This window comes from Herbaspirillum sp. GCM10030257, assembly GCF_042666555.1.
GTDB lineage: Bacteria > Pseudomonadota > Gammaproteobacteria > Burkholderiales > Burkholderiaceae_D > Noviherbaspirillum.
Genome location: NZ_JBHTDH010000030.1, coordinates 1 through 47,832, shown reverse-complemented (window position 1 = coordinate 47,832; position 47,832 = coordinate 1). Strand labels below are relative to the sequence as shown.

Below are 47,832 nucleotides of genomic sequence, written 5' to 3'. Positions count from 1 at the left end.
CATATCCACTAAGGCACGTCGCCACATCGTTCGCGTTACGAATACCAAAGAAGGCGAACTCGTCAACCATGAGCCGAGCTACAATTTGCGTCCTTCCCGCACGCTGCATACTTACCTTAATTGCATACAGTTCTTGCTGGCCGACCAGGAACATGAACAGCTTGATCTGCATGCGGTCAAGATGGTCCTGCACATCGCGTAGCCATTCATATTCGTTTTCTGCGAGACGCTGCGCCTCGTCGACAAACATAATGGCAGTGCCGCTTCCGTTCTTTGAGCAGGCTTCCTTTATTTTGTTAATCAGGCGAATCCGTTTCGTAGGGTTCGAACCTGAATCCGGTTCGGGATATCCGACGGCGTCGAGTAGATTGGTGAAGAACGGCCCTTCTGCATGGCGCGGTTTGTGTTCAGCCTGCAGGTGGTACGTCGTGATCTTCGGATGCGTTTCAGCCAACAAGAGACGCAAGTATTCAATCGCCCGGGTCTTGCCAATCCGCGAGGGACCGTATATCAAGGCGCCTGTAGTTCGGTATCGTAAGCAGCGATTCACCAGTTCAAAGAACGCCTGGATTGCAGGTGTAGCAATACGGTAGTTGCCGGTTGCGATCGGATGCATGTCTGGATCGATTGGGCGTGCAATTCTGGTTGCCATAAGCCTCCTTGCTGACCGCTGTAGTGGTTAAATACTCGTGGTGTAGCCGAAACCGATAGTGAGAATCTCGGCCTTTGGCTTCTGGCTTGGGTCCCTCTTCTCTTCCGGGGTGTCAGTACCTTGGTGCTGCGGTAGAAGGTCTTCAGGTACCGGCCGACGCTGCGTATCGGATACGGGCTCAGCTTCACTAAAGTGGGTCGGTGCGCTGGATAGAACTCTCGCTGTTCTTTCAAAGTCATTCGCAGCACGCCGACTGGTCTTCGCCTTGGCACGTTTCTCCTGCATAAAGCCTTCCAGGAAATCGTGGTCGAGTCTGAACTCTAGGCGCTTGCTGTCCCGCTTCTTCAGGATTTCCCGCCGCAGCTTTAAGTCATGCGTAATCTCACCCCACAGGCCTTGTGCTTTTAATACCCCGAGTTCCGAGCCGTCGGGCAGGAAAGCGCGTACAGTACGGAGATCATCGCTGTTGTAATAGATGCGCAGATCCTTTCCGAACAGGTCGCCGCTGGTTGCCAGGGTTACATTCGTGTAGCGCACCTGAAAGAGGTTGATGTGTGCACGTGTGCCTTGAGCCAGATAACCACGTACCCGACATCGGCGTGCCTTTTGCATGAGGCACAGCGTACGACGCTTTAGCTCTGGCAGCCACGAAATCAGGTGCCCCTTCCCTCTTATGAAGTATTCCATCGCCTCCAGTGGCGAGCGGCCATTCAATCCAGCATGCGGCGTGGCGTTGTAGTTGGCAATTGATGCTTCCATCAGCTCTTCCATCTCCGAAAGGGAAATGAATAGACGCAAATTGCCCTTCGGGCTGCACAGTGCACGTCGCACATCCTGTGGGCTGGACCCGGTATACCCGGGAAGGCGTGATGAAAGCGTGCTGGCCACCGTACCGAAGAAACGTTCGATATATGGTCGATCGTTTGGTTGGTGTGGGGGCCCTGCATCTACCGCGCAGCCAATGAACTCGCACAGAGCGCTAACGGTATCCTCGGCAAGGTTCGCCTTAGCGTTATCCAAACGCACGCGCTCCCAGACCGCATATCCAAGTTCAGGCAACCGTCCGGATGGAAAGTCACCATGCATGCCGTATCCGACATTGGGCAATGTGAAGGGTCGCCGTACGTGCGGCGTCAAGGCATTCTCTATCGTCTTGATGACGTCGTAGCGACTGTATTCTCTCGAGAGAACAAGGTTATAGCCAAGTACTGCGCGGGTACACACATCAATTATCACCAGCAGCCAGATGCGTTCGATTTCCACTTCCTGGTCAAACCCAAGCGGATCTCGAATGACAATCTTTAACCGTACATCCAGGCGGTGACCATCAAACTCCACAACCTGATACGGGCGCGCTGGCCCTCTTCTGGGGCTGAAGTCGGTGTGGGGGACACCTTTTACATGCCCTGCCCCGGCGGCTCGGGCGGCAGTCCCGAATTTACTCAGTAACTCACTCTTGACGTAGGAGGAGAGTGAACGCATGCCCTTATGCCCGGTGTTAAGAGGATAGTCGGCGCCGGTGATGCCTACCTTACGACATTGCTGGATAAACCCCGTATGAAGATTGCTGAGATTTCGCAATCGCGTCTTTAGCTTCCCATCTGTGCTGATTTGTTCAAGTACAACTGCGCGTTGGTCGATTTTTGTTTCAAGCCACGTCGCTAATATTGGATACCGTTCAAGCAGCATGGCGAAAGCGCCAGCGAATCCGGCCCTTGTGCCTACATTATCGACCGAGAAATCGCTCTTACGGGTATAGGGTTCAACATGCCGGCTTTTCAGCAATGCACGAAATCCAAAGATCTGTCCGTCTTCAGCCTGCCTCAGACAGCGATCCAGCAACCAATATAGCTGGCGGCTCTGGATACCCGTTTGAGTAGCAATTTCCCGTAACGTCATTCCACAGACATAGAGCTCGACTGCCTTGGCCCGTGCCATGAACGCTTTCCGCTTCTCAACCGGCAAGGCGTGGTGATCTACCGCAGGCCACGTACTCAAATCAATCTGCAGGAAGTCACAGCGACGTCGATTCATGGCTTGGCATTCCGCGGTTCGAAATGTGACAAGAATGAGAGCGGTTCGGTCCTCAAGCGTGGAGCATCCAATCGGCCACGGTGAAGCAAGGTGAAAACTGCGGCGCGCACCGTAGTGAGATCTGATGTTCCCAATTCCCTTTCAATGAATGAAAGTTGCATTGGTTCGGAAACGAACTTCTCGACCGATTTGAAGAAGGAATCCGTGAGAAGATCCCTGTATGAAGTAATCACTGGCAGCATTCGCTCCCAGTTCTCAATCCATGTGCGCATGGCGGCAAGCTCAGCACTTGGGATCGTCCTTACTTCATATTGTGTTGAGCCAATCGTTGTTGTAGATATTTGGCCGCTTTCACCGATAAGCAGCAGTGATTCACGATCGTCCTCCTTGACCCAATAGTCTGCCAGGATCTTGGCTCCGCCGAAGTTGAGATAGGCCGGTCGTTCGCAATACAGCTGGATCGATGGACTTGCTTCGAGCAAAACCCACTGGCTGTAGGCAGCCTCCCCGAAGCATTGAAGACGACGGCCGATTTTAAGGCCGTAGACGTCGATTCTCCGTGTCCCTCGCGGCCGTGCCATTGACACAGGAGCCTGGAAGCATGTTGTCAGTTTCTTCATGCCGACAACGTACGCCCGAAACGCCAAAGTCAAAGCTACGAACAGCCAGAATTACTTCCCTCTGATACGAAACTCCAAATTTACTTCTTTTTGTAAAGCTAGTAAATTTGGCTGAAAATCGGCGGCTTAAGAGCGGCAAGTCTCAAAAAATGCAGCCAAAATCACTTCGCTCTACGGCAGCCTAATTGCGTTTCTGGCATTTTGGCGATGATATAGCTCGAAGCCTGTACCCGACCGAGCGTTAGCCTGCTCAGCTCTTAGATCACGACGCAGAGCTTCAAGCAAAGCATCCTTTTCATGGGCAAAAACTAGGACTAGCTGCTGCATGATCACTCCCTACACGATTGATTGAGGCAATGACGGCGGTATGCGCCGGCTAACACGAAAGACAGTACTATCCTGGTCGGCACAGCCCAGACGGCGCATAAACCGTCACTTTCCTCGTCCTCAAGGTATGCGCCGACTTGATTGCGCGACAGACCTTGATATCAGACGCCATTGCGAACCATTAGGCAGCACTGACTCCATGCGGACCATAGTCGATATAACCATGCGCGCCGCCGCCGTAATAGTGCGATCGATCGGCGGAGGCCAACGCCAAACTATTCTTCAAACGCACCACTAGATCAGGATTGGCGATGAATGGCTCGCCAAAAGCAGCAATATCAATAAGGTCGCTGGCGATCAATTCTTCTGCCCGCTCCCGTGTCATTCCGCCAGCCAAGATGAGCGTACCTTGGTAACGATCTCTGAATGCCGACAGAAACGCATCCGGGATAGCTGTACTGCCACGCGACTTTTGGTCCATCAGATGAACATAAGCCACTTTTCGTCGGCTCAATTCGTCCGCCAGGAAAAGATAGGTATCATCGACCTCAGGATAGTAAGGCATGTCAAACAACCCCCCATAGGGTGAAAGACGAATCGCCGTATGCCCTGCACCAATCCGGTCGATCACCGCGTCAACGGCTTCAAGTACAAACCGAGTACGGTTCTCCAGTGTATCGGCACGATAGGCATCTGTCCGGTCATTGACGAGCGGATTCAAGAATTGCTCAATCAAGTATCCGTTCGCGCCGTGTAATTCGACACCATCAAAGCCGGCCTCGATCGCATTTGCTGCTGCATTGGCAAAATCGGAAATTACACCGCGAACTTCATCAGTTGTGAGGGGCCTCGGTTTGGATACGTCAACTGCGCCCGGTGTCCCGTCTGCGGTAATACCCCAAGCTTGGGCATTCTTGGCAATTTGACCCGTCGAGCTCACTGGCGAAATCCCGCCTGGCTGATTCGAAACATGGCTCACTCGGCCAACATGCCAAAGCTGGGTAAAGATGGTGCTCCCCTCGGCATGTACAGCATCGGTTACCTTCCGCCACCCTTGTACTTGGTCCTGCCGATACAGGCCGGGAATAAAGAGAAAACCCTCGGCAGTAGAGGAAATCGATGTGCCTTCGGTAACGATCAAACCCGCTGAAGCTCGCTGCCTGTAATAAGCGACCATTAAGTCATTTGGGACGCCCTTCGCGGTGCGGGCCCTTGTCATAGGCGCCATGGCGATGCGATTAGCCAATTTGTGTTCAGCCATCGCATACGGTTGGAATAATGTACTCATTATGGATCCAAAAAAATAGACAAAGAAGCACTAAAAAAGCGACCTAAGGCATTGGAGCGAAGTCGTCAGCCAAACTGGTGACCTTTAGGCATGGGTCGAACCCACTCTCACCAATGCATAGTCTCGAGTGCGGACCAATCGATGAACGACAACCTATGTTCGACGTCACGTAGAGACCATGCGCTGTGGGCCTGGCTGAAGGCCCAGCTTAGCTTGTGATGAGCGCGCCTCAATTAAGCGTTATGCGGTTTGGAACATACTGCCCGCGGTCCGGTCATCGATCCTATTTACGCAGCGACCTGTCACGCGCTGGCAGCCGCCATATTTCATACCGTTCTTCTCCGGCTTTTACCGCGCCAGCAAAATGGTTATTAAGGTTGCTGGCGGTGAAATAAAGGGCATTCTGAGGGCCACTTGTAATAGTATCCGGCCAATAGATGCGCTCATCAGAAGCCAATAAAGTCGAACGTTTACGCTTAGGGTTAAATACCGAGATTCCGTTGTGGGTAACGTTTGTAATGAACACTCTACCGGACGGATCAACGACAATACCATCAGTATTGCCATCGATCGTTCCTAGATTGCGTACTGACGAAGCCACCTGGTTATCTGTCGATTTGAAGTTTCTCAAGACTGCTGTGGACATCGCGTGCAGTTGGTCCCCTGCAGTCACCGTCCAATATAGCGTTTCAGCATCGGGCGACAATGCAATTCCGTTTATGGCGACTTGTAACGGCTTATTTGGCCACACCTCTTCACCGTGCGAATAGACCTTTGCATCACGCTTTATTTGAACAGATTGATGCTGATGCAGGACACGCCGGACTTCAGAAGTCTTGAAATTAACGACAATGATTCCTGACATATTCTCAGGTGCACTACGGAAGCCGCTATCCGAGATGTATGCAACTTGTCGCACTTCATCCACGGCGACATCGTTAAGGAAACTGCCTCGTCGATCAGCCACAGAATCAAGGGGAAAGGATTTGACCAACGTCCCACTCTTCAGGTTAAATACAATCAGCTTTTGCGCACCAGCCGGAGCTTCGGACTCGCCAGCAATAAACCCCATATCGAGAGCCCAAAGCCAATTGTTGCGGTGATCAACATGGAAGCCCAAAACATTTCGAAGAGAGGTTTTCACATCGCCATCAACAGCGTTGACATCAACCGATGGAAAAGCGGTCAAGCGGGCCGGCCCAGCAGTCGCGTTTAGGTCCAGGATACTGATCGTTGCGGGAGCGCTTGGCGACAACAGTCGCGGCGTGCTCACGTACGCAGTACCGTCCTTACTGAAGTGCAACCCCGCTATCGGCGCGGTGACTGATTGCGCATACCGACTTGGGGAATTAGAATCCGACGCCCGCTCCCATGAAACTCCTTCATAGGTTCGCCATCTCTCAAGAGAAGCTCCGCTTGTCCCAGCTTCTGCCTGGACCGAGCCGCAGACAATAAGCGTCGCTATAGAGACATACTTTACAATCGACTTATACATGAACCGGTTCCCTATAATTATCTAACGGCTGTTCTATTTTTCGAGAAGCACTTCAATCATCAGCTCCGCAACACGAGCTGCAGATTGCGGATTCTGGCCGGTTACGAGATTCTTGTCCCTCACCGCAAAACTTTCCCAGAGGCCCCCATGGACGTACCGTGCGCCTTGTTCTCGCAAGCCATCTTCCAGTAGTACAGGAACGACGCCAGTCAACTGCACCGCAGTCTCTTCAGCGTTTGTAAAGGCATTGACCCTCAAACCCTCTACAATAGGAAGTCCGTTTGCGCCACGCGTATTCAGAAGGACTGACGGGCCATGGCAAACTGCGCCAATCAGCTTGCCGGCATCGAAAAACTTCCCGAGCTTCGCGGTCAGCACCTTATCGTACGGAAGATCGAATACTGCGCCATGGCCACCGGGAAAGAACACTGCATCAAACTCCGAAAAATCGGTTTCCGACACGGCCGAGGATTGACCTAACAACGCCATCGCTAGTTGATCTGCACGGAACCATACAACGTCGTCAGGCACGGTCTCAAGCAATTCCAAACTACTTGGATCGTGTGGCGGCAACCCGCCTTTCAATGAAGCGATTTGAATACTGAATCCAGCCTCATGGAACCGGCGGAACGGCGTAGCCAATTCTTCGTAATGAAAACCGGTTCGGCGCCCTGTATTGCCTAACCGATTGTGTGACGTGATCACAATCAAAATCTTCTTAGTCATGGTTTTGCCCTGCTAGGTGAAAGGTGTATGCACGTCATCATGCAGTATGCGGTCAGCAAGTTAAATCCTGATCTAGTGGTAACATTTCGCACTATCAGTGGATAATCGGCCACCGGACATAGAGGGAAAATTGGACAAATTGGTTGCTATGAGGGTGTTTTCTCGTGTTGCGGAAACCGCCTCTTTCACTCGAGTCGCACACGAGTTAGAACTCTCAAGCTCTTACGTAAGCAAGTTAGTAATGCAACTTGAGCAGAGCTTGGGCGCAAAGTTGCTGCAAAGAACCACGCGACGGCTTCAATTAACTGAGGCCGGACGTGCATATCATGTGCACTGTGTCCAAATACTTGAACACATGGATCGTGCAGAATCCCTTGTTGCAGAGTGGGGCAATTTCCCAAAAGGTCGGCTGCGCATTAACTTACCGCTGTCATTTTCCCTATGCGACCTTGGACCCGTGATGGCCTCATTTGGGGAGCGCTATCCCGAGCTAGATCTGGATCTTACCCTTTCGGATCAACAAATCGATCTCCTGAAGGAAGGATTCGATTGTGGACTACGTCTGACAACCGATTTCAAAGATAGCAGTTACGTAGGCATACCTATAGCCTCATTCAGGATCATGGTATGTGCGGCCCCGCGGTATCTAAAGCGGCACGGCGTGCCGGCGACTCCACAAGATCTTCAACAGCATAGGTGCTTCGTTTATTCATATGCCTCAGGACATAATCGCTGGCCACTTCGTACGGCAGATCAATCCCATATCGCCGTCAATAGCACATGGCGCATGAACAGCACGCCGTTCATGAAGCATTTCATAATAGAAGGTCAAGGATTGGGGGTCTTACCCGAGTTTGTCGCTCGTCCGGAAATTGAAGATGGAAGGCTCGTGGAAGTGTTGGAAGAAGTAGAGCGTCCGGAGCTTAAGCTTTATGCTGTTTATCCAGCGCGTAAGCTTGTCCCTGCAAAGGTTCAAGTTTGGATCGATTTTATGAGGGAAGAGGCCTACCGATGGGGTGCGAACAAACGCGGGTAAAATTCAGATAGTGAAGGACTAAGGTTGCACCGAACTAGGCGGGTAGCTGCTGCAGTTCTTTTAAGCGGTCCTACGAAGATTTTCTAGGGCGCCCTTGGCGGAAGCCCAAAAGTAGATATACCAATCTGTATCCATATAGTGGTCTTCGTAGACCCGAATGTGACTCATACTATCCTCAGAATTTTCTTCAGGTCTACATCAGTCCCACCCGCGGGGACGCCAATATTGAGGTGCAGCATGCAAGGTACGGCTATGTACTGATTGGCGCTCGCAAGCTGCCGTCCGCAAGCCGCAGACTAAGCGCCGATCCCCTCGCCGCGGCGCGGCAAACGAACTTTACTAGATCCACATGGCACTGTTTATTGGGGGCACATCACTTTGACCCAATACGTAACGAGGTTTTGTCTCCCTCAAGTCCGAGATAGGCTGGCCGTTCTCAATACAACGGGATCGATGGATTAGCCTCGGGCAAACGCAATGACTGAAAGCTGTCTCACCAAAGCATTGAAGTCGTTGTCTAATCTTGAGACCTTAGGTGCCGATTGTCCGTGTTCCGCGCGGGCGACCCATTGGCACTGGCTTCTGAAAGAACGTTGTTAGTGTTCTCATGCCGACAAAGCACACACCCGAATCGCCAAAGTCAAAGCTACAAATAGCCAGAATTACTGAGAGCATTCAAAACCAGAGGCGCCTCTAGGCAACACATTCCCAATGATCGTCATGCTTTTGCTCAGCGAGGTTTCGCCGCCGATCAGGCATGTCACGCATTTTAAGCTCGCCGTTTAGCACCGCTACTCGAACCTGAACGAGAAGGTGTGCTCCTTTGTTAGTCCAACGCATCTGCCTCTTTTTCGCGCAACGCAAGCTGACGACTTCGTTGACTGCCGATTCGGCGATGCTGCTGCTGATCGGCATGCCGCGCCGATAACGCCATCCGTAGTTGATCAGATATCGGGCATTGGATTCCAAGTACCAATACGTCCCGCGCAGATTCCACGATAACGCCCTGTACGCTGCGTCCTCCGGCGTTAGGTCAAGCATGTCATAGATGCTTTTCAGTCGTTCGACTGCTTCAGCCCCTTTGCCATGCCACGTCAACCATTTCGCTGACGCGATTTCGTCTTGTACCAAACGTCCGTTGGGTGCCCACAGGTCCGGAAACTTCTGTGCCGATTGTTCGATCGCGCGAAATTTCATCGCAATGTGAAACCAGTCCAGAATGCGGGTCAACGGCCTTTGGGATCCGTCGACCGCTTTTTCAAATTCGCCTGCGCCGTCAGAGACGATTGTTATCTTTTGGTCCTGTGCAGCGCCCTGCTCCGAGAGAAAATGATTAAGACGCGTTGCTGCTGATGTAACCTCCCAGTTGACGTACCCATACACTTTACAACGGCCATCTTCGTGAACCGCCCGGCCGGCAATAATGTTCACGTGTCGTCCATTTGATGGAAGCCGCTTCGACGGGTAATACTGCGCAAGTTTGGCTTCGTCTTGTTCCTGGCGTGACGGGCGGTGGCGCAACCATGCTGAATCCACCGCCAGGGCAACGATCTTGACCTTGCTATCTGTAGGCGGATAAGCGCGCTCACCACGAATCGCCTTTTCGGCCGCGTCGTCCAGTTCTTGACCGACCACCCATACGCGGTTCCTGACCCCGGAGGTAGAGATCGCCTGATCGACCGGCAATGTCTCTTTTAGGAGCGTGGTGGCAACCGCATACGGCAAGTGCGCAGCCCACTTGACCTGAAGGTATTCCAGTTCAGGACTGACGCGCCGTGGTAACACCAATGCGAGCGGGCTGCATGACTTGCTGGTCGTGTCTTGGCTGCACTTGCAGACACGCAGCTGGGGGCTGTCAATCGTCACCTTGCCGAAAACCGTTCGATATCGGATCGTATGCTTGGCTCTGATTGACAACGTTGCGCCGCACTGCAGGCAAGTCCTGGAAGCGGCCACAAAACCGTGCGCTTGGGCGTTGACTAAAGCGCGCTGCGCTTCGTACATCAGACTTTTGCCTTCCGCCAGACTCAACCCCAACTCTCAACCCCAACTGCTTCAGTTCGCCATCCGCTCGTTCCAAGTCAACCAATCGGATCCGTTCGCTACCGCCTCCATTGTCTTCAATTCGCGCCTCGATGATTATCCGCATCCCAACCTCCCTGATTGCTAGCGAGACAATAAATGTAACTCCAAGTTTGGCTTAACGGCTGCCTCTAGTTTTAACTGCTCTCCGCGACGAGAGCAAAAGCATGACGATCACTGGCAATGCGTTGCCTAGCGGTGCCTCCGGTTTTAACTGCTCTCCTTGACGGCTACCAACAGAAAGGATAACTCCGTCTGGCGGGATCGTAGTTCGTCCGTGAACGTCCTGGCTTTAGAGAAGTAGCGCTTTGTAAAGCGCTCACAACTTGTTTTCGGGGACGCGTGTGGATTTTTATTATCATTGGTCGCACATTTCCATACCAACACAGTCTCCGGTTATAGCGGCAGTTCCCCTAATTGAGCTTTCCCTTGCAAAATCAACGTTCTAGGACGCAATATCGCTCCCCACGAGCGGCTGCCGTCGTAGGTGACTCAGCCGAGATTGCAAACCGTAGGGCAATACTGAATTTTCCCTCAACAATTTCAGCACAAGTTTGGCGATGAACCGGCTCTACGAGTCATGGTAATGGACCAGCATCGTCGCATTCCAAGCGACGTCAGCCAACATAGCGCGCGTCAGCGGAGAATTATCCTTTTTTCGTGATGCTACAGAACATTAGTAAACAGGAAAAAGTGGTATACCGACAAGGAGAGTTAACGTTATTATTCCGTAAGTTCAGCATTTTTCCTACTTTATCAAAAATGCTGAAATTCTCAATAATGAACGGGGTCATGAATAATGGAACTTCCGACGGTAGAAGAAAAAGTAGCAGAGCTTGAACGCATTACGCTCGACGGGCTCGCCACCATTGCGACCGAGGCGCGCAGCGTATTAGATCAGGTGCATCGCCTTCTTCAGAAGCCCAATCCCACCAAACAGGCTCCCACTTTCAGCAGCCCGTATATAGCTGAGCTCTGTAAAGTTGATAAGACCCAGATCCGCCACCTTTCCGATAAGTATAAGCTTCCTTATGGAAAAAAGGTTCCTGGCTCTAAGGCTCATGAGTACACATTGGAGGAAGTGATCCACTGGTCGACGACCATTGGTCAATGGCCGAAACGTCCGGACGACAAAAATGGAATCGCCGTTGCGGTTGTGAATTACAAGGGTGGTGTTGCAAAGACCAGCACGGCTATGGCTCTTGCGCAAGGCATGACGTTACGGGGGCAAAAGGTCCTCCTTATTGACCTCGACGGCCAAGGCACCGCTACACAGCTTTGCGGGATCAATCCGGAAGAGCACGTTGAAGAAGAACAGACCATCATGCCTTTCATCTATGGCGATGAGCCTGACCTAGGTTACGCGGTGAGGGAGTCTTATTGGCACAACCTTTCCCTTATCCCGGCTTCGAGCATTATCCTTGCTGCGGAGTTTGCTTTGCCTGGCCGGGCCGTCAACAATCCCGGATTTGATTTCTGGAACGTACTCAAACGCGGACTAGAACCTTTACGCAAGAACTTTGACGTCATTATCTTCGATACCTCGCCTAGCCTTTCTCACCTCACCATGAATGGCATGCTGGCAGCCGACGGCCTGGTAATGCCCTGCCCGCCTGATGCTCTGGATTTTGCCTCGAGCGTGCAGTTCTGGGGTTTGTTTGCGGATCTGGCAACCAGCTTCAAAAAGTATGATGCCAATCTTGCCGCCAAGGAATTCAACTTCATGACTGTGGTGATGACAAAGGTTCAGCCGACTGATGGGCACAGGCTTGTGAAACCATGGATGAAGCAGGCGTATGGTCGTCATGTCAATGCCATTGAGATTCCCGAGAGCGCGGCAGCACGCATGGCGTCGGCTCAGCTAAAGACTATTTATGACTTGAGCAAGGCAGAAGGTACGACTGAGGCGTATCGCCGATTCAAGGAACCGATGGACAAATTGTGTGACGAGGTGCTGGAAAAAATTGCCCTCGGATGGAGGTCGTAATGGTAAGCAAGAAATTTGCGGAACTGACAGCGCTTACTGCCGGCGTGACACCTACCAAAGATGCCGGAGCTGAGCCGGGAAAGATCCGCAGTGCTCCCGGACAGGTAATGGAGTTCGCTCTCCAGCGCGACCAGGCAGTCAAGCGTGCGGAGGAAGCAGAAAGCCGTATGAAGGAGTTAGAAGCACAACTCCTGAGCGCCAAGGAAGAAGGCGGGGCGTTGGAAGTGGCACTGGATGCGCTGACCGAAGTACCGGGGCGCCGCCGTAAGCTGACTGATGAAGAATATGAAGATTTAAAAAACAACCTTGCGCATAATCCCCTCGCGTCGCCTATTACGGTGCGCGTGACCGGAGACGGGAAATACGAAGTTGTATCCGGACACAACCGTGTTCAGGCGTATCGGGACCTTGGCCGAACGACGATTAAGGCTTGGCTAGCTGATGCAACCGATGACGAGGCGGAGGACTTGGCGTTTTTTGCAAACGCGCTGGCAGCGAAGCTACCGGACTATGACAAGTTTCGGGGCTACGAGCGAATCATTGCAAAACACCCGCAGCTTGACCGGCAGACACTCGCATCTCGTGTTGGAATTTCCGATAGTCAACTCGGACGTCTATTAGCGTTCAAGGATTTACCGGCAGAGGCGCACGCCATGCTCGCCGAAAAGCCACATTTACTTGGAGCAAGCGCGGCTGAAGCGCTTAGTGCTCTGAGCAAAAAAGGCCGCAACGAATATGTAGTGCAGGGACTTCGGAAACTGGCTGTTGGCGAGTTAAAGCTGGAAGCAGAAGCCGTCAAGTTCGCAACTGACAGCGGCAAAGAAAAGGTTGCCCCTTTAAAAGCCGAGCCTACAAGCTTCAAGCTGGGAAAGGCAAAGTACGCGACCCTTCGCACAATTAGCAAGACAATTCGCGTTGATTGCATGTCTGATGAAGAAGCGGAGATACTGAGCAATGCAATCCGGGAAGTGATTGAAAAGCGCGTCAACTCGCTGAAAAACGGCTAGATCAGTTTTCCCGAGTCGGGAACGATTTAAAATCAATGACTTACAAAAAATGAAGATGGAGATTCAATCATGACTACTTAAACTTAACGTTTTAAGTGGCCGAAAAAAGCAAAAGCCCGGTGGGGACCGGGCTTCAGCTGCAATCGGAGACCTAGGGAAGGTGACTCTCAATCGCTGACAGATCTGAGTCTATCCCTAAGTCCTCCGCAGTGCAAGACGCCACAGCCATTTTCTTGCACGCTTAGGGATGTTTTTGTGAAATTCACGACCGCATCGGGGTATAACTCGCCCTGCCCTTCCCTCAAGTGTGTGCCCTTGGACCTTTGCGCTCGTTTGCGAGCAGCGGAGCGATACCGTGCACCCTGAAGATTTACAGACTCAATCCACTGAAGTAGCTGACACGTTCACGTCTCGACCAGTCGCCGTGCAAGGCCGGGTCTTGCCAAAAGCAATCATCAATGCCCAGGCTGCGACAAAGCACCCGCACAACTGCATGGATCTGCGAAAGGGTGGTCGCCGTGCGCTCCACGCAATCCTGGCCTTCTATAACCTGAAGACCCGGGCTGCCATCTTCCCTGCCCGCGAAACACTCGCGATAGAAGCCGGCGTGTCCCTCCCTACCCTGCACCGCGATCTGGCCGAACTAGAGGCACGTGAGTACATCGTCCGTCTCCCCCAGCGCCACAAGTCTGTCGCTACCGGCGCCAACGCAGGCAAGTTCTGGCTCGCGCCGATCCAACTCACTCGCAAGGCACTGCTGTTGCTGAACCTCGAAGAAGTTATTCACAAGCAGCCGAGTCTCAAAATGAGAGACGGTATATATATAGATAAAGAACATACCAAGGAAGTAAAACCACAATCTTCTTCGAAGAACACATTCCCTGACGGGAAGCCGGAAGCAAAAACCGCTGCCACCAAAAACGAGTTTGATCCAGTGACAAAACTGCCGGTTGATCTCCTTCCCCTGCTTGATCGCCATCTCACCATTCCGACCATCTTCCGGTTGATGAAGCTGGCCAGCGCAGCCGGGAAATGGATGTCCGACATCTTTGCCTATCGGGCAAATCGTATCGCCACATTGGACCTGACTGGCAGATCGCTGTATGCCTACTTGGTTGAATTGATCGGCGAGGACATCGACTTTGCCTACGTGGCCAAGAAGGCTCGAACCGACCATGCTCAGGCTGAAGAACTCAGCGATGCGAAGAACCTGCTGCAGCGCTTACGCCAGACCTGCGACGGCCTCGAAGTCCGGAAAAAAGGTGAGTACGTGGGCGTCTTCCGTGTAGCGTCGAACCCGGATGACTGTGACTACATCGAGACATCAGGTTCTCTGGTTCCGGTGAACCTACACGCTGCAAAGGCGATATTGCGTGGTGCGTTCTCGTTCGTACAACCCAGTGATGCAACATCTCGGTATGTGTGATGCCTGCTCCTCAGCCAGGCGAGCATGAAAACGATAAACCTATCCCAGTTGATTACTTTGAATTTTCGAGGGTCGAATATGCTGCTAAGAGGCAACTTATGCGTAATGGCATGCATCCACTGAGTGACACCATGCCTTCTACCATGAACTCAACCGGCTGGTGGACCGACGACGATGGTACGTCGTGGCCACCCTCCCTGGCAGGCCTGATCAAGACCCGGCGGCATCGTACACGGTTACGCGAGCGCGCAACCGTGATCGGTAGTCCACAGCTGGTTGCGTACGCACTGCATTTCGCACACCTTACAAGACCTGTCATCAGCCTGGGCGTCTTGAAGGAGACCCTGGATCGGATGGAGGAGGGCGGGTACGACTTCACTGAAGCGCTCGACCTGCAGGCCAAGGCGCCAAGACAGGAACGTCTCCCGTTGTCGCCATTGGATATAGCCACTGCAGAAGTAGCGCCCTTAGCCAAGGTCTACCGATTTCCGGTCCGTGAAGTTGAATCATCCGTGCCGTTTCGAACACCGCAATCAATATCTTACGGTAGGGTGCAGCAATCTCTAGCCCACGCAGAAGTGAAGCTACAAAGGGAAATAGAGCAGGGTAGGGTGCCGACCAATGTCGAGGCATGCAGGACGACCATTCGACAGACGCTAGGCATACGACCTCGCCGTACCTGGGACCATGGCGTTGATAAATTACCTTAGAAATCGTTCTAGGAATACGTCTCATTCCTAGAAACCTCAGAAGGCTGACGCAGTGTGAGGGGCTGATGAGTAACCGCGTGAATTGACGACTGAACGAGTCTTTCCCGGTTCCTGCTCGGTCAGACGTTTGTGCTATCCAACCTCCGGTATTAACGGACCTGCCCACGAACTGAAGTGGATCCAGAAACTTTGGTACAGCGAGATCCGTTTGAGGTGTCTCTTTCACTGGCAAGCTTCGGTTCTTCAAAAGCTCGTCCATGGCTGCGGGCAGAATGTAATTCCGGTAAGAACTAAATTGGCTTTATTAACTTCGTCACTATCATCGTGAGGTGTAAAAAGTGTAATTCGCATCAAATAGTGAGGCGAATACTTAATGTTCACAAATTCCACCTCAATAAATGATCTGTATTCATGCATCATTCACCTCAATACATTTGGCAACAGCATCAATGGCCAGCGTTTCGCTACAACGCCGGACATCTCCTTTCGGCTCTGATCGAAGCACGACGAACGCAAGGTATCCTCCTTGGGAAAGTGCAAACGCTCGGTCTGGCTGCACTTCCGGCAGTCGAGAACGAAGTCTGGGTATCCGAGGCGATTGCTACATTCGCCATTGAAGGTGAAAAGGTCAATCTCGATGCTGTTAAATCTCCAGTGGCACGTCGAGTAGGGATGGCAACCCTCCTGCTGGTCCAGTCAACAGAAATGTCGAGGGTTTGCTGGACGCTATGGGCGACGCATCCAGGCATTGGGAACAACCGGTGACAAGAGAGAGACTGTTCTGCTGGCAGGCTGCCTTTTCCCCATCGGGTATTCGAACATTCGCCCGGTGAAGCTTGGTCGTCACGACAGGGCAGGGCAAGTCCAGGCGATATTGGATTAACCTGGACGAACGGGCTCCTATTAAGGACACAAATCGCGCCCTTGTAGAAGCTACCACCTCTATCTGCCGAAACTAGTTTTCCAAATCCAGGCATTCAACCTATAGCGTCACATTGCCCAAATACCATTTTAGTCAACGTCAGAATGCGAACCGGCTGGAGTTCCACCAGTTTGCGCAGTCTCCCGAGGAAGGGTAAGATATACATATTCATATGTATATCTTTGGAGGGAAAGATGCAGGTTGCTAAATGGGGAAACAGTCTGGCGGTCCGCCTCCCTACTACCGTCGTAGAAGCCCTCGACCTGAAGCCTGGCGACAACATTGACATTCATGTGCTTGGTGAGCGGGATTTTGCAGTCGAAAAAGCGCCAGGGACACGGGAGCTGTTAGCGAAGCTGAGGAAATACCGCGGTCGCATGCCAGAAGATTTCAAATTCAGTCGGGACGATGCGAATGAGCGGGGCTGAAGCGTTCTTCGACACTAACGTTATTTTGTACTTGTTGTCGGCCGACGCGACGAAAGCAGACCGAGCAGAAGAGCTGCTTGCTATTGGCGGTGCGATCAGCTCGCAGGTACTCAATGAATTTGCTTCAGTCGCCTCGCGAAAACTGAAAATTTCCTGGCCGGAGATTCGCGAGATCCTTCAACAGATCCGCGTAGTTTGTCCTGTCGAACCGTTGACAGCGGAAACCAATGAACGCGCCATGAATGTGGCAGAGCGCTATCGTATTTCATTCTACGATTCGCTTGTCGTGGCCTCTGCCTTGTCGGCGGGATGCTCTACTTTGTACTCCGAGGATCTGCAGGATGGGCAAGTTTTCGAGCGCCAGCTTACCGTGCGAAATCCTTTTTTGGGATGATCACTCGCAATGAGTAACTGCGGTGAGTGTAATAAGTCGACTGCGTCATCGTTTAACGTTTGTTATAAACCATTCTCAGGAATTCGGTAAATCCACAGCACGGACAAATCCTGAGATGTTTGACCAAGCCCACGATCAAGGTTAACCGCAGCGACCGGATGGAATCAGGGACATGCCGTTGCGCGCGCACTGGCCTCGCGCCGGCGGTAACTTTCGGGTAAGGAAGGTAGCGGGCGTTGCCAGGCTTTTTTGGGCGCAGTCGAGGCGCCAATAGAAAGCCATAAGCCGCAATGCACAGCGTTGCATGATGATGGAAGCCAAGCCAGCCACGTCCTTAATAATGCCCTAATCCAAATTCCTGTTTCAGTTCCTCATAATCTCGTTCGATCCGCGAACGCATCTTCGTCGTTGCTACCACTTCTTGCATCGTTATAAGAAGTGAAGGGAGCGGCGGGTGCTTGCGATTATCCGAGCGATTACCAGCGGTGAGTCTTGCGGTAACGCCAAGGCCACGAGGCGTAGTTCCAATGGCACGGAAGACGTAGGTGCAACGCAGGCCAACAGCGTCCACTTTGAAGCTTTGCACAAATATGGCATCCGACGCGACGATCTTCTCGATGCTTGTACTTCGGTGTATGTCGGCGCGTGGCTGTATGCGACAAAGGTGCGCAAGTACGGAAATACATGGACGGCGGTAGGCGTCTACCATAGCGAAACGCCACATTTACGGGACGCGTATGCGAATCGCATCAAACGGTGGATAGACGAATGGACACGTGAGGGACGCCTGCAATAAGCGCCGCAAGGTCCGTTCGGAGGAGAAAGAACGGACATGGTGTCCGCTAAAAACTTCCCGTAAGTCATTGTTTTAAATATAGATATGGTATTAGGAAGTGCAATTTATGTGCACATCTTTTGGCAAATCTAAGCAAGTTTTATCTTGGTCTGTAGGGAATCATCGCCATATCATGCGCCGCCATGAATAGAAATTCCTCCCCCGGCGGTATGGTCAGAGTAGGAGCAATATATTTGTTTCGCTCCATCAAAGTCTTCACGGTATCGTTCAGCGCCAGTCCAATAATTGACCCTCCGGTCTTCACTCCGGAAGCTGTCGAAGAGGTGGAAATCCGGCGATCCTTTTTGGGCAGGAGAAGCGAGACAGCGTCGACAATAAGGCTGGAGCCAAACATTTTGAAGAAGTGGATATCGACGTTCGCGACGCCTCCTCCTTGTCCAATCATGTCAGCGGCCGAGGTGCCGCCAAGCGAAATCCACGTGCCGTCGGGAAGTATTAGCCTTGTCATGGCAATCAGGATGCGTTCCTGACCAATGGCGATCTGGCTATTTACTGTCCCAAATATCTTGCTATGCGTTGGGATCAAGACATGATGCTTCGCTTAGTCCACGTCCTCCCGAGCGGCGTCAGTTCGTCTGGCCGCCCATACAAAATCATTGAAACGTCGTATCAACCGTCGACGACAGTCACGAGCGCTTCTGCAGTCGGAAAGAAGACCGGCTTGTCACGTCTGTTGCAGCATCCATCTGCGCTGTAGAACACTGCCCATAAACAAACGGACTTGCATTAAACCTCACGTTACGGATTCCAGATACATGCGATGTTTTGCGCATCAAGTACTTGACCCTACGAGCCGTAGGTAAGGTGACCGGGAGTGGTGTCTGGCCTGCCCTTATGTCGTCCATGATTGCACCACCAGCATGCGGCGAGACAATCAAGATCAAGGTCAGCAAGACAGTGAACTTTAAAGCAGCGCCAGCCCTCGAGGAACTGGTGGTCAACGTCGCCAAATAATCTGCTTGGGTGGCCGAAGCGAGCGACAGGTCGAGAGCCTGTCGTCTTCATGTTCGTATCTGGGTAAAGTGAAGCTTTACTTACCAGCCGACGCAGCCCCTGGGTAGATGCTTTTAGATGAATTGGGTTGTGAGCCGGCACTAGTGCACAAGTCCATACACTGGCGAACGACACCAACCCGACGATCGCGACGTTGGTCTTGCTTTTGAGCTGATCCGGGACCCAAATCCTGCGTAGACCTTTCGCTATTGGGACTCGTGGAGTTCATGCAACTGTCGACCGCCTTCTGGATTACAGGATAGGAGCCCAATCTAAATTCGCTTTTTCGTGAATGAAGTTCGCTATACACCCTAGCCGGTTAATCGACTGAAGTCTTCATCATGTGATGGTGACTTCAGCTTCCTGATCGGATTGAGGGGATCGCATCTAAATCCACGCTTTATACAGTGGGCGTTGCTTCGGCTTTGCTAAAAAGGAACAGGAAAAGCCAGTGCCGGCTCTTCCTGATTATCACTCGTTAGTGACCTGTTGGGCTGAACGGATGCCGAAAGCCATACTACTTCTACGCTATGTTCTCCCGCACATGACCTAAAGTAGATCGGTCCTGTTTGTTGGGGGAATGGAGTACTGATCTGTAACCGATGGACGGCTATGGCCCAGAGAGGCCGATACGGTCGATTCAACGGATTTGAATGATAGCGGTGTATTGTTTTCGTTGCAGGACATGATTGCCTCCAAGTTGTTGGCGCCTAACAGCGCAGTGTTTAAAACCATTAATGGATTAGGAAGCCGTAGCAATGGCGTCATACAAAATATTCGAGCCCCTATGGAACTTCAGTGGTTTCGATTCAAGCTCCTTCGCCTTCCGGCAAATTTCGTCGAACAGTTTTGGGTTAGCATCGCGGACTTCGATTAACCCTTCAAGACATGCAAGAAGGTTAGGAAGAACGGTGGGGAGAAACACATGGCACATGAACAGCCGCAAATCTGTAACGGGCTCCTTACCGGTTGCGCTCAATTGCAATAGACCCATGCTACTGCTTCCAACGGTGACGTCGAAATCTTCATTACATAGAGGATGCTCGCGGTACAGGATTAAAAGGACGACGCTGAGACGGTTCGGAAGCGGACACCGCCTAAGAAGAATTTTCGGGATGATTTCGAAACTCAGGCACTCCTTGCGTTCATCGCTTCCAGCATCCTTAGATTCGTTCGCGGGTGTGAACGCTTCAGCCATGGGTCCCCAACTAAATTGGTAACCAACGAGCTCTTTGTCGTATTCCCGAGAACAATTATTTGTCTCCTCGGAATGCATGATACGGTCAGCCTTCGACCCGACGGGGAAGGGCACCTGCTTGCCAACCAGGTCAATCATGCAGCCATCCAGTATATTTTCTTTCTCGTACATTGCTTTCCTTTCGGTGGATAAAGTTACTTTGTCGTTCGAGCGTCATTAATGACAATTTGGCGTGCGGCTACTTGGAGCGACTGACGGATACCAGATTCAAGAGGTGCCCATTCGACGGCGAACCTACTGCTATGCATTTGCCACAGTTGATAGGCGTAAGTCGGAAGTAACGCAATGCCGTCCTCCATCAACAAGAGGCCGGTCAGTGTTATAACGTCCTCGATGCGGTCTTTAGGAATCTCCTGTTCTTTTGGATTTACACTGAGAACGGCAACAGCTTCTAATATTGCTCGTTTAAACTCACCGCTGTCGTCAACACTATGTTCCCGGATCAGTCGACCGTAATAGGCCCTAGTGATATCGTCGCGGTTATGGCCCAAAGAGAGCGATACTTTGGTTCGGCTGAACTTCAAATCCTCTGCGGATAGGTGGGACGACTTGCCGCCTAATGTTGCTGGTATGAAACATTGGCGCAATGCTGCGCTTTCTGCGTACTGGGCTCGAAGGCCGTGGGGAGTCACTCCCAACTTCTTCTTAGTAATGCCCATTCGATTAAGTGTGTTGTGATAGCGTTTAAGGTTCTTCTTCAAGTTGGAAGGCTTGCCTCTTGAATCGTATTCCCACCCGAAATGGTCGTTCTTGCCAACTTGCGATTTCCCGAAGTCGAGCAAGTTTCTTTGCAGGTCAGTTTCGACAGCAATGTTGCGAGACTTCCCGCCTTTTGCTTCGCCTTCAAAGACGCGCAAGTAGGTCCCATGATCCGCGTGCGACGGCCGGCAATGCAAGAGTTCCCGGCCACGCATACCGAACCCTAAGGCAAAGCGGAGCATGAGCCCAAGCATCCTGTCCTTCCGATCCGCTTTGTCGATCCAGGCCGCGATGTCTACTCCGTTCGCTGTCCAACCCTTGCTTTCGTCGGCAGCTGTCGTAACAACCAGGTCAGCCGGATCTACCTCGGGAAGGTAATCCCTAAGCGAAAGGATGAGATTTGGCTTACCGATGAGCTTCGCTATGGCTTTAAGACGGGAAAGATCATTGGTGAGTGTTACAGGAGCCCGCTTCAGCTTAAAGAATCGGTGGCGAACCGCTGCCACTATGTGCGTGTGTCGAAAGTTCGCGAGTTTCTCGACCTTGTAGCCCAAGTCATGTGCCGTCCTGATGTAACAACAACCGGCTTTTCGCGTCGCTTCAATCGTCGCGTGCGAGGGTGTGCCACCGTTCTCACGCTTCATGTTTGCCGTTACTGCATAAAGTTCCTTCTTCCAGCCTTCCATCATCGCTCCCTGAATGAATGTTTACGGTTTTCCTTCACCACGGTCTCCTAACGATGAGACCGCTTTCGTCTAGTACGACATCGTGGTGAAGGAACGCGGCGCGCAACGCGTAGGTATTACTGAAACTCTTGGGAAGTACTTAAGTATCGAGTGTTTCGTTTGATGCGCCCCAAGCTTCCGCACTCAAACGCCGTGCCCTTTCGGAGCACGGTTACCTGTCTTATCGCTGACAGGCGCTGAACGTTCACGAGGTTTCTCTCGCCGCGCGTCCTATCCAGTAATCCTGGGATCGGTTGGGTGGCGCGGGCACCCGAATTGTTGTAGACGCAGGCTTACCTGCGAAGAGTCTGTTGGGTGCCGGCCAGGTCTCAATGCCTGGAGTACAACCCAACCCGCAACGAGCGGTCGTCTATGGTGGTCGTGTGATTGGCTTATGCAGTCGGCGTTGATTCCGATGCATTCATCGCCCGTTCGGGCACACAAGACAGCGAAAACTCAATGAGTTTTCCTGATATGTCCTCAACATTACTACTCAAGTTGCGAGGTAACCCGCATGAGCACTTGATTTGCGTCCCACTCTGTCTCTCAATCCAGACTCATCCTCGGAAAAAAAAGATGCATCCAAATCCATCGCCTGACTAAACAAGCTTAGGAGAAGAGATTACAGGCGAAGCAGATTGAAGCCCAGATGGGCTATTTCGAGAAGGGCGTGTGCCCATATGGGTGAAGCGATGCCGGTAGCCGGCCTGGTAAAAACTGTGGAATGGCGCGTAGCCATGCCGCAGATTTTAGTGACCGCGTTTTGAATGTGTACGTCTAAAGATTCGGGTGAAGCGTCCCGCGTAGCGGTGTAAGGAAGTATATGCGCAAAATTCGGCAGACCGCAACACTTTGCCAGAAAAAATCTGGTCGATTTAAATAGTTCGATTTTTTGCTCATCACTTTCCAGAAATAACCCTCGCAGCCCTGTTATTTTGCTTTGCCGACGCTCAAAAAAGTAATGAGCGACGAGCGAAGAGCGATGAGCGATAAGTTGTGAGAGTCCCACCTCGCTGCTCAATTACATCGCCTTTTTAAACAACATGACTTAAAAGGAAGCTATGTCTGACCGTACCATTATCGCTCTTGATGCTGGGCGCAGCGCTATCAAAGCTGTCGCTTTTGCAGACGGAAAGAAGTATCCGATCGTAATTCCGTCAATCGTGGCAAAAGCGGAATCCGTGTCATCTGCATTGGATGCCAAGGAAGCCGAGATTGAGACTGTAGATGTAGACGGCGTAAAACTGTTTTGTGGTGAAACGGCGCGTATTATTTCTGGCGCGACCATGACCACCGGCCTGTCAGATCAATGGATCTTTGACACCGAATATCGTGCCCTGTGTCTGGCCGTAGTTAAACGCCTCGCGCATCTGGGCGTGCCCGGTCTTTACGATCCATTGATTGTGGTCGGTACACCAGCAGATCTGTTTGAAGTACAACGATACAAATTGGAAGAGGTTACTTCAAGCATCCTACCTGGAAAGGTTATCGCACTGAGTCAGCCAATGGGGGCCTATTTCTCATATGTAATGGACGAGCGCGGCGTGCCAATTAGAGAACGAGGATATCGAGAGAATGGAGCCAAGCGTAGTTGGGCTGTGATTGAAATTGGTCACTACACCTCAGACTTCTTGTTCATTCGAGAAGGGCGAAATATTGATTCGAAAGCGAGTTCATGCGGTGGAATGAATGGTGCTGCCGACCGACTCAAAAGTATTTTGACGAAGCAGCAATTCACCAATCAGACGCCACTGAAGTGCCAAACATCCTTGGCCACCAAAACGGCACGGAAAAATGGAATCGATGTCGACATCTCTAATTTTGTCAGCGAAGCAATTGCATACGTCGCATATGAGATTACAAACCTGGCGAAGAGTAATTTCTCCAAAGAGATGGATGACTTGGACGGAATTCTACTAGCTGGGGGTGGAGCGAGCCTCCTGTACGATCATCTGAAAAAGTCTTTGCGCAACGTTGTGCTTCTTGAGGAACCTCGTATGGCGGTTGCCGAAGGATACTTGCGGTTTGCAAAAGGATATTTTTTGCAAGAGTCGAGAAAGAATAAGTCTGTGGTGGAAACCAATGCCTAAAATAATACGTGTCTATGATCCTGATGAGGTCGAACGCCGGATCCAGTTTTTAATAAAGGACAGCGATTATCCGGGCCTTCTAAAAGTCCTGGGTTCGCTTCCTCATGGGGCAGAGTCTCCTTTGATAAGATCTGTTCTTTATCAGTGGTTCCTGAGGCAAAAGAAGGAGGGAACATTGGAGAGTACAATCGAAGTGTTTCTCGCGGAGCTCGCCAGTAAGAAAAAGACGGGTGGGTCGAAGGTAGGCCAGCCTACTCAAGGAAGCATTTCCGGTTTTGCCAGCGTGCCGGATGCTCTTATTCAAAGCCAGGACAGCTATAAAGGAGCGGGGCGCCTTTTGCACGGTGATAATCAGGTGACACCAAACCGGCAGCTGGCTACCGGACCCTCTCCTAATCAAGCAAGTGACTCAAATGCCACAATAGGAACCGACCGCTCTCAGAAGACCTGTGAATCTCGTGTGCAAGAAGAGGGTGATAACTTTGAGATTGACGACAGCATGTTAGCCGACATCAGCAGCTTTCTTGGTTAACGGGGTCCCTGATCTGTTACCGTGACGCCGTTTGCAGCTTTGGACATCGGTAATTCGGTGGAATTGTGCAAACTGGACTGATGCATCCGTCACCGTCGTCTGCTTGTCGGTCAGCTTCGCTGGCAAAAGTGCCGCGAGCTGCATCGGGGTACCAATTTGCCCGGCGCCGATACCGGCGCCAACACTTGAACAGTAAGTTGGCGTTGAGGCCGCGCTGCTGCGCCAATTAGACTACGGACTCACAAAGCTGGCAGGCCGCTTATGCCAGCTGCTTCTTGAACTCCATTGGCTAATTCTGCCGCCCCTTGTGGCCCTTCGGTGTCGCTTCAGTTGCCCAAGTAGTCTCCGCTAAAAATGAACCGCCCCTAAAAGGTTGGGCCACAACTTTGGCGTCATCGGCGAACCAAGTCCATGCGCCGCTGCCGTCACGGCTACATTTACGTACCTACGTGGTTGCTGTCGCGCTTTCCGAAAGGAGGATAAGTAAGTCAGATTCTCAGTCTGTTGGTCTTTGGGTAAAGGTCAGTGCGCCAATGTTAATGGGAATTATTCCATTATCGAATTTATACGAAAATCCGAAACCGAAGAGGGTAAAGGTGCTTGCCAAACGATTGGATGGGCAGAATGTCTGAATTTAGAATCAAATACTTAGATAAAATCAAAAGCGGACATCATGTCCGCTTGTTCGATGTAAAATTTTAAAGTAAGCAGTGCCATGGAGTCCAAACGGCATCACCTTCCAATCAGGCTCGAAGAAATTTGGAAATAGATTAAGGATTCAAACGATGTGGACTGATCCCGTTGGCGGCCATATGTTTACCAACAAGATGTCGACCTAACCTTGCTGCAGTACTAGACCCCCATGGCATCATCTTTTCCATGTTCGCTTCAGACCTGCTAGAGGATGCAAAAGGTTGTCCGGGTCCGATTTACGTAAACTTACGTCGTGCCAGTACACTTTGAATCTGAGGGGCACGGCAACGGGAAAATAGAGCGCTCGATAGGGGAGATCGTACCTTTAGCGCAAATGCACGATGCATGCCTAAACGCCATCGGTTTTAATCTTCAGTTGCCTGACTCACTTCTACGGATAAGGGTTGGCCCGAAGCCTCAATGCGAGTCGCATTGACCTGTGTGAAGGAAATGCTCAATCTAAACATGACGAAAATGTTTGGGGGCGGTTAAATTGATCACGCAATCCATGTATTCCACGCGTTTGCAAACCCAATGTTCTCTTAGATACCATCGACACTATGCAACGATATGATTGAGAAGGTATGACTAACATCTGTAACACCGACGTTCTGGAAACAACACCTAGCGAGCCGGCCGAAGAGGTCAATTCTGTAGAGCGCATTCGTATAACAAAAAAGGTACCAGATGAATTATTAGAATGCTTGCTCAAGCATTACAAGGCTCACCCTGAACAAAATCCCCCTTCAATAAAGGGAATCATTAGTAACTTCGAAAAGTTCGGATATGTAGGTAGCGTGTATTATGCCAAGCAGGCGAGAAAAGCATTCAAGGAATGTGCGCCAGAGCTTTTTCCCGATGAACGCTGCCGTCTATCGCACGAAGCGTTCAAACATATTCTCGATTTGTTGGTGGCCCATTACAAAGCCCATTCGGACATAAAGAGCCCACGCTATTTGGATATTGAGAAGGTTTGTATCCGCCATGGACATAAGCTATCAATTTATTACCTTAAAGCTGTGCGGACCGCGTTGAAGAAACGGCTTCCTGAATTGTTCGCTCCAGAGGGACTTCCAATAAAAAAGGCAAGCGAGAAAAAGCTGATGTTGAACTTATATGCAACGCCTGCCGATGTTGAACTATATAAGGTGTTTGCCGATGCCACGGGGTGCAAATATCGCGGGCAAGCCTTTTCCCTATTGATGCGCGTTCTGGCACATGTAGTGCTTTCACACCAGTTGAATCTAACTCATTCCATTCGACAGGCCCGAACGCTACCTGATGAGGACGTACAGACCTTAGCTCGTTACTTTAGAGGAATCGATTGGTCAGTAAGGCCACCTTTCTCAAAATTCGATTGAGCGCTTGCTAAACCCTTTATTCGACCCCTATAGAGAGCAAGGCACCGGCAAGGTAGTTTTCTCGACGTCGTGGAGTCGCATAGGAACTTGTATCCTGGAAAAAATGGATGGCAGATCGATTGGGTTGGCACGCTCCGCTAAGGGAAGGCGACGCTCCATCGTCACCAATCAGCGACTTCCACCTCGCGGTGGAAGTCGCATCTCAATCTAAGACGACTATCATCGCGCCTAGCCGCAACCGAGGTCGTTTATAAGGACGCCGTGACAATGAGATGGACACAAGTCTGGACCGCCAGCAGCTCTGTCCATTTTGTGTGTACGGCTTCCTTTTAAGCTCAACGCCAAGCCGTCAGGATCGATGTCAGCCTAACCCTTATGTTATTAAGCTTCTCATGGTCGTAAACTGCCGTCCTTTCCCGCAGATGCGTGAGCTAGACGGTGACCTACAACGCCCCGCATACTAAAGGCCCCCAGCGTTGGAGGCTCGTAGCGCAATAGTGATGCTTATTCAGGGTGGTATGGTTATGTTTAGAGGATTGTCGGTTCTAATTTTTCGGATAGATGCTTAATAACAGATTTATACTAGGCCAATGCTCTATCGTGACGGAGGACATGTAAGTGACGTTATTGACCGACCCGCTATCGCCTGCTCAGCTCAAGCGAGAAACTGCGCGCTTCAAGCGCGATCCACTTTGCGCCTTCGCTGACTTCGTGATCACTTCCCGCTTTCAAGCTCTTGGGCCACGCCCGCCGGCGCGCGACAAAACCGGCCAGCTTTATCCCCTGGGATTGCAAACGGTCGATCAATACACAACGATGTTCCGGCTGTACATCGAATGGCTTCACGAGAAACACGTCCCCTTGTTGGATGCGGATGCGTCACACATCATCGACTTCCTCAATACCCCGCACAAACGACAAGGAAAAGGCAAGGGCGGGGAGAAACGCAGCCGCGTGCGCCGGGACTATTTACGGTTGTTGTATCGGACCTATACGCACCTCGGAAGAAGCGGCGACAATAATCCGGCCCTTATTGCCATGGCGCAGATGCAGGGAAGCCGCAGCGCATTGGGGATCGACGCACCAAAGGAATTCCTCAATGCTGCCGAGCGAGACCGGTTTCTGAAAGCCCTTCCTGAGGTCGGCGCAACTCCTACACAATGGAAGCGGCAGCGCGACCGTGCAATGCTGGTTGTCATGCTTGGCGCCGGGTTAAAGGTGGCGGAAATAGTGAGCCTTCAAAAACGCCATGTCAGTCTTCCGGGCGCTGACGGCACCCGCACCATCACAATCGTGCCCGAAGCGGTTGGCGGACTTTCCAAGAAGCATAAGACCTTCCTGCGGTCATTTGCAGACCCCGACCTCACCGCCTGGTTAGACACGCGTGCACGGCTGAAGATACCGGGCGACCTGCTTTTTCCGGCATCGCGTACCGGCGACAAGCCACTATCGAAAATGACGGTCTATCGCATGGCAAGAGACACGTACGAACGCGCTGAGATTCAAAAGACCAGGCATGGTGGGCGCACACTGCGCAATACGTTTGCGATTTTCGAACTCATGAACAACCGTGCACCTTCCGAGGTCAGTGAGTTGCTCGGGCACTTTGAAGCGAAATCAGTGCTTGGTTACGTGGTCGCCGCTGCCAGGAACAGACGCGCGCAAAAATAGCCGAGGCCGGTACACTCGCTCAACTTTCATCAAGGGCCAGCTCTCGGCGCACATCCGGCCGAAAGGCATTCGATGCGTTTGTTTCCCATGCCTGCGCCACGTCGTGGCAGTGAATTCATTGATTTCCAGTCTGAGGCCGCATTAGTTAATACGTCGAAACAAGCTCCTGTTTGTCCGGCGTTTTGATTTGCGGTGTGGGGTCCCATGGGACCGTATTGGTGGCAGCGCCTCCTGGCATGAAACGGCGCATAGAAAGGTTCTCCTTCTAACACCGCTTGCTTCCGGTCTCCACGGAAAAGTCGACTTGCATCTCGAATTTCGTATGCAAGACTCGTATCAACATCACGCTTCAAGTTGGTCACAACGATCACATGAGCGCGGATGGATTTTACTTGTCCATACAGGAGATAGCATGATTGACCCGCAAACCATCACCAATGAAAATGTGTTCAGCCTCGACTATTCCGGGGAGGAGCGTCGCGCCTTCCTTGCGAAGCTACAGTGCGAACCCGATGAGCCCGAGCCGTGCGAACGCCGAAAGAGCAATCCTTTAATTGCTGCATTTCGGTATGTGATCCATCGCTTTAAAAAGATATCTGCAGGCATGGCTTTGCAGGTCAATGGTGTACATGGCAAGGATAGGGAGGGCGCATGAGCCAACAGGAACACGCCACCGAGCAACGTATCGAAAAAGGTATCGGGTGGCTTGCTACGATCGCATCCTTTGTAATAAACATTGCTCTCGTCTATCCGATGTTGGCTGTTGGCTATCCTTGTAAGGAGCCGTTGATCAGAGCCTGGCAGCTTGACAGAAAAGCAGAGGACTATGTGCACTCTGCCGACAATATCAAGCTGCTGAAGGGGCTCGTGCTGTGCATGTATGCCGGCGCATTGTTTTGCCTGTTCTTTGTGGCGCCATCGAAAAGCGTCTGGTTCGAACGCTACGCCTGGATGCTTACATCGGTCTTTACCGCAGCAGGTGCGGCCTTCGTCTACAACGTCATTCATTGGGTTGGAAAGCTCAGTGAAGACCCCGATGTGAAGCGACGTGCAGCCGGCCATGCAGCTGAAGCACATGTCAAAGCAGTGATTGATTCGCTGGGTCTTGTCTATCCTGGTTCGCGTGCACTGCATGGTACGTTGCTTGTGTTTGATAGCAAATCGCCTGGAGAAAGCCATTTCTCCGTTGAGCTGGATCATCTTTTCGTGACAGGGCACAACTGCTACCTGCTTGAGACGAAGTACCGAAATGCCACCGTCCACGCCGAGGCAACCGCAACGGAATGGAAAGCAACGGGATCGGACGGGAAGGAAGGCGTCATGCGCAATGCGCTGTTGCAGGCAAAGAACTCGGCAAGGGTTCTGGAAAAGCAGCTGTCATTGCCATACAAGCTGGTGCCAATTGTCGTTATCCACGGCGAGCATACGCAGATTGTCGACGGACCGGCGAACGTCGTACGATCAGACAGGCTGCCGGACCTTATTGCTGCATTTGAACAGGTGGAGGCTGCCAACACACTGGACCCGGCAGCGTTGTTTGCCCGCCTGAGGACTTACATGGCCACGGGAGAGGAGGCCATGCAACAGCATATTGAGCGTGCCAACCTGGCCAAGCGTCGGGCCGAGGCCAAGGCTATTGTGAATGCGACCAGTCGTTAAATGAAGGGAGTCGAATATGGAAAATGAGGAGTTGGATGAGACACCGTTGCTGGACACGATTGCCGACGAGGTGGAGTGGTCGAGTCGCGCAGAGCCTTCCTGGGACCTTGTTGCGAAGTCCGACTTCACGGTCAATGGAGATCGCCAGCAACTGCAGATGGATGTCTTCGAAGTGATGCTATCCCTCGTTCACGGTGCCAAAACCCTGCACGAGCAAATCGTTCACCTGCATGGCATGGCGCAATGGCTGCACGATGAGGCAGACCGGTTCCATGCCCTCGGCATGGGCACAATGCTGATTAGAAGTAACGAAAGGCTGCACTAATCGTTTGCAGACGTCATGGAGCGTAGTGCTCTTTGCGTCGAACCTAAAACATACCTACCTATATTGGAGAAAGAAGATGCAACCTACCTTGTCTATCGTGAAATTCATTGTCCCGGTCCTGCTGCCGATTGCCGCAATTATGCTCGCATGGGGCACTGGCACAAAAGGGTCAATTGTCCGTGCGCGCCTGGTCGCCGCACTTGGTGGCGGCCAGTTGCTATGGGTGGCGATGGTCATTGCCAGCTATGGCGCCTCTGAAGCTATGGCGGCGGGCTTGTTCAAACCAGACGGCATTGCACCTGGCCTTCAAGCACTGTTGATTGGTCAGGGGCTACTCGTTTTGCTATCGGCACGCTTAATCGATTCAATTTCGCAGACGATTGTAGGCAGTGACGAAGGGATACAGCGGGGACGTGCGACCGGTCAGCCGTTAGTTGTGAAGGGAAGGGGAAGGGCGTTGTATTCGTCGATTGCGATATTGGCTGCCGCCATTGGCATGGCGGTACTCACTGAGGCATGGATTGCATAGCAGCGTGCACAGCGTGGTCTTTTCAAACGAATGAGGATTCGCAACGGCTATGGCACGACACGGAAAAACCGCGGAGTGCCATAGCTGTTGGAAACCGCTTGAGCGGCGGTCGTTACATTGCATCTGCATGACGACGCAAAGGAAATTTTTGAGTTCGGTTATTTCTTAGCGGCCTGTTGGATCGCCTGAAGAATGGCAACTGCTTTTTCAATGACCTCCGCCTGGCTCGCGACTCCCATAGATTCTTTCAGCTGATGCAAGCCTGGCCGTGTTTCTTTCGACACCGGGATATTAATAAAGCCGTCATGGTTTTTCATGTTGGTGCTTGTACTGGATGTACGCATTGTTTTCTCCTGAAAGTTACGCCGCAAGAGCCCCGTACAACGACCGATGTAATCGCCGATATCGAGCTGCATAATTTCCTTTCAAGTGTGCGGCTTCCGAGCCTAGGCATCGACGCTGGCGCAAAGATCTCCCTTTAAGCGATCCAGGACCGCCTGTTCAGCAGCAAGCCTTTGCTCGGCCAGAGCACTTAACGCCGGTGCACAAAGATGGAAAAAACCTACATCGTTTCTGTCCGGACCGGAGGTCGGCCCAAGCAGTACACCAAAGCATGAGGTAGCCCGACATTCTTGGACATTCCCGTTTGATACACATAGGCCAGAAGTGCCTACCGCACTCGGGGCAGTCCAGGAAGGGCCAATGTGTGTCCAGAGAATCTGGGGCGATTCAACCATCACCAATTGACAATTGCTCTATTCATTAAGAATTAGCTCGAATGCTAGCTGGCTGGTCTGTTGTATCTGTTCCGGCGTGAGCTTGCGATCCTGTGGGATGCGCGCTGCGTCTCGAATCACGTCATTGATGTTCGAGAATGTGGTCCTACTTAACGTCAGCACGTCATTGCTCAGTTTTTTACCCAGAGCCGGGCTAATCGTCCTTTTCCATGTTTCATGAAACTCCTCCAGTAACGCCCCGAAAAGTTCGATGGTATCGTAGATATACAGCACGTCTTGGGCTTTCTTTGCTGCAGGGCGATCTTTTTGGATTAGGAATTTCTGGACTATGAAGCATAGGGGGTTGGCAACCTGAACGTCCATGGATGACGGTAGTGGGATACCGCTTTGGGGGTCCAGAGTGATCAGCCAAGGATCAACGAGGAGGATGTCCAGATGACGAATCTTCTGGGCTGATATGCCCGCCATCGTCATGGTCGCGTCTGGCTCTCCACCCCGCTTGATTCCGCTACCGATCAGCGGCGTCAGGAATTCGGCGTAGAAGCCGCCGTTTTCGTCACCCAAGGTGTAGTGCGCCACTGGCGGTTTGTGCTCTCCAGCTAACTGTTCCTTGAAACCATGTTCAATAAGGGCTCCCTTGATATCGCCCTCGATTGGCGCTCTGTTGGCGAATGCCAAGTCAGTGTCGCGAGTGAATATCGGTTGGTATTCCAGCCTGTTGGCCCTTGGAGAGAATCTGTGGATTCGATGTGCCCATCCCCCGATAAAGACGAGATGCGCACGCCATGGGGATAGTGCCTGAGCGAGCTTCGCGAGTGCGTCTAGGTCGTTCATTTAGTTTCAGTTGCCTACAATCGGACGAAGGGCTTTTTCATAGATCAGGTCGGCCTGTTCTTCACCACGCGATGGGTGATTTGCGACATCCAACCACACCTGTATGACATCGGAAACGATTAAGCCATTGTGGTGTACGGCACCTCTGAACACTGATTTCGGTGAAAGTGCTTGTCGGACGATGAGGTCCGGCTTGTCGGAAGGAGAAGCAACTGCCAGTGCTCTCCATTTCTTGTCGGCAGGTCGAGGGAGCTTTGGCACGTAGACATAGGGTGGCACACCACTGACGTGTCCGAGTCCTAATGCCTCGGCTGCCCAAAATAGCGCTAGGCAAGACTCTCCCTGATTACTTGCCAGAAGGCTGGAGACTTGCTTTTGTATCGTGCCGCGTATGAGGAATCGCATTGACATTTCTGGGGAAGAACGTATCACGGCTGACCGCCAACGCCGGAATAATTCTTGGCGACGTACGAGAGCAAGATATCGCGATGAATCGTCCAAATACCCTTCGTTGCGTAGTTGTTGCAAGAACCGGGAGGCACTCATGGCGGATACCTTGGCGGCTTCGGCAAGTTCGGAACCGTTTTGGTACCTTTGCCTTGGCGCTTGTAGAAGATGATCAGGTATGTCAGGGGCCAGCAGTACTTTCAGCATCCACTGGTTGAGATCCGAAAAGAGATTGGCGGGTTGAATGGATGGTAAGCTTCCGTACCATCGCGGCTCTTCCGGCTCTGCATTCAGTTCCTCAAGACCCGCTCCCCTAAAGTACCGGAGTCCATTCTTAGAAACGAGGCCGACGGCTACATTCGGTGCGTATTTTTCAACAAACGTCTCGAGTCGTTTAGATAGGGACTGAGATGCGCTCTCTACAGAAATCACGGCAAGCGGCTGTGCATTGCCCGCATCGAGAGCATGTGACTGCGCTTCTAGGATTGCCTGTGACAGCATCGGAATCACTCGATCGGCACGTCCCTCTGCAAGCGATTTGACCTCGATGGCAAAGCATTGTGCCCCGCTTCGGACCATCAGGTTGGGACCTCTCCTTGCGTGTTCAGGCGAACGATCGACGACCCAGCCATGGGCCTCGAATAGATCGGCTATGAGAGCCAGCGCGTCCTCGCTTCGGTTTTGGGATGAAGAAGATAAAAACATGTCTGGTACCCATGATTTTAACCATGGCCATTTTAGCTAACACGGCCATTATATCTACCATGGCCAAGATATCAACCATGTCCATGATAGATATCATGCCCATGGTAGCCTCCGGTGAATTGCTTTGAATTAACAACCTTGAAAGGTCCCCCCGCAAACGGTCAATAACATCAACCTATATGAATCCAGCAGTGAACTTCGGCTCACGCCTCCGGAAGGTCCGCTAAGCAGACACTTAAGGCGAGCGAGCCAATGGCTGCAGCACTTCCCATAGCCGAACTTCTTTCAGTCGAAGGACGTATGACTCTTTCTGGGTCGACCTAAGTCGCATCACTGAACTTGTCCAATGTGGACGTGTGGCTAAAAGGATACGCGGACCAATTTCAATATCTCTTGTGAACTAAATCATGGCCAGGTGGTGCTCCAGCTGATTGGACAGGTTTTAGTTCGCTAAATGGGCAGCTTTTAGTTCCGAGCGTTACGGCAGTTAACAATTTTCAAGTTCAAATCGGGCAGAGGACAGTTATACTTCAAAAAAGGCTGTATAAATGTACAGCTAAAATTGCAACACTGCAAAAGTGGAAGCCTGAAGAAATGGAACTGACTTTACCGAAGAGTGACGCCCATGCAGAACGCCGCGACCGCTTTTTAGCGCTCACCGACGCACTGCGTGAAGCAGTATGGCGAGCCGACTCCCTTGGTCGAAGCCGGACCGACATCGTCCCCACTGGCTATCCAGCTCTGAACGCAGAACTGCCAGGCGGCGGCTGGAGCGCGTCCGCGCTCACGGAATTGTTGTGGGCACAACAGGGCGCGGGAGAGTTCCGGATGCTGATCCCGGCGTTGAAGGTGATCTCTGATGCTGGCCGCACCATTGTGCTGCTTGGTTCACCGCACTGCCTCATTGCGCCCGCGCTTGAGCAGGCAGGTATCGACATTGGCCAGATTCTCATCGTCAATGCAGAAAAACCGGCCGACCGGCTGTGGAGCGCCGAGCAAATCCTCAAGAGCGGCAGTGTCGGGGTGCTGGTCAGCTGGCACCCTACCGTCAAGGCCGAGCATTTACGCCGCTTGCAGATTGCCGCGTCAGGCTGCGAAGCCCTGTCGTTCATCCTTCGGCCAGCTACATGCCGGGGAGAACCGTCGCCGGCGCCGCTGCGGCTGTTGTGTGAACCGGCACCGTTTGGGCAGCTGAGCGTTGATGTTTTCAAGCGCCGTGGTCCGACTGTCGCGCAGCCAGTGTTGCTTCCGCCCCTATTTGCACCTTCCATGATGCGCGCCCTCGAGCGCGCACGACACAGCGCCATCGCACCAGCAGAGAATTCCAATGTGGATCGCCTCGTTCCTCAGCCAGTTACCGCTCGATCTCGCCTTTCGACGGTGGCCTGAGGCGCTGCAGGATCACCTGCGGATGACTACACCACTCGTTGTGACCGACATCAAACGGGTCCGGTGGGTCAGCGTGGGTGCGCAAGCAGCAGGCGTCGTCCCAGGCATAACCGAAGCTGGAGCGCGAACGCGCGCGGCGAACCTTGTAGTCGTTCCCCGCGATATCGTCGCTGAAGAGCAGGCAGTCATTGAAGCCGCCTTGTGGGCGCTGCATTTTTCTCCGCAAGTCGCGCTGCGTCCGTTTGGACTGCTCATGGATGTCACCGCAAGCCTTCGCCTGTTTGGCGGTACCGCGGCGATCATCGGGCACCTGCGCAGCGGGCTCACTGAACTCGGCCTGACCGCGCACATTGCCGCCGCGCCCACGGCAACCGCTGCATGGTGGCTTGCCCAGAGCGGTGACAACTCTATCGTCAACCAGGACACGTACACCAGTGCGATCGACGCATTGCCGGTGGTACTGATGGAATCATTGGCCCCGCATGCGGAAACGCTCAAGGCAGTCGGCTGCCAGACAATCGGACAGTTCCGGCAATTGCCGCGCACGGGCATTACCAAGCGATTCGGCAACGCCGCGCTGATTGAACTGGACCGGGCATTCGGCAGCGAGCCGGAACTGATGGCGTGGTACGAGCCACCAGAAGGGTTCTGCAAACGCATGGAGCTTGGCGCGCGCGTGGAGACCACTGAGCTGCTGCTGGGACCGGCACGCCGGTTGCTGATGCAGATGACGGGTGTTCTGTCCGCCCGACATTGTGCTGTCACGCAGTTTTCGCTGTTACTTCACCATGAGACGGTGCGCAACGGTAAAAGTCCGACCACCCGTGTGGACATCAAACTGGGGGCACCGAGCCGGGATCTGGAACACCTGACCTTGCTGATGAAGGAGCACCTCGGCAAAGTCGTACTCGAATCCTCGGTCATTGAACTGATTCTGTCGGCGGACGGCCTCGAACAGCAAGCCGCCCCAAACACGGAATTGTTTCCAAGCGCAGCCAGCCGGGCGGAATTTCTCAATCGGCTGATTGAGCGCATGAATAGCCGCCTCGGTCCGGACGCCGTCGTGCGCCTGGATGTGTCAGGCGATCACAGGCCTGAAAAATGTTCAGTAGAAGTGCCGGTGGCATCATCAAAGTCCGTCAAGGGCAAGAGCGCTGTGGACGGTACCGCGTTTCCACCGCGGCCGACCTGGTTGCTGAAGAAGCCGCTTAAGTTATTGACGCGGCAAAACAAGCCGTTTTATCAATCGCCCCTTACGTTATTGATCGGCCCTGAACGGATCGAAACCGGCTGGTGGGATGACCAGGTCATCGCGCGGGATTATTTCGTCGCCACGAATGCGATCCATATGATTGTCTGGGTGTACCGCGAAAGGGTGAGTGCGGACGAGGATGAGCCCGGGTGGTTCTTGCATGGTTTCTTCGCCTAGGGCCATGCAAAGTTTCCTCCCTGCTTATGCTGAACTCCACTGCGTTACCAACTTCAGTTTCCTGCGAGGCGCATCGCATCCCGAGGAGCTAGTCGCACGCGCACATGCGCTTGGTTACACCTCTCTAGCAATCACCGACGACGGAAGTTTTGCAGGAATCGTGCGCGCGCATGTCGAGGCCAAAAAGGTCGGACTGCACCTGATCATCGGTACCGAACTGACGCTTGAATGCGGCTTGAAGATGGTTTTGCTGGCCATGGACAGGGAAGGGTATGGCAATTTGTCGGAGCTGCTGACGGTTGGCCGCCGGCGCGCGCCGAAGGGTACTTATCTTCTTCGTCGACGTGACATTACCTTTGTTGGCAAGCCCGATCATGGCGCCGTGCACCTGCGCAACCTGAAGGGATGCTATGCAATCCTGGTCGGCAACCGCGTCAAAACTGACGAAGTGCTGCGGGAGGAGGTCACATGGATCGCGGAAACGTTTGGCGGACGCTCTTCGATCGCGGTCGAACTGCTGCAGCGGCCCGATGACGACATGTGGAAGGAACGACTGGACAATCTGGCACGCTTTTCGGGGCTACCGCTGGTCGCCACCGGCGACGTCCACATGCATGTGCGTTCGCGCAAACCGCTCCACGACACGATCACCGCGATCCGGCTCGGCAGACCCATTGCCGAATGCGGTCTGGCGCTGCATCCGAATGCAGAACAAGCGCTGCGCCAGAGAACGCGCGTGGCGCAAGTGTACGAGCGCCCACTACTCGACCAGACGTTGCAGATTGCCGCACGCTGCACGTTCTCGCTGGACGAGTTGTCGTACCAGTATCCGGACGACATTGTGCCTCCCGGCGAAACCGCGACCAGTTACTTCCGGAAACTCGTGTACGAAGGTGCGTTCCAGCGCTATCCGAAGGGCATCCCGGCCAACATTCAGGAGTTGATCGAACATGAGCTGGCGCTCGTCGCCGAGCTGTCGTACGAGCCGTACTTCCTCGTGGTCGCCGAGATCGTTGCTTTTGCACGTCGGCAAGGCATTTTGTGCCAGGGACGGGGTAGCGCCGCCAACTCGGTTTGCTGCTACTGCCTCTTCATTACAGAGGTCGATCCCGATCGCATGAACCTGCTTTTTGAGCGGTTCGTCAGCCGGAGTCGGAAAGACGAGCCACCCGACATTGACGTCGACTTCGAACATGAGAAGCGCGAGATCGTGATTCAGGAGATCTATCGGCGCTTTGGCACCGGGCTGCACTGACAGCGGCAATCATCACGCTGCGTCCGCGCTCGGCCATCAAGGATGTGGGCAAGGCGCTCGCGCTGGATTTTGCCCAGCTCAATGCGCTGACCTCCTCTCAGAACTGGTGGAGTGGCAATCACATTGATGAGGCAGGCTTGCGCGAACACGGCCTGGACCCCGCGTCTCCCGTGGTCAAGAAACTGGTCGCGCTATGCGAAACGCTCCTGGGGTTTCCGCGCCAGCTGTCGCAGCACGTCGGCGGCTTCGTCATCGCACGCGACAATTTGTGCCGCCTGTCTCCGATTGAAAACGCAGCGATGGAAGACCGCACGGTCATTGAATTCGACAAGGATGATATTGAGGTTCTCAAATTCATCAAGGTCGACATTCTCGCGCTGGGGATCCTGTCGGCAATCCGGCGCGCACTTGATTTCATCAGCGAGCGCACCGGCGAAAGCTTTACGTTGCAGGACATTCCCGCTGAGGATCCGGCAACCTACGACATGATTTGCCAAGCCGATACGATGGGCGTCTTCCAGATCGAGTCGCGCGCACAGATGGCGATGCTGACCAAAATGCAGCCGCGCACGTTCTTCGACCTGGTCATTGAAGTAGCGCTGGTGCGACCCGGACCTATTCAGGGGCAAATGGTCCACCCTTATTTACGGCGCCGGCAGGGACTTGAGCCGGTTACGTATCCCAGTGAGGCGCTACGCGAGGTCCTGGAACCAACGTTAGGCATACCGATCTTTCAGGAGACCGTTATGCAGGTTGCCATCGTCGCCGGTGGATTCACCGTTGAAGAGGCAGACCAGTTGCGTCGTGCGATGGGCGCATGGAAGAAGAAGGGCGGATTAGAAAAATATACGAATAAACTCATCGCCGGCATGCTTGAGCGGGGCTATTCCCTTGAATACGCCCAGGCGATGGCGGAATACACGAAGGCTTTCTCATCGTACAGCTTCCCTCTCAGCCATTCCGCCTCGTTTGCGTTGCTTGTGTATGCGAGCGCCTGGATCAAGTGCCACCACCCCGGCATCTTCCTGGCCAGCCTGTTGAACAGCCAACCGCTGGGCTTTTATTCCCCAAGCCAACTGGTGCAGGACGCCAAGCGTCACGGCGTCGAGGTGCGTCCGCTCGATGTCACCATCAGCGATTGGGACTGCACGCTGGAGGAAAGGGAAGGGTATCCGGGTGATGGCGGCGGGCGCCCGGCGGTACGCCTTGGGCTACGCATGGTCAAAGGACTGAGTGCCGAAGGCGCCGAAATGATTACCATGGTCCGCGCGATTCGGTCATTCCAAAGCATAGAAGATTTGTCCCGGCGGGCCAATTTATCGACGAACGACCTGCAGGCGTTGGCGCAGGCCAATGCGATGGTGTCGCTCACCGGGCACCGGCGGCAGGCGGCATGGCAGGTATCGGGGATGAAACCAATGCCCAAGTTATTGCAGGACGCGCCAATTACGGATGAGCCGCTTGAGTTGCCGGCGCCAACCGAGGGCCAGGAGATTGTTGCGGATTACCATAGTACTGGCCTTACCTTGCGTCGGCATCCGCTTGCGCTCCTGAGGAAGCGCCTGACCGCGATGAACCTCAGTACAGCAGCAGAACTACAGACGTTCCCCGACCGGAAACTGGCCAGAACGACCGGTATCGTCACGGTGCGGCAGCGTCCAGGCAGCGCTAACGGCGTGATGTTCCTGACGATCGAAGACGAAACAGGAACGACACAGGTCATTGTCTGGCCAAGCCATCTGGAAAAGCAGAAGCGCGAGATCCTCAATGCGACACTCCTGACCGTCTATGGCGTCTGGCAGCGTGATGGCCAGTCCACCCATTTGATAGCGAAGTACGTGGTGAATCATACGGAACTGCTCGGCGCACTTTCCAGCGTCAAGAGCCGGGACTTTCACTAAAAAGCGAGCACAACATGTAGTAAAAATAGAACGAACAGGAAGACGGTCAACAGCTCTGCCTGGATTGCAGATATGCTTTTCAATAGAAGACACGATATGTGGGTGGCGGAGCAGAAGGAGATAGCAATGGAGAACCTCAACGGATGGTGGTATCTGATGGCGCTGGTAGCAGCCGGTGTGAGTGCCGCCGGCTGTTTGTATATGCTTCAAAGGCGGTCGCCATCAGTGCCCGAACGCGGCAGCAACATCGATGACCTGAATCGGTTGCTGCAAGACGGCTCGGTCACGCCTGAGGAATACGAACTGCTAAAGCGGCGGCTGCTGGCAGGCCATGTCGCGTAGAAGTTTCGGTACCCACTTGAGGCTTCCTGATGGACCTAATTGACGCCGCTCGATGCTGGCGCGAACAAAATCAGTATGTCGGTCGCGGCGGAGTCGTTGTCCTGTATAAAGGGAGGGTGCAGGGCTGGGTCAATATGCTGCGCAATCCCGGAAACTGGCGGCCGGGTTGTATTGCCGTCGACGAAGACGGACAGTGTTGGACGGCACGGGCGGGCAATGACCGGGACGGAGCCCTGATATGGCTTTCGAACGGGACGATTGCCGGCTAGAAGGGCAGTCTAATCGGGGCGATAGGTCGTAACGTGGAATAATGAATTTGTAGATTGATTTTGGATCGGGAACGCAGTGCAAGGTATCAAACGCAAGATCCTCTACGTAAGCATCTATGAGGCAATCGCCATAGCCATCTGCAGTATCAGTTTCGCAGTCATATCCGGCAGTGGCTTGATATATTCCAGCGCGCTTTCAATTGCGACTTCAGTGATCGCGGTGATATGGAACTACCTGTACACCACGGCGTTCGAATGGTGGGAGTCGCGTCAGACAACACGCGGCCGGAGCGTGAAGCGCCGTGTAACGCACGCCATCGGGTTTGAGACAGGCCTCATCATCATTCTGGTGCCACTGATCGCATGGTGGCTGGAGATGACTCTTTGGCGAGCGCTGATGATGGATCTGGGTCTCGCAGCGTTTTTTCTCTTCTACACGTTCGTGTTCAACTGGGTATTTGACCGACTCTTCGGTTTGCCCGCTTCCGCGCAGTCCTGACTTCGTCTCGACGGCGTTCGCTCTGACGATTGGCATCTAGTGGCGGTTCAGCGCACGATGGCCATCTGACCGATATAATCGCGAACATCCATTCAAACGCAATCACAAATATGAAAAAGCAAGAATTGCTTGAAGACAGCAATTACGATCCCAATAAGCTGCTTGATCGCCTGATCGAAGTTCTGAATCTGAAAAACGACGCTGCGTTATCGCGCCTACTGGAAGTGGCGCCGCCAATTATTAGCAAGGTGCGCCATCGCGTGCTTCCCGTAGGGCCGGCATTACTGATTCGTATGCATGAAGTCAGTGACCTGAATATCAGGGACCTGAAAGACCTGATGGGCGATCGCCGTCAGAAGCAGCGCATCAGCAGCAAATCATTCCTGTCGGACGGTTCGACTGCGGAGCTCGTGGACGGATCGACATCGGAATAGTGCCAGTGACTATTTCGTCGTTCAAAATCACTTTATTCAGTGGGCGCGGTCACCGGCAGAAATGAAGTGAGCAGCGGGCATTCGTTAAAGGTGACCGACATGCCGACGTGACGTTCAACAGCAACGCGACTGCGACCCAGTTTCGTGAGTTTTTGCAGCGACACGGGGCTCGGACGGTCAAATTGGACGCCGGAGCGTTTAAAGAGAGCGGTACGGATGTTTCCACAGTTATCGTGGTAATCGACAAGCCTCTGCATCTCTGCTGATCCAAACACGCCCAGTCTCTACGGAGGCTGGGCGTGTTTCGTTCAAGCCACGGACTATTGTCAGTGGCTTTGTTGGACGCTGCCCGGCGCGGAAAACCAGGGAATGAGCGCATCGGGGCGAGTTTCGATGCCGGTGGCCATATCGCCGTTGCCGTGTACCAACCAGTAGATCGGGCCGCTTGGCAGGCGTGCGCTTAGCATCGTGTACTTGTCGTCCTGGTAAGCGATGCGCACACGCCCGATAAAGTCAGGGGGCGGCGGTTCGCCGTTCGCCTCGGCTTCCCGCAACAAGTACGCCCGGACGTTTGCGTAGTCAATGGCGTCGAACTTGCTGACAACCTGGCCATCTCGCTCCACCCAACACACCGTTATTTCGCCGTCGTCGGGATCGAATGTCAGATCACCCTCCATCACGACATATTGGCCAAAGGCTACAACGGGTGTGCGGCTCTCAATGATGTAGTCGGGCATGGGGCCCCCGTCTTCAATTGGGATAGCCATTCTCCCGCGGGCGGCACGACGGCTATTGATCTAGATCGAACAGCGGGCTCTGGCACCTGCGACGAGCCCCCTATTTCTTCCCTTCGCATATCTCCATGCTCCGTCAACGTCGGCGAGCGATTTCACATGGAGAAACAAATTGAAGTCTTCCTCAAAGAGCTTGATACCGCGCCGCTGGCGCTCCTGTTGTGGCTGTCCGGCGCAGCAATCGTGATGTTCCCGAAGTTCATATCTGACGTCGCTGTATCCGTCTGGTCGATTCTGGCCATCACGGTAACCGGCATCCTGGCGTGGCAGCTCAATGGATTTGAATACCCCCTGCCCCTAAAAGCCAAGGTTGTGATGGTTGCCGCCATCCTGATCTTTCTTACGATGGCAGCGGTCGCGACATTCCTGACAGCCCGTAACGATCATGCGCGCGAGATGCAAATATGATTACCTGCGTCCGAGCTGGCCTTGTTCGCTGCATTGCCCCTCTTTGCAACGCGAACTTCCGCCAAGGTGTCACGCCGGCCCCTGTCAGCGTCGTAGGGCACAAGCACCAGGGCGCGCTGATTGTCAACATGCAGCCCAAACTTGATCCAAAGGCCCTGATGTGACGTTTTGTTCTCCCAAACCCGCATGTGCCTTTTGGCCATGCGGATTTTTTGCCTTTAAGTTTCTGACCGCATCTCCCCTTGCAAAGCTTTTTAACCGCGGCGAGACCCGCATTCACCAAGGAGAATCAGATGAAAATCGTACAACTAGCACAGCGTACGCCCGAGTGGCACGCATGGCGTAATGGTGCCGACCTGACGGACGGCCCGCGAATTACAGCAACCTCCGCTGCCGTCATCTCCGGTAAGTCGCCATGGATCACACCGCATAAGTTGTGGCTGGAGATGACCGGCATGACGCCCCCCAGAGCAGCAAATTGGGCCATGCGTCGTGGTATCGATTTAGAGCCGATAGCACGCCATGCCTATATCGACCAGACTAGCAATGACATCCACGACGTGTGCATCCAGAGCAGCTTCTACGACTGGATGGGCGCTTCTCTCGACGGTGCATTACGCTGCCTCCAGTGCTGCCGGCACTGCGCCTGCTTCTGATTTGGGACAACCTGCAGGGGCACCGGACACCTGACCTGATCGGATGGTTGTTTTCTCACGGTGTAATGCCGTTATTTACGCCGCTAAGCGGATCGTGGCTAAATATGGCGGAGTCAACGCAACCCATTATTGTTCGGCGTGCGCTCGCGGGGCACTATCCGCAAACATCGGAGCAAATCATTGCAGCGCTGGAAGCGACAGTCAACGGATGGAATCGGGCTCTCACATCGTTCCAGTGGGGCGGCAAACGGCATGCGCGCCGGATGCGCCATCGACAACGGCAACATGCCTTGGGGGATCGGGTGCCGTTACTCGGTATCCGCTACGACGCCGACCCAGTAAGTTACAGCAATACTTAAACCGATCCAGTTGCCAACTGACCCACTAGGTACTTTTTCATAGTTATTTGGTGCGAAATACAATTCGCGCTTTTGTGAGATCGTAGGGAGTCAGTTCCACCTTTACCTTGTCACCAGGTAGGATTTTGATGTAGTTCTTGCGCATTTTTCCAGAGATGTGTCCCAGTACCTTGTGCCCGTTTTCCAGTTCAACGGTAAAGGTTGCATTAGGCAGGTTCTCGAGGACTTTCCCTTCCATTTGTATGACATCGTCTTTTGCCATTGCATTCCTTGAAGATTGTTGCAAATGTGGGGCCTACACCGCCACTGGTTAGATCGAAGCAACACAACTCGCTTCTCGTAGTGCAATTTTACTGGTCTCTGCGCGCAGGCGTGTCAACTCATCGCTGGAAAGCCCGCAAGAACCTGAGCAGAATATGTCATCCCTACGTATGTAACCGTACGAAAGGAGACGAAGGATTGCACGAGTAGAATAAACAATGCGCGTATGAGCTTGTTCTGCAGAGCATGTACGCGCAACCTGAACAGCAGCCTCATTTGGCGCGTCGGCACGACCGGCGGCACCGCTAACTACTTACCTATGAGCGTTTAATTGGACTATCTAATAGTAATCAATTTATTTGACACAAATATAACTATTGTTAGCGCAGCAGCAGCAGCGCGCTTTTCTTAAAATGTAGTCGGCACAAGCCATTTAACATAACCTAAGCCCCCAGCTTTTAGATAAGTGCTCTATGACGTTATTCAGCGACTGTCTTCTTACAGCGTTATGCGTGCATCCATCAGCGCAAGGTGCACCGAAGTGACTATCAGGTTGTGAAAATGCCGGGTATATAAGTTGATATCAGCCGGATTCCGACTAAACGCGGCGGCTCTCAAGGTGTTCGGCCTGGCACACAAGCCATGCATAGAAGAGTCGCTTGTCTAGCGCTAACCGGCCGTTCACTAGAAATAACCTCCGGCGGTAGCCGGCCATAAGCAGTCTTTGATTGCATTTCCACATCGCCGCTGACCGGACACTCGGTGATGCCTAACGCACAGGTGTCTAAAGGTTTATAAGGCAAGCTTTCATTCGTTAACCTCTTATTCTTCGATTCGACATATATAGGGCGATAGTCGTTTCAATAGGTTGCCTGTGTCTGAGATTAATTGATGGCAACCTGATGCCAGACGGCCTAATAGGAGTGTCTTTAACGGCGGCGAGCAGCGTCCTTAGGCACCGCTAGCAGCACTTTAAAAGCACGCGATGGCTAGCACGCGCGCTATGACAGCCGGAGTTTCTTGGCGAGCTCGGCCAACTTATATGGCTTATTCATGAACGTGAATTCGTCGATGCCACTATGTTGTGCCGTCAATACCGGTAGCGGGTATCCTGTCGCTAGTAGTATTTTCATGTTGGGGCGCAGTTCCCGTGCCCGTTTCGCCAGTTCGATGCCCGTCATGTTCGGCATCATGACGTCCGAGAACAGCACAGCAATGTTCTTGGTCCGTTGCAGTATTTCCAGTGCTGCCAGCCCATTGTTGGCGGTAAAGACCTCATAGCCGATGCTGCGGAATAGGGCTGCCGCCATCTCCATCACATCCGGTTCGTCATCAACCACCAGTACCTTCTCACTACTGTCTTCGACTGGAACGGTATCACTACAGCTTTCATCAAGTGCCGGCAAATACAGGCTGATTTTGGTCCCGCGATCAATCGCTGAGTCGATGCTCACGCCTCCTTTGGACTGCTGCATGAAGCCATACACCTGGCTTAGCCCTAAACCGGTACCTTTGCCAATTTCCTTGGTAGTGAAGAACGGTTCAAAAGCGCGAGCCATCACCTCAGGGGACATGCCTGATCCGGTATCCGATACCGATACCTTCACATACCGTCCGGCCGTCAAACCGGCAATCTGTTGATCGTCCAATGTGACGTTCGATGTGAGGATCGAGATCGTCCCACCGCTTGGCATCGCATCGCGTGCATTCACGACCAGGTTCAGCAATGCGGTTTCAAAGCGGGGAGCATCAACCATCGCCGGCTGCAGGTCTGCTGCCAGGTTCACGTTAAACGCAGTGGTGGAATTGCCGGCCCGGCGCAATACGGCTTCAAAGCCATTGATCACACTGTTCAAATTGTGCTTTTCCGGGCGTAGCGGCTGCTGACGGGCAAAGGAAAGCAGTTGCTGCGTGAGCGTGGCACCACGGTCGACTGCGCGTTTCATACTTTCCAGGATTTTGAGCTCAGTCGGCTCTTGGGTCTTCAAAGGCAATACTTCGAGACCACTGCTAATGACTGATAATAGGTTATTGAAGTCATGTGCGATTCCACCGGTCAGCTGTCCAATGGCTTCCATTTTCTGAGATTGAAACAACGCTGCATTGGCGCGATCAAGGGCCTCGGCAGCTTCCTTCTTTTCCGTGATGTCGCGGGTGATTTTGGCAAAGCCGGCCAATGTACCGTCATCGTTGTAGATCGCATCGATTACCACATGCGCCCAAAACCTGCTCCCGTCCCTGCGCACACGCCAGGCTTCACGCTCGAAGCGGCCTTCCCTGGCTGCTGTTGCCAAGGCCGCAGCAGGCAATCCGGCTGCCTGCTCTTCAGGTATATAAAAACGCGCAAACGACGTACCCACGATCTCATCAGCGGTATAACCTTTTATCCGCTGCGCACCTGCATTCCAATTGGTGACTTCACCAGTAGGCGACAGCATGTAGATTGCATAATCGGTTACGCCTTGCACCAGCATGCGAAAGCGTTGTTCACTTTCCCGTAACGCCTCCTGAGCCTTTCTGCGTTCGGTGATGTCCCGTGTGATCTTGGCAAAGCCGATATGCTGGCCAGTCGTATCGTAGATCGGATCAATGACGACACTGGTCCAGAACTGCGTGCCATCCTTGCGGACACGCCATCCCTCTAATTCGAATTTACCTTCCTTCAAGGCAGTCTCAAGCGCTTTAGCTGGCAGGCCGGATTGCTGGTCTTCAGGCGTATAGAAGCGGGAGAAATGATGACCTATGATTTCATCGGCCGTGTATCCCTTGAAGCGTTGCGCGCCGGCATTCCAGCTCGTCACGATACCGTTAGGGTCCAGCATGTAGATCGCGTAGTCGCTGATGCCTGAGACAAGCAGCTGGAAACGACTCTCAACTGCCGTTTTTTGGGGCAGCGAGGGGGTCATGTCATTCATAGTATTGCCATTCCTGTAAGACTGCCGTGACATGCGCGGCCAAGGGGTAATGGTACACTCCCGCCGCCTGACATGCTTGGATGAAAGTACATGTACTTGTGCGTTTCAGCCGTGAGTTGAGCACCTAACCTGTAGACATTTTTTGATTTTCTTTACGATTTGCTTACGTTGATGAGGCGCCCAATTCTGCTAATTGAAGATGCCGAGAACGACATTGAATTTGCGCTACTTGCATTGAAGAGGTGCGGCGTCGCCAATGAGGTCATCGTCGCAAGGGACGGTGAGGAAGCGCTCGACTACTTGCTACGTCGCCGGCAGTACCAGCACAGACACCCCGGAAACCTTGGACTGGTCTTGCTGGACTTGAAATTACCCGTAACTGATGGCATTACAATCCTTAGAACCATAAGTGCCACCCCAACGCTTGCATCAATTCCTGTCGTTGTCTTGACCGGATCGGCGATGGAAGCCGATATCACTACGACTATCGCTTTGGGCAGCGAGGCACGCATGATATCGATTGGGGCGATCCCGATCAATGGACCCGTCCTGTCCGGGAATATCTGGCTGCTTTAAACGCTGCCAATGCGCCTGCCGAACCACCGAAGTCGATTTCGCTGACCGATCCAGCCGCTTCCTGGACCGCCACGGCTGGACCAGCGTTCTTTGCCTACTCCACTAACTACCTGGTTGATGTACAGGCCGGTATCATCGTAGACGTCGAGGCTTCTCCCTCCAGCCATGCGGCCGAATCGCGGGCAACACAAACCATGCTCGACCGTGTAGCACAGCGCTTCCGGATGAAGCCGCACCGGTTGATCGGCGATACGGCCTATGGCTCAGCGTCAATGCTGGCCTGGCTGGTAGAACACAAAGGCATCGAACCTCATGTGCCGGTCTGGAACCGCAGTGACCGCAAGGACGGTATGTTTGTTATCAGTGACTTCATCTGGGATGAACAAGCCAATGTGTACCACTGCCCCGGCGGACAACTACTACGTAGCCAATGGCGTGCATTTACTAATCCGCGGACCCACGTAACCAAGGCCGCTACGATCATCTATCGTGCCAGTCAGGCAGATTGCCAGCGATGTAGTTTGAAGCCACAATGTTGTTCGAACACGACCTTCCGTAAAATTGCACGCAGTATTCATGAAGATGCACGTGACGTTGCTCGCCGCATCATGAACACGCCGCAGTATCAACAGTCACGTCACCAGCGCAAGAAAGTCGAAATGCTGTTTGCGCATCTCAAACGCATTATTAAACTGGACCGCCTGCGATTACGAGGGCCAACAGGCGCACATGACGAATTCCTATTGGCAGCCACGGCGCTAAATCTCAGACGCTTGGCAAAACGGCTTTACCTAGGAGGATTGAATGCGGTCGCTTCGATCTCATAACGGCACCAAATCAGCTTAGCTGTGTTCATATGCAAAAGAGAATGTAAGACCCATATGTCCGGTGTCAGGGTAATCCATCTTGCATGACGACTATTTCAACACCATCGGCCAGTTATAGTCATTCACAGCAGTATGTAGTCGAGTTTGCCCGTACTGGTTTGCCGGGCAAACCAGTACGGAATAGCATCTTATTTGCATGCTGATGTGCAAGATGGTATTCCGTTCTGCCTTCCAGGATACTGGCTGCAGCTGGCGGGTTGTTGCCAGTGG

The 47,832-nt window shown here is 53.0% G+C and carries 45 protein-coding genes and 3 pseudogenes; 29 read left to right on the top strand and 19 right to left on the bottom strand.

Annotated features, from left to right (window positions below; translation table 11 throughout):
• From ACFQUU_RS25305 to ACFQUU_RS25280, 6 genes are all read right to left on the bottom strand, one after another.
• Window positions 1-652, bottom strand: a 652-nt coding sequence (locus ACFQUU_RS25305) for an AAA family ATPase (protein WP_382250894.1), incomplete at its 3' end; no start/stop codon positions are given.
• Between the two features lie 27 nt (window positions 653-679).
• Entirely contained in the window at window positions 680-2,686 is a 2,007-nt protein-coding gene (locus tag ACFQUU_RS25300) for an integrase (protein WP_382250893.1), read from the bottom strand.
• A complete protein-coding gene (locus tag ACFQUU_RS25295) occupies window positions 2,683-3,306 on the bottom strand; it encodes a hypothetical protein (protein ID WP_382250892.1) in 624 nt (207 codons plus the stop codon). Before ACFQUU_RS25295 ends, ACFQUU_RS25300 begins: the two co-directional genes overlap by 4 nt.
• Window positions 3,307-3,814: 508 nt before the next feature.
• Window positions 3,815-4,921, bottom strand: a complete 1,107-nt coding sequence (locus ACFQUU_RS25290; RefSeq protein ID WP_382250891.1) for an alkene reductase — start codon at window positions 4,919-4,921, stop codon at window positions 3,815-3,817.
• A gap of 283 nt (window positions 4,922-5,204) precedes the next feature.
• On the bottom strand, window positions 5,205-6,416 hold the full coding sequence (locus ACFQUU_RS25285) for an L-dopachrome tautomerase-related protein (RefSeq protein ID WP_382250890.1): 1,212 nt from the start codon (window positions 6,414-6,416) through the stop codon (window positions 5,205-5,207).
• Window positions 6,417-6,449: 33 nt separating this feature from the next.
• Window positions 6,450-7,142 carry a type 1 glutamine amidotransferase domain-containing protein gene (locus tag ACFQUU_RS25280; RefSeq protein WP_382250889.1) on the bottom strand — a complete coding sequence of 231 codons (693 nt, stop codon included), beginning with the start codon at window positions 7,140-7,142 and terminating at the stop codon, window positions 6,450-6,452.
• 148 nt (window positions 7,143-7,290) lie between these two features.
• On the opposite strand from ACFQUU_RS25280, the gene ACFQUU_RS25275 reads away from it, so the two are divergent.
• Window positions 7,291-8,178, top strand: coding sequence for a LysR substrate-binding domain-containing protein (locus tag ACFQUU_RS25275; RefSeq protein ID WP_382250895.1), 888 nt, complete (start codon window positions 7,291-7,293; stop codon window positions 8,176-8,178).
• 693 nt (window positions 8,179-8,871) lie between these two features.
• Here ACFQUU_RS25275 and ACFQUU_RS25270 read toward each other — a convergent pair.
• Window positions 8,872-10,209: an ISKra4 family transposase gene (locus tag ACFQUU_RS25270; RefSeq protein WP_382250888.1), complete on the bottom strand. Its 1,338-nt coding sequence runs from the start codon at window positions 10,207-10,209 to the stop codon at window positions 8,872-8,874.
• Window positions 10,210-11,059: 850 nt separating this feature from the next.
• Here ACFQUU_RS25270 and ACFQUU_RS25265 point away from each other — a divergent pair.
• The 7 genes from ACFQUU_RS25265 to ACFQUU_RS25235 all read left to right on the top strand — a co-directional run bounded on the left by ACFQUU_RS25265 (window position 11,060) and on the right by ACFQUU_RS25235 (window position 17,134).
• Window positions 11,060-12,247: a ParA family protein gene (locus ACFQUU_RS25265; protein ID WP_382250887.1), complete on the top strand. Its 1,188-nt coding sequence runs from the start codon at window positions 11,060-11,062 to the stop codon at window positions 12,245-12,247.
• On the top strand, window positions 12,247-13,254 hold the full coding sequence (locus ACFQUU_RS25260; protein ID WP_382250886.1) for a ParB/RepB/Spo0J family partition protein: 1,008 nt from the start codon (window positions 12,247-12,249) through the stop codon (window positions 13,252-13,254). The genes ACFQUU_RS25265 and ACFQUU_RS25260 overlap by 1 nt, the downstream gene beginning before the upstream one ends.
• Before the next feature lie 355 nt (window positions 13,255-13,609).
• The gene (locus ACFQUU_RS25255; RefSeq protein ID WP_382250885.1) at window positions 13,610-14,680 is read left to right on the top strand and encodes a hypothetical protein; all 1,071 of its coding nucleotides are present in this window, start codon (window positions 13,610-13,612) and stop codon (window positions 14,678-14,680) included.
• Between the two features lie 131 nt (window positions 14,681-14,811).
• Window positions 14,812-15,390, top strand: a complete 579-nt coding sequence (locus tag ACFQUU_RS25250; RefSeq protein ID WP_382250884.1) for a hypothetical protein — start codon at window positions 14,812-14,814, stop codon at window positions 15,388-15,390.
• A 411-nt stretch (window positions 15,391-15,801) separates the two neighbouring features.
• Window positions 15,802-16,155 carry a DUF4172 domain-containing protein gene (locus ACFQUU_RS25245; protein ID WP_382250883.1) on the top strand — a complete coding sequence of 118 codons (354 nt, stop codon included), beginning with the start codon at window positions 15,802-15,804 and terminating at the stop codon, window positions 16,153-16,155.
• Between the two features lie 351 nt (window positions 16,156-16,506).
• Complete coding sequence (locus tag ACFQUU_RS25240) at window positions 16,507-16,740, top strand: AbrB/MazE/SpoVT family DNA-binding domain-containing protein (RefSeq protein WP_382250882.1); 234 nt, start codon at window positions 16,507-16,509, stop codon at window positions 16,738-16,740.
• A complete protein-coding gene (locus ACFQUU_RS25235; protein WP_382250881.1) occupies window positions 16,727-17,134 on the top strand; it encodes a PIN domain-containing protein in 408 nt (135 codons plus the stop codon). The genes ACFQUU_RS25240 and ACFQUU_RS25235 overlap by 14 nt, the downstream gene beginning before the upstream one ends.
• Window positions 17,135-17,298: 164 nt before the next feature.
• On the opposite strand, the pseudogene ACFQUU_RS25230 reads toward ACFQUU_RS25235, so the two are convergent.
• Window positions 17,299-17,549 (bottom strand): annotated as a pseudogene (locus tag ACFQUU_RS25230) (IS701 family transposase); the annotation flags it as partial.
• Window positions 17,550-17,588: 39 nt separating this feature from the next.
• On the opposite strand from ACFQUU_RS25230, the gene ACFQUU_RS25225 reads away from it, so the two are divergent.
• Complete coding sequence (locus tag ACFQUU_RS25225) at window positions 17,589-17,930, top strand: lytic transglycosylase domain-containing protein (RefSeq protein ID WP_382250880.1); 342 nt, start codon at window positions 17,589-17,591, stop codon at window positions 17,928-17,930.
• A 139-nt stretch (window positions 17,931-18,069) separates the two neighbouring features.
• On the opposite strand, the gene ACFQUU_RS25220 is transcribed toward ACFQUU_RS25225, so the two are convergent.
• From ACFQUU_RS25220 to ACFQUU_RS25205, 4 genes are all read right to left on the bottom strand, one after another.
• Window positions 18,070-18,516, bottom strand: coding sequence for a TrbI/VirB10 family protein (locus ACFQUU_RS25220; protein WP_382250879.1), 447 nt, complete (start codon window positions 18,514-18,516; stop codon window positions 18,070-18,072).
• Between the two features lie 1,209 nt (window positions 18,517-19,725).
• Window positions 19,726-20,352: a hypothetical protein gene (locus ACFQUU_RS25215; RefSeq protein WP_382250878.1), complete on the bottom strand. Its 627-nt coding sequence runs from the start codon at window positions 20,350-20,352 to the stop codon at window positions 19,726-19,728.
• 23 nt (window positions 20,353-20,375) lie between these two features.
• Entirely contained in the window at window positions 20,376-21,629 is a 1,254-nt protein-coding gene (locus ACFQUU_RS25210; RefSeq protein ID WP_382250877.1) for a hypothetical protein, read from the bottom strand.
• A gap of 658 nt (window positions 21,630-22,287) precedes the next feature.
• Window positions 22,288-22,686: a hypothetical protein gene (locus ACFQUU_RS25205; RefSeq protein ID WP_382250876.1), complete on the bottom strand. Its 399-nt coding sequence runs from the start codon at window positions 22,684-22,686 to the stop codon at window positions 22,288-22,290.
• 40 nt (window positions 22,687-22,726) lie between these two features.
• Here ACFQUU_RS25205 and ACFQUU_RS25200 point away from each other — a divergent pair, with 40 nt between their 5' ends.
• The 8 genes from ACFQUU_RS25200 to ACFQUU_RS25165 all read left to right on the top strand — a co-directional run bounded on the left by ACFQUU_RS25200 (window position 22,727) and on the right by ACFQUU_RS25165 (window position 30,525).
• Entirely contained in the window at window positions 22,727-23,755 is a 1,029-nt protein-coding gene (locus tag ACFQUU_RS25200; protein WP_382250875.1) for a hypothetical protein, read from the top strand.
• Entirely contained in the window at window positions 23,748-24,287 is a 540-nt protein-coding gene (locus tag ACFQUU_RS25195; RefSeq protein WP_382250874.1) for a hypothetical protein, read from the top strand. The genes ACFQUU_RS25200 and ACFQUU_RS25195 overlap by 8 nt, the downstream gene beginning before the upstream one ends.
• A 1,277-nt stretch (window positions 24,288-25,564) precedes the next feature.
• The gene (locus tag ACFQUU_RS25190) at window positions 25,565-26,341 is read left to right on the top strand and encodes a hypothetical protein (protein WP_382250873.1); all 777 of its coding nucleotides are present in this window, start codon (window positions 25,565-25,567) and stop codon (window positions 26,339-26,341) included.
• A gap of 618 nt (window positions 26,342-26,959) precedes the next feature.
• A complete protein-coding gene (xerC, locus tag ACFQUU_RS25185) occupies window positions 26,960-28,012 on the top strand; it encodes a tyrosine recombinase XerC (RefSeq protein ID WP_382250872.1) in 1,053 nt (350 codons plus the stop codon).
• Between the two features lie 412 nt (window positions 28,013-28,424).
• On the top strand, window positions 28,425-28,667 hold the full coding sequence (locus ACFQUU_RS25180) for a hypothetical protein (protein ID WP_382250871.1): 243 nt from the start codon (window positions 28,425-28,427) through the stop codon (window positions 28,665-28,667).
• A complete protein-coding gene (locus ACFQUU_RS25175) occupies window positions 28,664-29,671 on the top strand; it encodes a nuclease-related domain-containing protein (RefSeq protein ID WP_382250870.1) in 1,008 nt (335 codons plus the stop codon). The genes ACFQUU_RS25180 and ACFQUU_RS25175 overlap by 4 nt, the downstream gene beginning before the upstream one ends.
• 16 nt (window positions 29,672-29,687) lie before the next feature.
• Window positions 29,688-29,996, top strand: coding sequence for a hypothetical protein (locus ACFQUU_RS25170; protein ID WP_382250869.1), 309 nt, complete (start codon window positions 29,688-29,690; stop codon window positions 29,994-29,996).
• Window positions 29,997-30,072: 76 nt separating this feature from the next.
• Window positions 30,073-30,525 carry a hypothetical protein gene (locus ACFQUU_RS25165; protein WP_382250868.1) on the top strand — a complete coding sequence of 151 codons (453 nt, stop codon included), beginning with the start codon at window positions 30,073-30,075 and terminating at the stop codon, window positions 30,523-30,525.
• Between the two features lie 158 nt (window positions 30,526-30,683).
• Here the strand turns inward: ACFQUU_RS25165 and ACFQUU_RS25160 are convergent, their stop codons facing one another.
• The 3 genes from ACFQUU_RS25160 to ACFQUU_RS25150 all read right to left on the bottom strand — a co-directional run bounded on the left by ACFQUU_RS25160 (window position 30,684) and on the right by ACFQUU_RS25150 (window position 33,248).
• Window positions 30,684-30,941 carry a hypothetical protein gene (locus tag ACFQUU_RS25160; protein ID WP_382250867.1) on the bottom strand — a complete coding sequence of 86 codons (258 nt, stop codon included), beginning with the start codon at window positions 30,939-30,941 and terminating at the stop codon, window positions 30,684-30,686.
• Window positions 30,942-31,280: 339 nt separating this feature from the next.
• Entirely contained in the window at window positions 31,281-32,096 is an 816-nt protein-coding gene (locus tag ACFQUU_RS25155) for a GSU2403 family nucleotidyltransferase fold protein (protein WP_382250866.1), read from the bottom strand.
• Between the two features lie 6 nt (window positions 32,097-32,102).
• Entirely contained in the window at window positions 32,103-33,248 is a 1,146-nt protein-coding gene (locus tag ACFQUU_RS25150; protein ID WP_382250865.1) for a hypothetical protein, read from the bottom strand.
• A 594-nt stretch (window positions 33,249-33,842) separates the two neighbouring features.
• On the opposite strand from ACFQUU_RS25150, the gene imuA reads away from it, so the two are divergent.
• The 7 genes and pseudogenes from imuA to ACFQUU_RS25115 all read left to right on the top strand — a co-directional run bounded on the left by imuA (window position 33,843) and on the right by ACFQUU_RS25115 (window position 40,766).
• Entirely contained in the window at window positions 33,843-34,637 is a 795-nt protein-coding gene (gene imuA / locus ACFQUU_RS25145; RefSeq protein ID WP_382250864.1) for a translesion DNA synthesis-associated protein ImuA, read from the top strand.
• Window positions 34,576-36,066 (top strand): Y-family DNA polymerase, encoded by a 1,491-nt coding sequence (locus ACFQUU_RS25140; protein ID WP_382250863.1) that lies wholly within the window; start codon window positions 34,576-34,578, stop codon window positions 36,064-36,066. The genes imuA and ACFQUU_RS25140 overlap by 62 nt, the downstream gene beginning before the upstream one ends.
• Before the next feature lie 4 nt (window positions 36,067-36,070).
• Window positions 36,071-39,222, top strand: a pseudogene (locus ACFQUU_RS25135) (error-prone DNA polymerase).
• 126 nt (window positions 39,223-39,348) lie between these two features.
• The gene (locus ACFQUU_RS25130; RefSeq protein ID WP_382250862.1) at window positions 39,349-39,564 is read left to right on the top strand and encodes an SHOCT domain-containing protein; all 216 of its coding nucleotides are present in this window, start codon (window positions 39,349-39,351) and stop codon (window positions 39,562-39,564) included.
• Between the two features lie 29 nt (window positions 39,565-39,593).
• Entirely contained in the window at window positions 39,594-39,833 is a 240-nt protein-coding gene (locus tag ACFQUU_RS25125; RefSeq protein ID WP_382250861.1) for a hypothetical protein, read from the top strand.
• Between the two features lie 76 nt (window positions 39,834-39,909).
• Window positions 39,910-40,332, top strand: coding sequence for a PACE efflux transporter (locus ACFQUU_RS25120; RefSeq protein WP_382250860.1), 423 nt, complete (start codon window positions 39,910-39,912; stop codon window positions 40,330-40,332).
• A gap of 110 nt (window positions 40,333-40,442) precedes the next feature.
• On the top strand, window positions 40,443-40,766 hold the full coding sequence (locus ACFQUU_RS25115) for a hypothetical protein (protein WP_382250859.1): 324 nt from the start codon (window positions 40,443-40,445) through the stop codon (window positions 40,764-40,766).
• A gap of 32 nt (window positions 40,767-40,798) precedes the next feature.
• Here the strand turns inward: ACFQUU_RS25115 and ACFQUU_RS25110 are convergent, their stop codons facing one another.
• Window positions 40,799-41,023, bottom strand: a complete 225-nt coding sequence (locus tag ACFQUU_RS25110) for a hypothetical protein (protein WP_382250858.1) — start codon at window positions 41,021-41,023, stop codon at window positions 40,799-40,801.
• 69 nt (window positions 41,024-41,092) lie between these two features.
• A complete protein-coding gene (locus ACFQUU_RS25105) occupies window positions 41,093-41,533 on the bottom strand; it encodes a hypothetical protein (RefSeq protein ID WP_382250857.1) in 441 nt (146 codons plus the stop codon).
• Between the two features lie 126 nt (window positions 41,534-41,659).
• Between ACFQUU_RS25105 and ACFQUU_RS25100 the strand changes: the two genes are divergently transcribed.
• The 3 genes from ACFQUU_RS25100 to ACFQUU_RS25090 all read left to right on the top strand — a co-directional run bounded on the left by ACFQUU_RS25100 (window position 41,660) and on the right by ACFQUU_RS25090 (window position 42,983).
• Window positions 41,660-41,968, top strand: coding sequence for a hypothetical protein (locus tag ACFQUU_RS25100; RefSeq protein WP_382250856.1), 309 nt, complete (start codon window positions 41,660-41,662; stop codon window positions 41,966-41,968).
• Window positions 41,969-42,261: 293 nt separating this feature from the next.
• Entirely contained in the window at window positions 42,262-42,624 is a 363-nt protein-coding gene (locus tag ACFQUU_RS25095; protein ID WP_382250855.1) for a lambda-exonuclease family protein, read from the top strand.
• Complete coding sequence (locus ACFQUU_RS25090; protein ID WP_382250854.1) at window positions 42,597-42,983, top strand: hypothetical protein; 387 nt, start codon at window positions 42,597-42,599, stop codon at window positions 42,981-42,983. Before ACFQUU_RS25095 ends, ACFQUU_RS25090 begins: the two co-directional genes overlap by 28 nt.
• A 43-nt stretch (window positions 42,984-43,026) precedes the next feature.
• On the opposite strand, the gene infA is transcribed toward ACFQUU_RS25090, so the two are convergent.
• Together infA and ACFQUU_RS25080 are read right to left on the bottom strand one after the other, a co-directional pair.
• Entirely contained in the window at window positions 43,027-43,245 is a 219-nt protein-coding gene (infA, locus tag ACFQUU_RS25085) for a translation initiation factor IF-1 (protein ID WP_382250853.1), read from the bottom strand.
• A gap of 1,000 nt (window positions 43,246-44,245) precedes the next feature.
• Window positions 44,246-46,159: a PAS domain S-box protein gene (locus ACFQUU_RS25080; RefSeq protein WP_382250852.1), complete on the bottom strand. Its 1,914-nt coding sequence runs from the start codon at window positions 46,157-46,159 to the stop codon at window positions 44,246-44,248.
• Window positions 46,160-46,330: 171 nt separating this feature from the next.
• Here ACFQUU_RS25080 and ACFQUU_RS25075 point away from each other — a divergent pair, with 171 nt between their 5' ends.
• Both ACFQUU_RS25075 and ACFQUU_RS25070 read left to right on the top strand, forming a co-directional pair.
• Window positions 46,331-46,735, top strand: a complete 405-nt coding sequence (locus tag ACFQUU_RS25075; RefSeq protein ID WP_382250851.1) for a response regulator — start codon at window positions 46,331-46,333, stop codon at window positions 46,733-46,735.
• Window positions 46,657-47,562 (top strand): annotated as a pseudogene (locus ACFQUU_RS25070) (transposase); the annotation flags it as partial. The gene ACFQUU_RS25075 and the pseudogene ACFQUU_RS25070, both read left to right, overlap by 79 nt.
• Window positions 47,563-47,832 lie beyond the last annotated feature (270 nt).

Excerpts from the sequence above, each read along its gene's own strand:
- ACFQUU_RS25300 (WP_382250893.1), bottom strand. The coding sequence starts at position 2,686 with ATGAATCGACGTCGCTGTGACTTCCTGCAGATTGATTTGAGTACGTGG.
- ACFQUU_RS25295 (WP_382250892.1), bottom strand. The coding sequence starts at position 3,306 with ATGAAGAAACTGACAACATGCTTCCAGGCTCCTGTGTCAATGGCACGG.
- ACFQUU_RS25290 (WP_382250891.1), bottom strand. The coding sequence starts at position 4,921 with ATGAGTACATTATTCCAACCGTATGCGATGGCTGAACACAAATTGGCT.
- ACFQUU_RS25285 (WP_382250890.1), bottom strand. The coding sequence starts at position 6,416 with ATGTATAAGTCGATTGTAAAGTATGTCTCTATAGCGACGCTTATTGTC.
- ACFQUU_RS25280 (WP_382250889.1), bottom strand. The coding sequence starts at position 7,142 with ATGACTAAGAAGATTTTGATTGTGATCACGTCACACAATCGGTTAGGC.
- ACFQUU_RS25275 (WP_382250895.1), top strand. The coding sequence starts at position 7,291 with ATGAGGGTGTTTTCTCGTGTTGCGGAAACCGCCTCTTTCACTCGAGTC.
- ACFQUU_RS25265 (WP_382250887.1), top strand. The coding sequence starts at position 11,060 with ATGGAACTTCCGACGGTAGAAGAAAAAGTAGCAGAGCTTGAACGCATT.
- ACFQUU_RS25260 (WP_382250886.1), top strand. The coding sequence starts at position 12,247 with ATGGTAAGCAAGAAATTTGCGGAACTGACAGCGCTTACTGCCGGCGTG.
- ACFQUU_RS25250 (WP_382250884.1), top strand. The coding sequence starts at position 14,812 with ATGCCTTCTACCATGAACTCAACCGGCTGGTGGACCGACGACGATGGT.
- ACFQUU_RS25245 (WP_382250883.1), top strand. The coding sequence starts at position 15,802 with ATGCATCATTCACCTCAATACATTTGGCAACAGCATCAATGGCCAGCG.
- ACFQUU_RS25240 (WP_382250882.1), top strand. The coding sequence starts at position 16,507 with ATGCAGGTTGCTAAATGGGGAAACAGTCTGGCGGTCCGCCTCCCTACT.
- ACFQUU_RS25235 (WP_382250881.1), top strand. The coding sequence starts at position 16,727 with ATGAGCGGGGCTGAAGCGTTCTTCGACACTAACGTTATTTTGTACTTG.
- ACFQUU_RS25215 (WP_382250878.1), bottom strand. The coding sequence starts at position 20,352 with ATGTACGAGAAAGAAAATATACTGGATGGCTGCATGATTGACCTGGTT.
- ACFQUU_RS25210 (WP_382250877.1), bottom strand. The coding sequence starts at position 21,629 with ATGATGGAAGGCTGGAAGAAGGAACTTTATGCAGTAACGGCAAACATG.
- ACFQUU_RS25200 (WP_382250875.1), top strand. The coding sequence starts at position 22,727 with ATGTCTGACCGTACCATTATCGCTCTTGATGCTGGGCGCAGCGCTATC.
- ACFQUU_RS25195 (WP_382250874.1), top strand. The coding sequence starts at position 23,748 with ATGCCTAAAATAATACGTGTCTATGATCCTGATGAGGTCGAACGCCGG.
- ACFQUU_RS25190 (WP_382250873.1), top strand. The coding sequence starts at position 25,565 with ATGACTAACATCTGTAACACCGACGTTCTGGAAACAACACCTAGCGAG.
- ACFQUU_RS25180 (WP_382250871.1), top strand. The coding sequence starts at position 28,425 with ATGATTGACCCGCAAACCATCACCAATGAAAATGTGTTCAGCCTCGAC.
- ACFQUU_RS25175 (WP_382250870.1), top strand. The coding sequence starts at position 28,664 with ATGAGCCAACAGGAACACGCCACCGAGCAACGTATCGAAAAAGGTATC.
- ACFQUU_RS25170 (WP_382250869.1), top strand. The coding sequence starts at position 29,688 with ATGGAAAATGAGGAGTTGGATGAGACACCGTTGCTGGACACGATTGCC.
- ACFQUU_RS25165 (WP_382250868.1), top strand. The coding sequence starts at position 30,073 with ATGCAACCTACCTTGTCTATCGTGAAATTCATTGTCCCGGTCCTGCTG.
- ACFQUU_RS25160 (WP_382250867.1), bottom strand. The coding sequence starts at position 30,941 with ATGCAGCTCGATATCGGCGATTACATCGGTCGTTGTACGGGGCTCTTG.
- ACFQUU_RS25155 (WP_382250866.1), bottom strand. The coding sequence starts at position 32,096 with ATGAACGACCTAGACGCACTCGCGAAGCTCGCTCAGGCACTATCCCCA.
- ACFQUU_RS25150 (WP_382250865.1), bottom strand. The coding sequence starts at position 33,248 with ATGTTTTTATCTTCTTCATCCCAAAACCGAAGCGAGGACGCGCTGGCT.
- imuA (WP_382250864.1), top strand. The coding sequence starts at position 33,843 with ATGGAACTGACTTTACCGAAGAGTGACGCCCATGCAGAACGCCGCGAC.
- ACFQUU_RS25140 (WP_382250863.1), top strand. The coding sequence starts at position 34,576 with ATGTGGATCGCCTCGTTCCTCAGCCAGTTACCGCTCGATCTCGCCTTT.
- ACFQUU_RS25130 (WP_382250862.1), top strand. The coding sequence starts at position 39,349 with ATGGAGAACCTCAACGGATGGTGGTATCTGATGGCGCTGGTAGCAGCC.
- ACFQUU_RS25125 (WP_382250861.1), top strand. The coding sequence starts at position 39,594 with ATGGACCTAATTGACGCCGCTCGATGCTGGCGCGAACAAAATCAGTAT.
- ACFQUU_RS25115 (WP_382250859.1), top strand. The coding sequence starts at position 40,443 with ATGAAAAAGCAAGAATTGCTTGAAGACAGCAATTACGATCCCAATAAG.
- ACFQUU_RS25110 (WP_382250858.1), bottom strand. The coding sequence starts at position 41,023 with ATGCAGAGGCTTGTCGATTACCACGATAACTGTGGAAACATCCGTACC.
- ACFQUU_RS25105 (WP_382250857.1), bottom strand. The coding sequence starts at position 41,533 with ATGGCTATCCCAATTGAAGACGGGGGCCCCATGCCCGACTACATCATT.
- ACFQUU_RS25100 (WP_382250856.1), top strand. The coding sequence starts at position 41,660 with ATGGAGAAACAAATTGAAGTCTTCCTCAAAGAGCTTGATACCGCGCCG.
- ACFQUU_RS25095 (WP_382250855.1), top strand. The coding sequence starts at position 42,262 with ATGAAAATCGTACAACTAGCACAGCGTACGCCCGAGTGGCACGCATGG.
- infA (WP_382250853.1), bottom strand. The coding sequence starts at position 43,245 with ATGGCAAAAGACGATGTCATACAAATGGAAGGGAAAGTCCTCGAGAAC.
- ACFQUU_RS25080 (WP_382250852.1), bottom strand. The coding sequence starts at position 46,159 with ATGAATGACATGACCCCCTCGCTGCCCCAAAAAACGGCAGTTGAGAGT.
- ACFQUU_RS25075 (WP_382250851.1), top strand. The coding sequence starts at position 46,331 with ATGAGGCGCCCAATTCTGCTAATTGAAGATGCCGAGAACGACATTGAA.